At 71.4% G+C, this 57,252-nt stretch carries 52 protein-coding genes (1 of these 52 only partly in view); 32 read left to right on the top strand and 20 right to left on the bottom strand.

The features are described from left to right. The 3 genes from QRN49_RS17430 to QRN49_RS17420 all read right to left on the bottom strand — a co-directional run. Window positions 1–839 carry the 5' portion of an FAD-binding oxidoreductase gene (locus QRN49_RS17430; protein WP_284756910.1) on the bottom strand. The gene continues 574 nt to the left of window position 1, outside the view, so only the first 839 of its 1,413 coding nucleotides appear in the window; it begins with the start codon at window positions 837–839; the stop codon falls past the left edge of the window. 60 nt (window positions 840–899) lie between these two features. Further along, a complete protein-coding gene (locus QRN49_RS17425) occupies window positions 900–1,334 on the bottom strand; it encodes a VOC family protein (RefSeq protein WP_284756908.1) in 435 nt (144 codons plus the stop codon). Between the two features lie 132 nt (window positions 1,335–1,466). Beyond that, a complete protein-coding gene (locus QRN49_RS17420; protein ID WP_284756907.1) occupies window positions 1,467–2,342 on the bottom strand; it encodes a DUF808 domain-containing protein in 876 nt (291 codons plus the stop codon). 94 nt (window positions 2,343–2,436) lie between these two features. Here QRN49_RS17420 and QRN49_RS17415 point away from each other — a divergent pair, with 94 nt between their 5' ends. Next, window positions 2,437–2,706, top strand: coding sequence for a hypothetical protein (locus QRN49_RS17415; RefSeq protein WP_071245932.1), 270 nt, complete (start codon window positions 2,437–2,439; stop codon window positions 2,704–2,706). A gap of 19 nt (window positions 2,707–2,725) precedes the next feature. On the opposite strand, the gene QRN49_RS17410 is transcribed toward QRN49_RS17415, so the two are convergent. Together QRN49_RS17410 and QRN49_RS17405 are read right to left on the bottom strand one after the other, a co-directional pair. After that, window positions 2,726–3,136 carry a VOC family protein gene (locus QRN49_RS17410; RefSeq protein WP_284756905.1) on the bottom strand — a complete coding sequence of 137 codons (411 nt, stop codon included), beginning with the start codon at window positions 3,134–3,136 and terminating at the stop codon, window positions 2,726–2,728. 49 nt (window positions 3,137–3,185) lie between these two features. Further along, on the bottom strand, window positions 3,186–3,764 hold the full coding sequence (locus tag QRN49_RS17405) for a TetR family transcriptional regulator (RefSeq protein WP_027464431.1): 579 nt from the start codon (window positions 3,762–3,764) through the stop codon (window positions 3,186–3,188). A 68-nt stretch (window positions 3,765–3,832) separates the two neighbouring features. Here QRN49_RS17405 and QRN49_RS17400 point away from each other — a divergent pair, with 68 nt between their 5' ends. From QRN49_RS17400 to QRN49_RS17390, 3 genes are all read left to right on the top strand, one after another. Next, the gene (locus QRN49_RS17400; protein WP_284756902.1) at window positions 3,833–4,591 is read left to right on the top strand and encodes an SDR family NAD(P)-dependent oxidoreductase; all 759 of its coding nucleotides are present in this window, start codon (window positions 3,833–3,835) and stop codon (window positions 4,589–4,591) included. 72 nt (window positions 4,592–4,663) lie between these two features. Then, on the top strand, window positions 4,664–5,269 hold the full coding sequence (locus QRN49_RS17395) for a nucleotidyltransferase domain-containing protein (protein WP_111024632.1): 606 nt from the start codon (window positions 4,664–4,666) through the stop codon (window positions 5,267–5,269). Then, complete coding sequence (locus QRN49_RS17390; protein ID WP_284756901.1) at window positions 5,266–5,688, top strand: DNA-binding protein; 423 nt, start codon at window positions 5,266–5,268, stop codon at window positions 5,686–5,688. Before QRN49_RS17395 ends, QRN49_RS17390 begins: the two co-directional genes overlap by 4 nt. Window positions 5,689–5,989: 301 nt before the next feature. Here the strand turns inward: QRN49_RS17390 and QRN49_RS17385 are convergent, their stop codons facing one another. Beyond that, the gene (locus QRN49_RS17385) at window positions 5,990–6,577 is read right to left on the bottom strand and encodes a TetR/AcrR family transcriptional regulator (RefSeq protein ID WP_194621479.1); all 588 of its coding nucleotides are present in this window, start codon (window positions 6,575–6,577) and stop codon (window positions 5,990–5,992) included. A gap of 76 nt (window positions 6,578–6,653) precedes the next feature. Beyond that, window positions 6,654–8,873, bottom strand: a complete 2,220-nt coding sequence (locus tag QRN49_RS17380; RefSeq protein WP_228513867.1) for an MDR family MFS transporter — start codon at window positions 8,871–8,873, stop codon at window positions 6,654–6,656. 96 nt (window positions 8,874–8,969) lie between these two features. On the opposite strand from QRN49_RS17380, the gene QRN49_RS17375 reads away from it, so the two are divergent. The 3 genes from QRN49_RS17375 to QRN49_RS17365 all read left to right on the top strand — a co-directional run bounded on the left by QRN49_RS17375 (window position 8,970) and on the right by QRN49_RS17365 (window position 12,894). Further along, window positions 8,970–9,434, top strand: coding sequence for a MarR family winged helix-turn-helix transcriptional regulator (locus QRN49_RS17375; RefSeq protein ID WP_163343313.1), 465 nt, complete (start codon window positions 8,970–8,972; stop codon window positions 9,432–9,434). A gap of 91 nt (window positions 9,435–9,525) precedes the next feature. Next, on the top strand, window positions 9,526–11,334 hold the full coding sequence (locus QRN49_RS17370) for a DEAD/DEAH box helicase (protein ID WP_071245939.1): 1,809 nt from the start codon (window positions 9,526–9,528) through the stop codon (window positions 11,332–11,334). Window positions 11,335–11,553: 219 nt separating this feature from the next. Then, complete coding sequence (locus tag QRN49_RS17365; RefSeq protein WP_284756899.1) at window positions 11,554–12,894, top strand: fibronectin type III domain-containing protein; 1,341 nt, start codon at window positions 11,554–11,556, stop codon at window positions 12,892–12,894. A gap of 124 nt (window positions 12,895–13,018) precedes the next feature. Here the strand turns inward: QRN49_RS17365 and QRN49_RS17360 are convergent, their stop codons facing one another. Next, window positions 13,019–13,942, bottom strand: a complete 924-nt coding sequence (locus QRN49_RS17360) for an NAD-dependent epimerase/dehydratase family protein (RefSeq protein ID WP_284756897.1) — start codon at window positions 13,940–13,942, stop codon at window positions 13,019–13,021. Window positions 13,943–14,082: 140 nt separating this feature from the next. On the opposite strand from QRN49_RS17360, the gene QRN49_RS17355 reads away from it, so the two are divergent. From QRN49_RS17355 to opgC, 4 genes are all read left to right on the top strand, one after another. Further along, window positions 14,083–14,850, top strand: a complete 768-nt coding sequence (locus QRN49_RS17355) for a TetR/AcrR family transcriptional regulator (protein WP_284756895.1) — start codon at window positions 14,083–14,085, stop codon at window positions 14,848–14,850. Between the two features lie 191 nt (window positions 14,851–15,041). Next, a complete protein-coding gene (locus tag QRN49_RS17350) occupies window positions 15,042–17,114 on the top strand; it encodes a glycosyltransferase (protein ID WP_245166104.1) in 2,073 nt (690 codons plus the stop codon). After that, window positions 17,111–17,521: an ATP-binding protein gene (locus tag QRN49_RS17345; protein ID WP_111024625.1), complete on the top strand. Its 411-nt coding sequence runs from the start codon at window positions 17,111–17,113 to the stop codon at window positions 17,519–17,521. Before QRN49_RS17350 ends, QRN49_RS17345 begins: the two co-directional genes overlap by 4 nt. Further along, complete coding sequence (gene opgC / locus QRN49_RS17340) at window positions 17,518–20,016, top strand: OpgC domain-containing protein (RefSeq protein WP_284756894.1); 2,499 nt, start codon at window positions 17,518–17,520, stop codon at window positions 20,014–20,016. The genes QRN49_RS17345 and opgC overlap by 4 nt, the downstream gene beginning before the upstream one ends. A 139-nt stretch (window positions 20,017–20,155) precedes the next feature. Here opgC and QRN49_RS17335 read toward each other — a convergent pair whose 3' ends face one another. The 5 genes from QRN49_RS17335 to QRN49_RS17315 all read right to left on the bottom strand — a co-directional run bounded on the left by QRN49_RS17335 (window position 20,156) and on the right by QRN49_RS17315 (window position 25,261). Continuing rightward, complete coding sequence (locus tag QRN49_RS17335) at window positions 20,156–21,259, bottom strand: Gfo/Idh/MocA family protein (protein ID WP_209130061.1); 1,104 nt, start codon at window positions 21,257–21,259, stop codon at window positions 20,156–20,158. Further along, window positions 21,256–22,089 (bottom strand): ThuA domain-containing protein, encoded by an 834-nt coding sequence (locus QRN49_RS17330; protein ID WP_284756891.1) that lies wholly within the window; start codon window positions 22,087–22,089, stop codon window positions 21,256–21,258. The genes QRN49_RS17335 and QRN49_RS17330 overlap by 4 nt, the downstream gene beginning before the upstream one ends. 46 nt (window positions 22,090–22,135) lie before the next feature. Then, on the bottom strand, window positions 22,136–23,023 hold the full coding sequence (locus QRN49_RS17325; RefSeq protein ID WP_111024621.1) for a carbohydrate ABC transporter permease: 888 nt from the start codon (window positions 23,021–23,023) through the stop codon (window positions 22,136–22,138). Further along, window positions 23,020–23,880 (bottom strand): carbohydrate ABC transporter permease, encoded by an 861-nt coding sequence (locus QRN49_RS17320; protein ID WP_111024620.1) that lies wholly within the window; start codon window positions 23,878–23,880, stop codon window positions 23,020–23,022. The genes QRN49_RS17325 and QRN49_RS17320 overlap by 4 nt, the downstream gene beginning before the upstream one ends. A 148-nt stretch (window positions 23,881–24,028) precedes the next feature. Next, window positions 24,029–25,261, bottom strand: coding sequence for a sugar ABC transporter substrate-binding protein (locus QRN49_RS17315; protein ID WP_111024619.1), 1,233 nt, complete (start codon window positions 25,259–25,261; stop codon window positions 24,029–24,031). 153 nt (window positions 25,262–25,414) lie between these two features. On the opposite strand from QRN49_RS17315, the gene QRN49_RS17310 reads away from it, so the two are divergent. From QRN49_RS17310 to QRN49_RS17295, 4 genes are all read left to right on the top strand, one after another. Then, window positions 25,415–26,431, top strand: a complete 1,017-nt coding sequence (locus QRN49_RS17310; protein ID WP_181433146.1) for a LacI family DNA-binding transcriptional regulator — start codon at window positions 25,415–25,417, stop codon at window positions 26,429–26,431. A gap of 375 nt (window positions 26,432–26,806) precedes the next feature. Further along, entirely contained in the window at window positions 26,807–28,126 is a 1,320-nt protein-coding gene (locus QRN49_RS17305) for an ABC transporter substrate-binding protein (protein WP_111223905.1), read from the top strand. After that, the gene (locus tag QRN49_RS17300; protein WP_171907805.1) at window positions 28,123–29,091 is read left to right on the top strand and encodes a carbohydrate ABC transporter permease; all 969 of its coding nucleotides are present in this window, start codon (window positions 28,123–28,125) and stop codon (window positions 29,089–29,091) included. The genes QRN49_RS17305 and QRN49_RS17300 overlap by 4 nt, the downstream gene beginning before the upstream one ends. Continuing rightward, complete coding sequence (locus QRN49_RS17295; protein ID WP_284756890.1) at window positions 29,091–29,939, top strand: carbohydrate ABC transporter permease; 849 nt, start codon at window positions 29,091–29,093, stop codon at window positions 29,937–29,939. The genes QRN49_RS17300 and QRN49_RS17295 overlap by 1 nt, the downstream gene beginning before the upstream one ends. A 95-nt stretch (window positions 29,940–30,034) precedes the next feature. Here QRN49_RS17295 and QRN49_RS17290 read toward each other — a convergent pair whose 3' ends face one another. Next, window positions 30,035–30,481: a MarR family winged helix-turn-helix transcriptional regulator gene (locus tag QRN49_RS17290; RefSeq protein ID WP_111233554.1), complete on the bottom strand. Its 447-nt coding sequence runs from the start codon at window positions 30,479–30,481 to the stop codon at window positions 30,035–30,037. A gap of 121 nt (window positions 30,482–30,602) precedes the next feature. Here QRN49_RS17290 and QRN49_RS17285 point away from each other — a divergent pair, with 121 nt between their 5' ends. Continuing rightward, on the top strand, window positions 30,603–31,586 hold the full coding sequence (locus QRN49_RS17285) for an AraC family transcriptional regulator (protein WP_209080118.1): 984 nt from the start codon (window positions 30,603–30,605) through the stop codon (window positions 31,584–31,586). A gap of 13 nt (window positions 31,587–31,599) precedes the next feature. Here QRN49_RS17285 and QRN49_RS17280 read toward each other — a convergent pair whose 3' ends face one another. Continuing rightward, complete coding sequence (locus tag QRN49_RS17280; protein ID WP_194621488.1) at window positions 31,600–32,643, bottom strand: LacI family DNA-binding transcriptional regulator; 1,044 nt, start codon at window positions 32,641–32,643, stop codon at window positions 31,600–31,602. Between the two features lie 146 nt (window positions 32,644–32,789). Here QRN49_RS17280 and QRN49_RS17275 point away from each other — a divergent pair, with 146 nt between their 5' ends. From QRN49_RS17275 to QRN49_RS17260, 4 genes are read left to right on the top strand one after another with little or no spacing between them, the layout of a single operon-like run. Beyond that, window positions 32,790–34,085, top strand: a complete 1,296-nt coding sequence (locus QRN49_RS17275; RefSeq protein WP_194621489.1) for an ABC transporter substrate-binding protein — start codon at window positions 32,790–32,792, stop codon at window positions 34,083–34,085. 2 nt (window positions 34,086–34,087) lie between these two features. Then, window positions 34,088–35,110 carry a carbohydrate ABC transporter permease gene (locus QRN49_RS17270; RefSeq protein ID WP_071405209.1) on the top strand — a complete coding sequence of 341 codons (1,023 nt, stop codon included), beginning with the start codon at window positions 34,088–34,090 and terminating at the stop codon, window positions 35,108–35,110. Next, window positions 35,110–35,991 (top strand): carbohydrate ABC transporter permease, encoded by an 882-nt coding sequence (locus QRN49_RS17265; protein ID WP_017886791.1) that lies wholly within the window; start codon window positions 35,110–35,112, stop codon window positions 35,989–35,991. The genes QRN49_RS17270 and QRN49_RS17265 overlap by 1 nt, the downstream gene beginning before the upstream one ends. Then, window positions 35,988–38,504, top strand: coding sequence for a beta-xylosidase/alpha-l-arabinosidase (locus QRN49_RS17260; protein WP_502869020.1), 2,517 nt, complete (start codon window positions 35,988–35,990; stop codon window positions 38,502–38,504). Before QRN49_RS17265 ends, QRN49_RS17260 begins: the two co-directional genes overlap by 4 nt. 97 nt (window positions 38,505–38,601) lie before the next feature. Here the strand turns inward: QRN49_RS17260 and QRN49_RS17255 are convergent, their stop codons facing one another. Then, window positions 38,602–39,627 (bottom strand): glycosyl hydrolase family 18 protein, encoded by a 1,026-nt coding sequence (locus QRN49_RS17255; RefSeq protein WP_284756887.1) that lies wholly within the window; start codon window positions 39,625–39,627, stop codon window positions 38,602–38,604. Next, a complete protein-coding gene (locus tag QRN49_RS17250; RefSeq protein ID WP_209050269.1) occupies window positions 39,624–40,379 on the bottom strand; it encodes a helix-turn-helix domain-containing protein in 756 nt (251 codons plus the stop codon). Before QRN49_RS17250 ends, QRN49_RS17255 begins: the two co-directional genes overlap by 4 nt. A gap of 196 nt (window positions 40,380–40,575) precedes the next feature. Here QRN49_RS17250 and QRN49_RS17245 point away from each other — a divergent pair, with 196 nt between their 5' ends. Continuing rightward, the gene (locus QRN49_RS17245) at window positions 40,576–40,743 is read left to right on the top strand and encodes a hypothetical protein (protein WP_163343324.1); all 168 of its coding nucleotides are present in this window, start codon (window positions 40,576–40,578) and stop codon (window positions 40,741–40,743) included. Beyond that, entirely contained in the window at window positions 40,740–41,702 is a 963-nt protein-coding gene (locus QRN49_RS17240) for a helix-turn-helix transcriptional regulator (RefSeq protein ID WP_284756884.1), read from the top strand. The genes QRN49_RS17245 and QRN49_RS17240 overlap by 4 nt, the downstream gene beginning before the upstream one ends. A 34-nt stretch (window positions 41,703–41,736) precedes the next feature. Here the strand turns inward: QRN49_RS17240 and QRN49_RS17235 are convergent, their stop codons facing one another. From QRN49_RS17235 to xylA, 3 genes are all read right to left on the bottom strand, one after another. Beyond that, window positions 41,737–42,726 (bottom strand): acetylxylan esterase, encoded by a 990-nt coding sequence (locus tag QRN49_RS17235; protein WP_209080109.1) that lies wholly within the window; start codon window positions 42,724–42,726, stop codon window positions 41,737–41,739. Window positions 42,727–42,808: 82 nt separating this feature from the next. Next, window positions 42,809–44,272, bottom strand: a complete 1,464-nt coding sequence (xylB, locus tag QRN49_RS17230; RefSeq protein WP_284756883.1) for a xylulokinase — start codon at window positions 44,270–44,272, stop codon at window positions 42,809–42,811. Between the two features lie 61 nt (window positions 44,273–44,333). After that, window positions 44,334–45,527: a xylose isomerase gene (gene xylA, locus QRN49_RS17225; RefSeq protein ID WP_284756882.1), complete on the bottom strand. Its 1,194-nt coding sequence runs from the start codon at window positions 45,525–45,527 to the stop codon at window positions 44,334–44,336. Window positions 45,528–45,624: 97 nt separating this feature from the next. Between xylA and QRN49_RS17220 the strand changes: the two genes are divergently transcribed. The 10 genes from QRN49_RS17220 to QRN49_RS17175 all read left to right on the top strand — a co-directional run bounded on the left by QRN49_RS17220 (window position 45,625) and on the right by QRN49_RS17175 (window position 57,153). Beyond that, window positions 45,625–46,821 (top strand): Gfo/Idh/MocA family protein, encoded by a 1,197-nt coding sequence (locus QRN49_RS17220; RefSeq protein WP_284756881.1) that lies wholly within the window; start codon window positions 45,625–45,627, stop codon window positions 46,819–46,821. Continuing rightward, window positions 46,818–47,525, top strand: coding sequence for a ThuA domain-containing protein (locus tag QRN49_RS17215; protein ID WP_284756880.1), 708 nt, complete (start codon window positions 46,818–46,820; stop codon window positions 47,523–47,525). The genes QRN49_RS17220 and QRN49_RS17215 overlap by 4 nt, the downstream gene beginning before the upstream one ends. Beyond that, a complete protein-coding gene (locus tag QRN49_RS17210; RefSeq protein ID WP_284756879.1) occupies window positions 47,522–48,622 on the top strand; it encodes a Gfo/Idh/MocA family protein in 1,101 nt (366 codons plus the stop codon). The genes QRN49_RS17215 and QRN49_RS17210 overlap by 4 nt, the downstream gene beginning before the upstream one ends. Before the next feature lie 34 nt (window positions 48,623–48,656). After that, window positions 48,657–49,706, top strand: a complete 1,050-nt coding sequence (locus tag QRN49_RS17205; protein ID WP_209080105.1) for a sugar phosphate isomerase/epimerase family protein — start codon at window positions 48,657–48,659, stop codon at window positions 49,704–49,706. A 120-nt stretch (window positions 49,707–49,826) separates the two neighbouring features. Beyond that, window positions 49,827–51,137, top strand: a complete 1,311-nt coding sequence (locus QRN49_RS17200; RefSeq protein ID WP_284756878.1) for an ROK family transcriptional regulator — start codon at window positions 49,827–49,829, stop codon at window positions 51,135–51,137. Then, on the top strand, window positions 51,134–52,165 hold the full coding sequence (locus QRN49_RS17195) for an NAD(P)-dependent alcohol dehydrogenase (protein WP_284756877.1): 1,032 nt from the start codon (window positions 51,134–51,136) through the stop codon (window positions 52,163–52,165). Before QRN49_RS17200 ends, QRN49_RS17195 begins: the two co-directional genes overlap by 4 nt. 212 nt (window positions 52,166–52,377) lie before the next feature. Then, entirely contained in the window at window positions 52,378–53,760 is a 1,383-nt protein-coding gene (locus QRN49_RS17190) for an MFS transporter (RefSeq protein ID WP_284756876.1), read from the top strand. A gap of 150 nt (window positions 53,761–53,910) precedes the next feature. Beyond that, window positions 53,911–55,338, top strand: a complete 1,428-nt coding sequence (gene glmU / locus QRN49_RS17185; RefSeq protein ID WP_071405222.1) for a bifunctional UDP-N-acetylglucosamine diphosphorylase/glucosamine-1-phosphate N-acetyltransferase GlmU — start codon at window positions 53,911–53,913, stop codon at window positions 55,336–55,338. A gap of 61 nt (window positions 55,339–55,399) precedes the next feature. Then, a complete protein-coding gene (locus QRN49_RS17180) occupies window positions 55,400–56,377 on the top strand; it encodes a ribose-phosphate diphosphokinase (protein ID WP_027464468.1) in 978 nt (325 codons plus the stop codon). Then, window positions 56,374–57,153 (top strand): putative protein N(5)-glutamine methyltransferase, encoded by a 780-nt coding sequence (locus tag QRN49_RS17175; protein ID WP_284756875.1) that lies wholly within the window; start codon window positions 56,374–56,376, stop codon window positions 57,151–57,153. The genes QRN49_RS17180 and QRN49_RS17175 overlap by 4 nt, the downstream gene beginning before the upstream one ends. Window positions 57,154–57,252 lie beyond the last annotated feature (99 nt).

Below are 57,252 nucleotides of genomic sequence, written 5' to 3'. Positions count from 1 at the left end.
AGGTGCATCCAGTCGTCGACGGCTCGCAGGCAGGTGCGGTCGACGATCTCGAGTGCTGCGGGGATGATCCCCGCGCGCGAGATCGCGGCCACGGCGTCGCCCGCTGCGGTCAGCGAGGGGAAGTACCCGATCACGGCTCGCTCGTCACGGCCGGCCAGGGGGAGCAGCTGCACGGTGACCGACACGACGATGCCGAGCGTGCCCTCGGAACCGACCATCAGCCCCGTGAGGTCGTACCCGGCGACGCCCTTCGCCGTCCGGCGGCCGAGCTCCACGACCGACCCGTCGGCAAGCACGACGGTCATGCCGAGCACGTAGTCGCGGGTGACCCCGTACTTGACGCAGCAGATGCCGCCGGCGTTCGTCGCGACGTTGCCGCCGATCGTCGAGATCGCCGAGCTCGCGGGGTCCGGCGGGTACCAGAGGCCGTGCTCGGCGACCGCGGCGCGGAGTGCGTCGTTGATGACGCCGGGTTCGGTGACCGCGTAGCGCTCGTCGGTGTTCACCTCGAGCACCCGGTCCATCCGCTCGAGCGACACGACGATCGAGTCGGCCATCGCGTTGGCGCCGCCGGACAGACCGGTGCCGGCACCGCGGGGGACGACCCGGAGGCCGGCAGCGGCTGCCCAGCGGACGGCGGTGACGACGTCGTCGGTGCTGCGTGCCAGGACCACGGCGCGCGGTGCCGTGGAGTCGGCCCACTCGGCGTCGTCGTGGCGGTAGCGCTCGAGCGACTCCGGGTCGCGGAGGACCCGGTCGGACCCCAGCAGGTGTTCGAGGGCGGTGGCGTCGGCTGCGGTGGCGGATGCGGCGGTGGCGGATGCGGCGGTGACGGTCATGCGGGGTGGGGTCCTTCCGTGGCGCGGCGGTGCGGTTCGGGTCCGTCGACGATACGCCGGTCAGTCCAGGCAGAACTCGTTGCCCTCGACGTCCTGCATGACGATGCACGACTCGTTCACCTGGTCCGCGGTCATGCGACGGACCTGGGTGGCGCCGAGTCCGACCAGTCGAGCGCTCTCGGCGCCGAGCGCCGCGAGCCGTTCGGCGCCGACCATCCCGTTGCCGACCCGGACGTCCAGGTGCACGCGGTTCTTCACCGTCTTGCCCTCGGGGACGCGCTGGAAGAACAGGCGGGGTCCGGCGCCGGTCGGGTCGACGCACGCGAAGGCCGATCCCTGGTGCTCCGCCGGCAGCGACCGGTCGAACGCGTCCCAGTCGGCGAACCCCGGTGGGGGCGGTGGCACCACGTAGCCGAGGACCTCGCACCAGAACCGGGCGACACGCTCCGGCTCGGCGCAGTCGAACGTCACCTGGACCTGTCGCACCGTTGCCATGGCGCCGAGGATACGACGATGCACGACCGGCGTCCGCTCAGCGTCCGCACCGTCAGCGGTGGGCGCACGGTGCGCCGGACGGGAGGCACGGTGCCAGGCCGCCACGGGCCTCCCGTCCGTCGCGCAGCCGCGTCAGTGCTGCTTGCCGCGCAGGCGGCCGATGCCCAGCACGATGCCGACGACGACCATGCCCAGCGCGAGGCCGGCCACGGCCGACACGGCGGTGTCGGCGATCCAGACGACGACTGGGCCTGCGGCCTCGAGTGCGTGCTCGATCACGTGCAGCAGGTCGTACGGCCCGTACCAGATCGTCTCGGCCAGGTTCGCGATGACCAGGTGTCCACCGACCCACAGCATCGCGACCGTGCCGATGACGCTGATGACCCGGAAGACCATCGGCATCGCACGGACGATGCGGGCACCGATCCGACGGGTGCGGCGGACCGATTTCTTCATCATCTGCAGGCCGATGTCGTCGACCTTCACGAGCAGTGCCACGGCGCCGTAGACGACGGCCGTCATGACCAGACCGATCACGATCAGGGCGCCGAGCGTCGGCCAGAGCCCCAGGTCGGGGTCGAGGCCCGCCAGCGCGATGAGCATGATCTCGGTGCTCAGGATGAGGTCGGTGCGGATGGCGCCGAAGACGAGCTTCGGTTCGGTGACGGCCTCGTCGGACCCGCCCTCATGGTGCACGCCGAACCACTCGGTGACCTTCTCGGCGCCCTCGAAGCACAGGTACGTGCCGCCGAGCAGCAGCAGCCACGGCAGGACGCCGGGTGCGAAGGCCGTGAGCAGCAACGCCAGCGGGATGATGATGATGAACTTGTTGAACAGGCTGCCGAGGGCGATGCGCCCGACGACGGGGAGTTCACGAGCGGGCTCGAGACCCTGCACGTACTGGGGTGTGACGGCGGCGTCGTCGATCACGACCCCGGCGGTCTTCGCGCTGGCCTTGAGGGCTGCGGAGAGGATGTCGTCCACCACGGCGAGCAATCCGACTGACAATGCGTTCTCCACTCGTCTGACCTGTGACCGTGCACAGCGTAGTGGCCGCGGAGCATCCTGAACGCCAGCCGCGGGGCGTCCGTAGGCTCGCGGCATGGCTGACTTCACCGCATCCCAGGCCGCCGTCGTCCGGATCGAGCGTTCCGAGCAGGGGCGCTGGGACCTCTCCGTCATCAGCGACGCCGGTGTCGCGATGGGGCACGGCGTGTACCTGTTCGACGCGGACCACGACGACGCCGAGGACGAGCAGGCCGCGGCCCTCGACTTCGTGCGCGACTACGGGTTCCGGTTCGAGCGCGACGCCGTGCAGGCCGACGGTCCCGACGCCTTCTGGGCGCCGCTGCTGCCGTCCGACCAGCAGTAGGTGCTGCAGCGCGCGGGAGTCAGCGCGCGGAGTCCTCGAACCCGATCAGCCAGGTGACCCCGTGCGCGTCGCGGACGGTGCCGTCCCAGTCGCCCCACGGGCGCTGCTGCAGCGGGCCGATCACCGTGCCGCCCTCGGCGAGCTGGTCGAACCACCGACGCAGGACGTCCGGTTCCGCAGCGCCGAGCAGTGAGAAGAGCAGTCCGGTCGCCGAGAACGGGGTGTCGCCCTCGCTCGCGTCCGCGGCGAACAGCTGCAGCTCGCCGGTGAGCTGGCCGTGCGCGACGGCGTCGGCCGGGCCGTCCGTGCGGGAGAAGTCCGCGTAGGTCGCGATCTGCACCTCGCCGCCGAACACCTGCTGCCAGTGCTCGAGGGCATGCCTGGCGGTGCCGGCGAACTGGAAGTACGGCGCGGGTCCGGTCGTGTGCATGCCCGGCAAGGTACTCCGGGGTGCTGCGTGCGGGAACCCCCGGGGCTCGTCAGTCGAGCAGTGCGAGTGCGCGCTCGAGGACGTCCTCCGGACGGCCGTCGCCGTGCAGTGCCCACCAGGTGAGTGCGGCGCTCGCGGCGGCGGCCAGCGTGTGGGCGCGCACCGCGACGGCGAGGTCGTCGGCGGTGACCCCGTCCCGCTCGGCCACGTACCGCAGGATCTCGTCGGTCAGGGCCGTGACCGTCGCGGCACCGACGTGCTCGAGCGACGGGTTCGCGCGGATGACCCGGAGCCGGTGTCGGGTGACCTCGACGGCGTCGTCCGGGAACGTCGCGCCGATCCGGTAGGCCGCCCGGAGCGCCACGGCCGAGGGTTCGTCGGCCGGCCGTGACCGCAGGGCCTCGCGGAACCGTGCGGCGAACTCGTCGAGACCGCCCCACACCAGCGCCGCCTTGTTCGGGAACAACCGGAAGAGCGACCGACGGCTCACCCCGGCCGCCGCGGCGACGTCGTCCATCGACACCGCGTCGAAGCCCTGGTCGTCGAACAGCCGGAGGGCGACGAGGGACACGGCGTCGGGGTCGATGGTGCGCGGGCGCCCCGTCGGACGGTCGTTCGTCGAGCTCATGGAGACCTTTCGGCACTGAGTGCTATAACCGGTGTGGCGCAGTGAGCGCCCCGCATCGAGGAGACCACATGACCGACACCACCGCCGGACGGTTCACCGGCAGGACCATCATCGTCACCGGAGCGGGTTCCGGCATCGGACGCGCCACGGCGACACGCATCGCGAACGAGGGTGGCCGCGTCATCGCGACCGACGTCGTGGCCGAGCGGCTCGATGCACTCCGCACGGAGCTCGACGGCTTCGCCGTGGAGACCGTCGTCGGCGACGTCGCCGCGAGCGAGACCATCGACGCACTCATCGCCGCCGCCGGCGACCGGGTGGACGGGCTCGCCAACGTCGCCGGCATCATGGACGCGTTCCTGCCGCCGGACGAGGTCGACGACGCCACCTGGGAGCGTGTCTTCAGCGTCAACGTCACCGGTCCGATGCGCCTGACCCGCGCGGTGCTGCCGCTGATGATCGCCGCCGGCAAGGGATCGGTCGTGAACGTCGCGTCCGAGGCGGCGCTGAAGGCCTCGGCCGCCGGTGCTGCCTACACCTCGTCGAAGCACGCCATCGCCGGGTACACCAAGAGCGTCGCGTTCTTCCACGGGCCGCAGGGCATCCGGGCGAACGCCGTGGCGCCGGGTGCGGTCGCCACGAACATCGAGGCACCGATGCGCAGCGAGTACGCGGCTCGCCGGGTCGGTCCCATCATGCAGACCACCATCCCGCCGGTCGCCCAGCCCGAGCAGCTCGCCGCCGCCATCACCTGGCTGCTGAGTGACGACTCGGCGAACGTCAACGGTGCGGTGCTGCCGAGCGACGGTGGCTGGTCCGTGGTCTGACGGATTTCCTCGGATACGAGTAGAAATCTACCTGGAGTGGTAGATTTCTACTCGATCTGATCGGACATCTCCATGCAGTTGCAATCTCCCCTCGCGACGGTCACCACCTCCGTGGACGGCGATGTCCTCGCGGTGTTGGCACTGGCCCCCGGACCCCTGACGATCGCGGGAATCTGCAGCCTGGTGCCCGACCGGTCGTACGCCGGGGTCCGGAACAGTGCGGATCGGCTGGTCGAGCAGGGCCTCGTCGACGGGCACCGGACCGGACGGACGAAGTCCTTCACCCTGAACCGAGAACACCTCGCCGCCGATGCGGTCACCGCCCTGGCCGACCTCCGGCGTGCCCTGCTCGAACGACTCCGATCCGGCTGTCGGTCGATCCCCCTCCGGTACGCCGCACTCTTCGGATCCGGAGCCCGCGGTGCGATGCGCCCGGACAGCGATCTCGATCTCTGCTTCGTCGTCACTCGCGGCCGACGCGCGGACGCCGAGGACCAGATCCACGCGTTGTGCCGCGCAGCCGGTCGTTGGACCGGCAACGCCGTGCGGCCGGTCGTCTTCGACGAGGACGAGATCGAGGGCACGGATCCGCTCCTCGCGTCGGTTGCTCGGGACGGGATTCCCATCGCAGGTGATGGTCGATGGCTGTCCCGGAAGCTCCGTACGCTGAATGGATGACCCCGCGAACCGGCACCACCGCACCGGGTGACGAGTCGTTCCGGCGGGGCCGGCTCGCCAAGGCGACGGAGTTCCTCGACGCTGCTGACGTCCTCCGCACCTTCGGTGGTGACGGAGGGGTCCTCAGTGCCGGGTCGCAGTTCGCGAACGCGTTCGTCACACAGTGCGTCCTCAGCGGCATCGCGGCGGCTGACGCGATCTGCGTGGCTCGGACCGGCAGGTACTCGCGATCGGGAGCGCACCACGAGGCGGTGCCCGTCCTCCGTGCAGCTGCCGGGCCGGCGGTCGCGAAGCACCTCGAGGTGCTCTTGGCGGTGAAGACCAAGGCCGAGTACAACGCGAGGTCGGTCAGCGACGGTGACATCGTGCGCGCCGGCGAAGCCGCTGAGGCACTCGAGGCGGCCGCGCGGTCGGTCTGACGCGCTGGTCGAGCGAGCGACCACGACATCGTCGTGCTGCGCGTGCTCCGGTTCGCCCGCGACCGCTCGCGTGACGCACTCGTGTGGCACCGACCGGCGCGGCGGCGTCAGGGCGTCACCACCTGACGGACGGGAGGCCCGTGGCGACGCCGCCACGGGCCTCCCGTCCGCCCTTCGGTCGCGTCGACCACGTGACGTTCCTTCCCATTGCGCGCGCACTGGAAAGCGGAATCGGGCGTACCGGGCAGGAGTTCCTGCCAGGTACGCCCGATTCGACCAGGTACGCCCGAAGGGCCCCGCGTCAGGAGACGAGCGCCGCCATCTCGCGCACGACGGCACGGAGCCGGTCCGCGAGCTCGTCGTTGCTCCGCACGGTCTCGCGATGTGCCACCTCGCTGAGCGCCGACATCACCAGGGTCACCGCGGTGCGGGCGGTCTGCGCGTCCGTGCGGGTGCCGACGACGCTGAGCAGGGACTGGCGCGACTCGGCCATCCACTGCATCACCATCGAGGACATCTCCGGCCGGAGCACGAGCAGCTCCTTCATGCGGCGGCGGTCCTGCGAGAGCGGGACGGTGGCCGCGACCAGCGTGCACAGGTCGTCGACCAGGGCACCGTCGGCCTCGGCGAACCAGGCCGCGGAGCGCTCCGGGACCTCGACGGAGTCGAGCCCGAGCGCGGCGTGCGCTTTCGACGAGAAGTAGTTGAAGAAGGTGCGGGGGGAGACGTCGGCATCGGCGCAGATCTGCTCGACCGTGACGCCGTCGAGCCCGTGCGCGGACACGAGCGTGAGCGCTGCGTCGTGCAGTGCCTGCCGGGTCTGCTGCTTCTTCCGTTCACGCAGCGTGCACGGCTCCGTTGCCGCAGCCGCTGCCGGGGTGGTGATCACGTGGACTCCTGGTGGGTTGGTGTGTGTGGGAGGGGCGCCCGCCCGGAAAGGGGGCACGGACGGACGCCCCGGTCGGTCACCGACGGTGCGTCGGCGTGGATCCGGTCGAACCCGAACCGGTCGAACCCGATCCGGTCGGCACGGACCCGGTCGGTACGGACCCGGTCATGGGTCCGGTGAACGAGCCGGCCTCGGCTGCGGCGGCGCCCGCTTCTGCCTCGAGCTGCGCCTCGGCGGACATGTCGGCCTGCTCCTGCAGCGCGGAACGCTGGCGCAGCGGCGGCACCCGGAAGAACCAGGTGAGGACGAAGGCGAGCAGGATGACGCCGAGACCGACCCAGTAGATCGTCACGGACGAGGCGTTGAAGCCCGCCATGAACGGCCGGGTCAGGCGGCTGTCGGCACCGGTCAGGAACGACGTGTCGTTGGTGCTGGTGGCGCTGTCGCTCGTGGTGTTGCCGTCGTCGATCTTCTTCGCCAGCTCCGGGGTGAGCTCGTCGACCCAGTACGAGCGCTGCGAGGCGTTCGACCAGTCGACGGACACGGTCCCGTCCTGCACGCTGGCGTGCGCCTGGTCGGCGACCTGCTCGAGTGCGGACTGCTCGGCAGCCGGCGTCGCCGCGGCGACCTGCTGGTCGATGACTGTCTGCGCGGCTGCGGCGGGCACGGCACCGGCGGCGACCTGCTGCTGCACGGCCGCGGTGACCTGCTCGGTGACCGCGGCGTCGGCGGCCTGCTTCGCCTTGGCCGAGGCAGCGTCGAGCTGCGACTGCACGGTCTTCGTCAGCGGGGTGACGACGGGCGTCCAGATCTTGTCCATGGCGCCCTGGTTCGCCTTCGCGCTGGCGACCGTCGGGTTGAGCGCGGCGTCGAGCGCCGGACCGAGGTCCTTCTGGTTCGCGGTCGCGGTCAGGATGTTCGCCGGCATCACCGAGAACAGGATGGACAGCAGGACGGCGGTGCCGAGCGTGCCACCGATCTGGCGGAAGAACGTGGCGGACGACGTGGCGACGCCCATGTCACGAGCCTCGACGGAGCCCTGCGACGCCAGCGTCAGCGACTGCATGACCGAGCCGAGGCCGAGACCGATGAGGAACATGCCGATCATCAGGAACCAGAGCGGCTTGTCGATCGACATGAAGGTCAGGACGACGTAGCCGGCGGAGACGAGCGCGGTGCCGATGACCGGGAAGATCCGGTAGCGGCCGACGCGGGCGACGATCTGACCGCTCGTGATCGAGGCGATCATGAGGCCGCCGACCAGGGGCAGCGTGGCGAAACCGGACTCGGTCGGGGTGAGCCCGACGACGATCTGCAGGTAGAGCGGGATCGTGAGCATCGCGCCGAACATCGCGAAGCCGACCAGGAACCCGATGACGGTCGCCATCGAGAACGTGCCCGAGCGGAACAGCTTGAGCGGGATGATCGCCGCGTCGCCCATCTTCGACTCGATGAGCAGCAGCCCGATCAGGCCGACGACACCGACGACGTAGCAGGCGATGGCGGCGGGGGAGCCCCAGCCCCAGATGCGGCCCTGTTCGGCGACGAGCAGGAGCGGCACGAGGGTGACGATGACGGCGGTCGCGCCCCACCAGTCGACCTTCGGCTTCGCGTCGCCGGCGCCGTGCACCTTCGGCAGGTGCAGGAACACGATGACCATGAGGAGCGCCGCGACACCGATCGGCACGTTGATCAGGAGCACCCAGCGCCAGCCCGTGATCCACAGGATCTCGGAGGAACCGGCGAGCAGACCACCGATGAGCGGGCCGATGACGGACGAGATGCCGAACACGGCGAGGAAGTACCCCTGGTACTTGGCGCGCTCACGCGGGGCGAGGATGTCGCCCATGATCGCGAGCGGCAGCGACATCAGCGCGCCGGCACCGATGCCCTGCACCGCGCGGAAGGCGGCGAGCATGAGCATCGAGGTGGACATCGACGACAGGACGGCGCCGAGGATGAAGACGACGATGCCGAAGATGTACAGCGGGCGGCGGCCGAAGATGTCGGAGAGCTTGCCGTAGATCGGCGTCGCGATCGTCGAGGTGATGAGGTACGCGGTCGTCACCCAGGCCTGCTGGTCGAGCCCGTGCAGGTCGTCGCCGATCGTGCGGATCGCCGTGCCGAACACCGTCTGGCCGAGGGAGGACAGGAACATCCCCGCCATCAGGCCGTAGATCACCAGGAGGATCTGACGGTGGGTCATCAGCGGCTGCTGGCCGGCGCCTCCGGAGGCCGCGGGGGCCTCGGCGGTGTGCCGACCGTGCTGCACCGAGACGGGTGCGGTGGCGGTCATCGAACTCCTTTTTCTGGCTGTGAAACTTTGCAGACCGCGCAACGATACATCTGTTGCTTCCGGCAAGCAACTAAATGTGCCCGCTACGCTGAGCGCGTGACCGACGACCGGCGTGCCGCCGAGCGACTCCTGCGATCCCAGCTCGACCGGCTGTGGGTCCGGCAGACCCTGCGCTCCTCGCTCATCGAGTCCCGGGGCGGCCTCGACCCGACGGCCCGCGTGATCCTGCGTGCCGTCGCCGGGCACGGTCCGGTCCGGGCGACCGCGATCGCCGACGCGACGGGGCTGTCGCGCCCGGTGATCAGCCGCCGGGTCGCCTCGCTGATCGAGGCCGAGCACCTGATCGGGTCGCCCGACCCCGCGGACGGCCGCGCCACGCTCGTCACGCTCGCCCCCGCCGGCCGGCGGCTGCTCGACGAGCTGGACGCCGCCGGCGCCGAGGTGTTCGACGACCTGACGGAGGAGTTCGCCTCCGACGAGCTGCGCTCGCTCGCCGAGATGCTGACGCGACTGAACGACCGGGCGGACGCGGTCCTGGGGATCGGCACCACGCGCTCCTGACGTGACCAACGGGGCGGACGGGAGGCCCGTGGCGGCGTCGCCACGGGCCTCCCGTCCCTGCGGAGCGCGCATTCGAGATACCGTTGGTGGTATGAGCACGGACACCACCCCCACCACTGAGACCCTCGACGACGGGCCCGTGGTGACGTTCGCCGATCTCGGCCTGAGCGACGCTGTGCTCAAGGCCGTCAAGGACATCGGTTACGAGACCCCTTCCGCCATCCAGGAAGCCACCATCCCCACCCTCCTCGCCGGGCGCGACGTCGTCGGACTGGCGCAGACCGGAACCGGCAAGACCGCGGCCTTCGCGCTGCCGATCCTGTCCCGCATGGAGTCCGGCAGCAAGAAGCCCCAGGCGCTCGTGCTGTCCCCGACGCGCGAGCTCGCCCTGCAGGTGTGCGAGGCGTTCGAGCAGTTCGCGTCCCACATGAAGAACGTCCACGTCCTGCCGGTCTACGGCGGCCAGGCGTACGGCGTGCAGCTCTCCGCCCTGCGCCGCGGCGTCGACGTCATCGTCGGCACCCCCGGTCGCATCATGGACCACCTGGCGAAGGGCACGCTCGACCTGTCCGAGCTGAAGTACCTGGTCCTCGACGAGGCCGACGAGATGCTCAAGATGGGCTTCGCCGAGGACGTCGAGACGATCCTCGCCGACACCCCGGACGACAAGCAGGTCGCGCTCTTCTCGGCGACCATGCCCGCGCAGATCCGCCGCATCTCGCAGCAGTACCTGACCGACCCGGCCGAGATCACCGTCAAGACCAAGACGAAGACCGCCGCGAACATCACGCAGCGCTACCTGATGGTCTCGTACCCGCAGAAGGTCGACGCGCTCACCCGCATCCTCGAGGTCGAGGACTTCGAGGGCATGATCATCTTCGTCCGCACCAAGAGCGAGACCGAGACCCTGGCCGAGAAGCTCCGTGCCCGCGGGTACGCCGCCGCCGCGATCAGCGGTGACGTCGCCCAGGCCCAGCGTGAGCGCACGGTCAACCAGCTGAAGTCGGGCAAGCTCGACATCCTGGTCGCCACCGACGTCGCCGCCCGTGGCCTCGACGTCGACCGCATCACGCACGTCGTGAACTTCGACATCCCGGTCGACATCGAGTCCTACGTGCACCGCATCGGTCGTACCGGCCGTGCGGGTCGCTCGGGTGACTCGATCAGCTTCGTCACCCCGCGTGAGCGTCGTCTGCTGTCCGCGATCGAGCGCCACACCAAGCAGCCGCTCACGCAGATGCAGCTGCCGACCATCGACGACGTCAACGAGACGCGCCTGACCCGCTTCGACGACGCGATCACCGCGGCGCTCGAGGACCAGGGCCGGATCGCGGCCTTCCGCGACGTCATCGCGCACTACGTCGAGCACCACGACGTCCCCTCGGACGACGTCGCCGCTGCCCTGGCCGTCGTGGCGCAGGGCGACTCGCCGCTGCTCCTCACCGCAGCCGACGACGCCCTCCGGAGCCAGATGGAGCGCGACGCCCGCCGCAGCGAGCGCGACGAGCGCGGTGCCCGCGACGACCGTGGCGGCCGCAACGACCGCGGCGACCGTGGTGGCGACCGCGACCGTGGTGACCGCGGCGACCGTGGCCCGCGTCGTTCGCAGCCGATGTCCCCGTACCGCATCGAGGTCGGCCGTCGTCACCGCGTCGAGCCGCGCCAGATCGTCGGTGCCCTGGCCAACGAAGGTGGCCTGCGTCGCGACGACTTCGGTGCGATCCAGATCCGTCCCGACTTCTCGATCGTCGAACTGCCGGCCGACATGGACCCCGGTGTGCTCGACCGCCTGACCGACACCCGGATCAGTGGCAAGCTCATCGAGATCCGTGCGGACCGCCGTGGTGGTGGCCGCCGCGACGACCGCGACGACCGTCCGGAGCGCAAGCCGCGCTACTGAGACGACCCGCGTCCGAGACGCGACCACCTTCTGACGGGAGGCCCGGTGCCAGCTGGCACCGGGCCTCCCGTCCGTCGTCGGTGCGGGTCTCGGGCCTGCGGCATCTTGCGGTGCGGGGAACCGCAGATCCGACCCGCAACCGTTCCCCTGGGGTCAGCGCGGTGCTGTGATACGTGGAGCCGTGACGCAGGGAGCCGCGGAGAAGGCAGGGGAACCATCGTGTACCGAGCACTCATCACCGCGGTCGCCGCCGCGGCGCTCGTCTTCGGAGGTGCGGTGCCGGCGACGGCGCACACCTCTCCGTCGGTGCCGGGAGCACCGACCGCCGTCCGCGTCACCGGCGACGCGGACACTGCCACGCTGACGTGGCGCGGCCCGAAGCACGGCGCGAAGGTGACGGGCTGGAAGGTCGCCGTCGCCGCCGTTGCGAACCGCCACGACCGCCAGGTCGACCGACTCCACCCGCGCGCCCGCTCCGACCGGTTCGACGAGCTCTCGCCCGCGACCACGTACCGCTTCTCGGTGCGTGCCCTCGGCCACCGGGGGACCGGCCGCACGATCACGCTGCGCTGGACGTCACCGTCGGTGCCCGAGCCGGAGACGACGCAGTCGCTGTTCGCGCTCGACGGCAACGGTGACGTCGTGCGGTTCGCGGACTCCGGCAGCGGTGCGGAGACCGTCGTCGCGACGGACGGCGAAGGCTTCACCGCGAACGCCGACGGTGACGTGTTCACCCCGTCGGCGGACGGCACCGAGATCCTGCGGGACCCGGCCGACGGCAGCGGGGTCTCGAGCATCGCGTCCGGCCTGCACCTGACCCCGGACCTGCGCTCCGACGCCGAGGGCAACCTGTACTGGGTGGACTCGGTGACCGGTGCGGTGCAGAAGCTCTCCGTCGGCACCTCGACCCCGAAGGTCGTGCTGGACCTGGGTGGCAAGGCCGTCGGGAGCGATCAGCGTTTCTGGACGGTCACCCCGGACGGCAAGGTCGTCGTGCTCGGCGGAACCGTCAGCCAGCCGTACGTCAAGGGCACCGGCATCGCGCCCCGCACGTTCACCGGGCCCGCCGGCTCGACCGTCGGCTACCCCGCCGGTGTGCTCGCGGACTCGCAGGGCAACGTCTACGTCGACATCCGCTCGCCCGGTGCCGCCGGGTCGTGGATCTGGTACCAGCTCAAGCCCGGGGCGACCGAACTGACGAAGGTCGAACCGCGGTACGCGTTCGAGTACGCCGCCGCGAACGCGGACGGCTTCTCGCTCCTGCAATCGGCGCAGTTCTGCCCCGCCCCGTCGGAGTACCCGACCAGCCCGACCGGTTGCAAGATCGACCGCAGCATCCCGGACAAGCTCGTGGTGGGCAGCGGCGGCACGTCCACCGTGCCGGTGACCGGGCTGACCGCCGGGTCGCGTGGCGAGCACCTGGGTGCCGCCTCCGCCGACGGGGACGTGTTCGTCTCCATCGACAGCGGCCCCTCGGTCGGGCTGTGGAAGGTCCCCGCCGCGGGTGGAGCTGCGCAGCAGCTCGACGCGGCGCAGTACTCGAGGCTGCTGGTGATCTGACCGGCGGTGCGAGGCGGAAGGGGTGGGACGCAACGGCGCATCCCACCCCCTTCCGTGTGTGGCGGCGGGTGGCTTTGGTGGCTGCTGTCCTGGCGACGGCGGCGGCGGTGTCGGCGGCGGTGGTTCAGGCCGCGCCGGCGGCCGTCCGGCGGCACACCTCGTCCCACGGGGTCGGTTCGATGCCGAAGTGCGCCCGGCTCTCGCGGTCGTCGACCACGTACGGCGCGGTCCACTGGTAGGTCAGGTCGGCCAGCTCGCGCATCATCGGCGACACGAGCCCGCCGACGCGGAACAGGGCCGCGGGCATCCGGCGCACCGGCACCGCGGGCTTCCCCGCCGCCGCGAGGACGTCGGTGAGGGCCTGCCGCTGCGTCCGCGGTGCGTTGCTCGGCACCATCCACGTGCGGCCGTGCGCGCCCTGGTCCTCGGCAGCGGCGACGAGGGTCCGGGCGACGTCGAGCACGTCGGTGAAGGTGTGCGGCAGGTCCGTGCGACCGACCATCGACACCGCCCGGCCCCGCAGCGCCGCCGGCAGCACGCGGGTGACGTGCCCGTTCGCGCCGATCCCGGGGCCGAGGTAGTCCGAGGCGCGGACCTCGACGGCGCTGACATGGCCGGCGTCGTGCGCGGCGAGGGCATCGGCCCACAGCGTCGCCCGGAGCACCCCCTTGTGGTCGGTGGCAGCGTCCGGCAGTCCCTCGTGCATCGGCCCGTCGACCGGGCCGTACGGGTACAGGTTCCCGGTGATGGCGTAGGTCGCCCCGGTGCGTTCGGCCGCGGTGAGCAGTGCTGCGGCGAGCGGGGGCCAGGTGCCCTCCCACTGCGTGTAGTCGCCGGGGTTCGCACAGTTGTAGAGGACGGCTGCTCCCTCGGCGGCGCGGGAGAGGGCATCGGCATCGGAGGCGTCGAGCGCGAGGTGCTCGACACCGGCGATGCCCGTGCTGCGACCGGAGCGGGAGACGACGGTGACGCGGTCGCCCCGGACGGTCAACAGCTCCGCGACGTGCCGGCCGACGGGGCCGGCGCCGACGATGAGGTGGTGGGGCATGGTCTCCTGCTTCCTGGTTGATCGCTTGTTGGTCGTTGCGAGAGCACTGCTCTCGGAATCGAGCATGGCGGTTCGTCGACGCGAAAGCAAGAGCAGTGCTCTCCTTTGTGTGCGCTGCTCTCTCGTGCCAGGATCGTCGGATGGCACCCACCGCCCGAGCACTCGCACGGCAGACGGTCACGGCGGACATCCTGGCCGCGGCACGCACCCGCCTGACCGAAGAGGGTCCGGCCGCCCTCAGCCTGCGTGCCGTCGCCCGTGACGTCGGGATGGTCTCGTCGGCCGTGTACCGGTACTTCCCGAGCCGTGACGATCTGCTGACGGCCCTCCTCGTCACCGACTACGACGAACTCGGCGCCGCTGTCGAGGCCGCCGGTGCCGCGTCCGGACCGGCTCCCGGGGCGCGCTGGGTCGCGATGTGCCGGGCGATCCGCGACTGGTCGATCGCGCACCCGGGGGACTTCGCGCTGCTGTTCGGCTCGCCCGTGCCGGGCTACGCGGCGCCGCGCGAGACCGTCGTGCCCGCGTCGCGGACGACGCTGGCGCTGGTACGCGTGGTCGCGGACGCCGTCGGCTCCGGTACGTCTGGTGCGTCCGGTGCGTCGGACTCGTCCGTCACGTCGACGCCGGGGGTGGCCGGGAGGCCCGGATCACCCACCGCGCCCACGGCGGCTCCCGGGGTGGCCGGTCCCGCCGTCGCGGACGGGGTCGCCACGCTGCGCTCGTTCGGCATCACCCTGCCCGACGAGGTCCTGGTCCGCACCCTGATGGCCTGGACGACGGTGTTCGGGACGATCTCGTTCGAGCTCTTCGGGCACTTCGTCGGTTCCGTGTCCGACCCGGCCGCCTACTTCGACCAGGTCATCGTGCGCCTGGCGGATGACCTGGGGTTCACCGCCACGTTCTGACGCGCGTGCTGTCCCCAGATCGGGTGCGCAGCCTGACAGAGGCCCCGCCCGTGCGGTAGACAGGTCGTCACGCCGAGGTCGTGCCCGATGACCGGAGCGGACGACCGGCACGGTGCCCTCCGGGGCAGCTGCCGGCCGGAACCACACTCGGGCGTGTGCGACGCGGCCGGGGCCCGCGCTGATCAGGAGGCATGCTTGCGACGCAGCACGTGCGGCGGCACGACGGACGGGGCGACCCGGTGACCGCGCTCGACGTCAGCCGACAGGACCGCCGCCGCCTGACCACCGGCACCGCGCGACGACGCCTGGTGGCCGTGCGGACGGTGGCGCTCCTGGCGTCCCTCGCCGGGGTGAACTACATCGTGTGGCGCTGGGCGGCCTCGGTGAACTGGCACTCGTGGTGGATCGCGGTGCCGCTGATCCTCGCCGAGACCTACAGCGTCATCGATTCCCTGCTCTTCGCCCTCGGGGCCTGGCGGCTCCGGGAGCGCGGCGAACCACCGGCGAAACCGTCCACCGACGTCACCGTCGACGTCTTCATCACGACCTACAACGAGCCGATCGACCTGGTCGAGCGCACCGCCCGGGCGGCCAAGGCGATCACGCACCCGCACACCACCTGGATCCTCGACGACGGCAACCGCCCCGAGATGCGTGCGGCGGCCGAGGCGCTCGGCATCGGCGTCATCACCCGCGGTGCCGACTGGGTGGACCGACCCCGGCACGCCAAGGCCGGCAACCTCAACAACGCCCTGCTCGCGACCCAGGGCGAGTTCCTGCTCATCCTCGACGCCGACCAGGTGCCCGACCCGGCGATCCTCGACCGCACGCTCGGGTACTTCAAGGACCCGCGGATGGCGCTCGTGCAGACGCCGCAGTGGTTCGAGAACGTGCCGGACGACGACCCCCTCGGCAGCCAGGCGCCGCTGTTCTACGGTCCGATCCAGCAGTCGAAGGACGGCTGGAACGCCGCGTTCTTCTGCGGGTCGAACGCCATCCTGCGACGCGAAGCGCTCATGCAGCTCGGCATCTCGCGCTACGTGGCCGAGGTCGAGGCATCCGTGCAGCGCACCCTCGCGACCTCGCGCAAGCTCCTCGCCCGCTCCCGCGAGACCGAGACCGACCCGCGCGTGCTCGCGGCCCTCGACGACGCCGAGGCCGTGGTGGACCAGGCGCGCGAACAGGTCCGCGCCGGTGAGCCCCTCGGGGATGTCACCTACGCGTTCCAGCGGGGGATCGACGCCATCGCGTTCCGGTTCGCCGCCGCCGACCTCGAGTCGGTGCGGAACGACCTGCAGGAGCTCGCGGCGATGTCCACGGACGCCAACACCTTCGCCGGTCTCGACGACGCCGCGCTCGACGTGCTCGGTCGGCGTGAGGCCTCGCCGGTCGCCGCCATCGAGTCGATCGCCGTGCTCGCCCGTGCCCTCGACGTCAACCGCGACGACGAGGCGCAGCCGATCATGCCGCTGGCGACGATCTCGGTGACCGAGGACATGGCCACGGCGATGCGCCTGCACGGCCTCGGCTGGAAGTCGGCGTACCACGACGAGATCCTGGCGAAGGGCCTGGCCCCCGAGGACCTGCCGACGATGCTCGTGCAGCGACTCCGCTGGGCGCAGGGCACCATGCAGGTGTTCTTCCGCGAGAACCCCCTGGTGCAGAAGGGGCTGTCGTGGGGGCAGCGGCTCATGTACTTCTCGACGATGTGGAGCTACCTGTCCGGGTTCGCCGCGATCGTGTACATCGCCGCCCCGGTGCTCTGCCTGTCGTTCGGGGTCATCCCGGTGCAGGCCTACAGCGTCGACTTCTTCGCCCGGCTCATCCCGTTCCTGGTGTTCAACCAGCTGCTGTTCTGGGTGGTGGCCGCCGGCAGACCGACCTGGCGCGGGCAGCAGTACTCGCTCGCCCTGTTCCCGGTCTGGATCGAGTCGGTGACGAGCGCGTTCCAGAACGTCTACCGGGGCAGGCCGCTCGGGTTCCGCGTCACCCCGAAGGTGCGCGACGAGACCGAGCAGAAGCCTCGGTGGGACCTGGTCAAGCCGCAGCTGTACGCGATGGGTGCCCTGGTCGCCGCCCTGGTCATGATCGGCATCCGCTATCTGACCGGCCAGGCCGAGGGGATCGCGCCGCTCGTGAACACCGCGTGGGTCGTCTTCGACCTGTTCATCTTCAGCATCGTGATCCGGGCCGTCCGGTACCGGGGCCCGGCCACCCCAGCCCAGTCCGAACACGAGTCGAGCACCGCCGGAGGACCCCTGTGAGCACCGAGACCACGTTCGAGGTCGCCGCGACGCCCGACTCCCTCGACGAGGTGCAGGACCGCTTCGCCACGTGGTGGGACGGCCTGGGCATCGACGACGTGCGGCTCCGGTTCGCACTCGAGACCGCGTTGGCCGAGGTCGCCGCGAACATCGTCGAGCACACCGTCCGTGCCGACCGGGGGACCGGGCGCCGGTACACGGTGCACCTCGAGGCCACCGAGCAGGCACTGACCGCGGTGCTGACCGACAACGGGATGCCCGTCGACATCGACCTGAGCGCCGTCACCATGGCCGACGTCGAGCAGGAGAGCGGGCGCGGGTTGGCGCTCGCAATCGCCGCGCTCGACCGGTTGGAGCACCGGCACGAGCCCGGCCACAACGTCTGGACGCTTGCGTGCGACCGGTGAAGCAGCCGGTGGTCCGCGCGGTCGCCCTCCTCGTCACGATCGCCACGCTCCTGCTCGGTGGTGCGCTGCCGGCGTCCGCGGCGTCCGCGGCGTCCGTGCAGACAGCCGCCGCCGTGCAGCCGGCCGACGGGACGACGTGGTTCGGGCCCGACCTCGACTGGGCCAGTGACTCGCCCGAGGGGTACGAGGGGCGGCTCGGCGCGACCCCGTCGATGTACGGGGTCTCCGTCGACTACCCGCTCGACGGCACGGCGAAGCAGGAACTCCTCCGCTCGGCGCGTGCGGCCGCGACCCAGGGCGCGGTGCTCGTCGTGAGCCTCGAACCCGACCGCGAACTGCGGTCGCTCGACACCGCGGACACCCGTGCCGTCAACACCGTGTTCGAGGACCTGCACGACCAGTACGACACCCAGGTGCTCGTCCGGTTCGCACCGCAGATGAACGGCACGTGGGTCCGCTGGGGCCAGCAGCCGACGGAGTTCGTCCGGGCGTTCCGTGCGCTCAGTACGACCGTGCACGCGGGTACGTCGGACGCGCTCATGGTCTGGTCGCCGGGGTACGGTGCCGGCTACCCGTTCGGCGAGTCCGCCGGGCGGCTGCGGAACCTGTCCCCGATCGACGTCGCGAAGGCGGACACGAACGGCGACGGACAGCTCACCGGTGCCGACGACCCGTACGGGCCGTACTGGCCGGGCGCCGAGGCCGTCGACTGGGTCGGGCTCTCGATGTTCTCGTACGGCAAGGGCGACCCGACCGAGGCCGCAGGTCGCGCCGTGCCGCTCACCCGCAGCGGTGAGGTCGAGTCGCGGTTCGACGAGGACTGGGGCTACGACCAGCCGCAGTCGGGCACGTTCTACGACCGGTTCGCGGTGGCCGAGGACCGTCCGATGCTGCTCGACACCGGTGCCCTGTACAACCGCGAGCTGCAGGGCGACACCGAGCTCCAGGTCAAGCGGAGCTGGTGGCGGCAGGTGCTCGCCGCCGTGCAGGAGCGTCCGCTGATCCGGGGCATGACCGTGCTCGAGGCGGAGCGACGCGAGCCCGAGGCCGGCAACCGCGTGGCCGACTGGCGGCTCACCGCGGACCCGGACGTCGCGGAGGCCTTCCGCGCCGACCTCGAGCGGTCCGGCGACTTCGCCTTCGGCCCGGTCACCGATCGTGTGACCGTGCAGCAGGGCAACGCCGCGATCTCCCAGGAGTACGAGACCGGCGGCGACCAGATGGCGTGGATCGTCTGGCTGGCCGCCGGCCTGGCGGTCGTGTTCCTGCTGAGCGGGGTGTTCGGCCGGCTCCTGCCGAGCTGGCGCTACCCCGACGACGGCAAGCCCGGCCGTGACCTGCGGCTCGACCTGTTCCGCGGGTTCATCATCCTCGCCGTGGTGATCACCCACATCGAGATCGGCGGGCCGTACTCGTACCTCACGCTGCACGCCGTCGGGGCGATCACCGGCGCCGAGATGTTCGTGTTCCTGTCCGGCATGGTCCTCGGCATGACGTACCCGTTCGCCGTGAAGAAGTTCGGCGAGTGGGCGGCGGCCATCGGGGCGTGGAAGCGCGCGCGCAAGCAGTACGTCGTCACGCTCGTGGTGATCCTCGTCGTGTTCGCGCTGAGCTTCGTCCCGTTCCTGAACACCGACGCCATCACCACGTTCACCGACCGCGGCACGGGCACCGGTGGCGTCGAGGCCGAGGGCCGGGTCTACGACCTGTACCCGAACGCGATGCAGCTGCTCGCCTACCCGCCGCCCTGGTACGCGATCCGGCAGTTCCTGCTGCTCGAGATGGGGCCGTGGCCGTTCAACATCATGGGCCTGTTCGTGGTGCTGAGCCTCTTCATCCCGGCGTTGATCTGGGTGATCCGCCGCGGGTTCTGGTGGGTGGTCCTCGCCGCCAGCTGGGCGCTGTACGTGTTCCAGGCGCTCAACCCCGACTTCCGTCCGCTGAACTCCCAGTTCGAGGCGGTGTTCCCCCTGTTCACCTGGCAGGTGGTGTTCACCCACGGGCTCGTGCTCGGGTACTACCGGCGGCAGATCGTCGGCGCGCTCACCGGGCGTCTCGGCAAGGTCCTGGTCGGCATCGCCGTCGGTGGGTACGCGGCGTTCCTGGTCTACGTGTGGGCCGGCGACCACTTCGGGTTCACCCCGGTGCCGTTCCCGGCGACGATGTACGAGTCCCTGTACAACACGGCGTACCAGCGGGTGGACCTGCAGTGGGGCCGCCTGGTGGACATCGCGTTCTTCGCGGTCGTGTCCTACGCGATCCTCACCGTGTTCTGGAAGCCCATCGCCGCCGCCATCGGCTGGCTCTGGATCCCGCTCGGGCAGGCGAGCCTGTACGTGTTCGTCTGGCAGGTCTTCTTCGCCCTGGCGATCGCGTCGATCCCCGGGGTGCCGTGGGGCGACTTCTGGATCGGGTTCGTGGTGCACACGGCGCTGATCCTGCTGGCCTGGTACATGGTCCGCAAGAAGTTCCTGTTCTCCGTCATCCCGCGCTGACCGCGCGCACGGATGGTGAGCAGGAACGGTCGGGTCCGACGTGCGGACCCGACCATTCCTGCTCACGAAGCGAGGGCGGACGGACGGGAGGCCCGTGGCGGTGTCGCCACGGGCCTCCCGTCCGTCCTGCGGTCGCGTCTCAGGACGCGGGCAGCCGCTCGCGCAGGGCGCCGCGGACCGACTCCCACCCGGCCAGGCGGTCGCGGACCGCGTCGTCCTGCTCGGCGGCCAGGGCGTCCCGGTGCGCCTGTTCGAGCACCTCGTCGATGACGACCCGGCGCCCGCTGCGCGCCGACGTGATGGCCGCGTCGACCATGGTCAGGCTCATCACGTTGCCGTGCACCTCGCCGTCCGGCACCTCGCCCGAGCGGACCGCCCGGACAAAGGACGCCAGCGACCCGGCGATCTCGTGCCCGACCGACGGCGCAGCGGCAGGGGAGCCGGGGGTGCCGTCGAGGTCGCTCGACGGGTCGTGGTCGCCGTCCCAGAGCGCCGTGCCGGCCGCTCCGGAGGCACGCCAGTCGCCGTTCCACGAGGTCTCGGCACCCGGCGCGCACCACGAGCCGTCGTAGACGTAGCGGACGTCGTCCTCGAACGTGAAGACGGCTGCGGCCGCCGCGTCGCCCCGGTACCAGGACCACGACGGGTTCCACGACTCGCAGTACACCGACACGGGGTCGCGTTCGAGCACGTACCGGGCGGAGTCGAAGGCGTGGATGGCCATGTCGAGCAGCAGGACGTCGTCCATCTCCTCGCGGAACCCACCGAAGTGCGGCGCCTTCGCGAACCGGGTGCTCAGCCCGCCCACGGCACCGAGGTCGCGGACGTGCTGCCGGAACGCGACGAGCTGGTCGTTGTAGCGGCGGGACTGCGACACCATGAACAGCTTGCCCGTGGCCTCGGCGGCGGCGGCGAGCGACAGCGCCTCGGCGACGGTCTGCGCTGCCGGCTTCTCGCCGAGCACGGGGAGCCCGGCACGGAGCGCCTGCAGCGTGACCGGGTGGTGCGCGACCGGCACGGTGATGTCGAGGACGGCCTCGGCGCCGGTCTCGGCGGCCAGCACGGTCAGGTCCGTGCCGACCGGGATCGACGGGTCGCCGGCGTGCTCGGCCCCGGCGCGCGCGGCGTCGAGGTCGAGGTCGACGATGCCGACCAGCTCGACCTCGGGGTCGGCGGCGACGGTGGCGAGCCAGGCCCGCCCCATCCCGCCGGCGCCGACCTGCAGGACGCGAAGCGGGCTCACGCCTGCGCCCCGTTGCGCTCGGCCACGGGCTCGGCGGCTGCCGGCTCGGCGGTCTCGGGCTCGGCGTCGTCGAACGGGCCGCGGTAGTGCTGCCCGTCGAAGTACTCGCCCAGGTCGTAGCGGCGGAGCGTCGGGATCTCCCGCTCGCGCTCGGGCCGGGCCCACTCGGCGCCGTTCGCGATCACGCGGCGGACGTCCGGGTGGTGGTAGACGGGGAAGTCCTGGTCACCGGGGGAGAAGTAGAAGATCTTCCCGAGGCCGCGGCGGTACGTCATGCCGCTCCGGAACACCTCGCCGCCGGTGAAGCCCGAGATGAACACGAGCTCGTCGGGGGTCGGGACGTCGAAGTACTCGCCGTACATCTCCTGCTCGGGGATGACGATCGGGTTCGGCACACCGCGGGTGATCGGGTGCTGCGGGTTGACGGTCCAGACGAGTTCCTGATCGTGCTCGCTGCGCCAGCGGAGGGTGCAGGTGGTGCCCATCAGCTTGCCGAAGATCTTCGACCAGTGGCCGGAGTGCAGGACGAGCAGCCCCATGCCGGAGAGCACGTGCTTGTGCACCCGGTCGACCACGGCGTCGTCGACGTCCTGGTGTGCGGCGTGCCCCCACCAGGTGAGGACGTCGGTGTTCGCGAGGACCTCGTCGGTGAGGCCGTGCTCGGGCTCCTGCATGGTGGCGGTCCGGACGACGGCCTCGGGCAGGTGCTCGCGGATGCCGTCCGCGATCGCGCCGTGCATGCCGTCGGGGTACCGCTCGGCGACGTGCTGCTCGACCTGTTCATGGACGTTCTCGCCCCAGACGGTGATGCGGAGCGGGGTGGTGGTCATGGTGTGTGCCTTTCGGGGGATGCGTGGCGGCGTCGGTCCGGTGCCGTCACTTGACGGCACCGCCGAGGGCACCAGCGGAGATGTACTTCTGCGCGAAGATGAGCAGGACAGCAGCGGGCAGGGACGCCAGCACCGAGGTCGCCATGACGGGCCCCCAGTCGGTGACGTTCGACCCGATGTAGTTGTAGATGCCGAGCGTGATCGGTCGGACCGCGGTCGTCGACGTCAGGGTCAGTGCGATGAGGAAGTCGCCCCACGCGCCGAGGAAGGTGAAGAGCGCCGCGGTGACGATGGCGTTCCGGCTGATCGGCACGACGATCGACACGAACGCCCGGAAGTCGCTGGCGCCGTCGACGAGTGCCGCCTCGACCAGGCTCGGTGGGATCGACTCCATGAACGCCCGCATGAGCAGGATCGCGAAGGGCACCTGGACCGCGCTGTCCGCCAGGATCAGGCCGACGTAACTGTTGAGCAGCCCGATGTTGTTGAACAGCGTGTACAGCGCGTTCGCGATGACGATCGCCGGGATCATCTGCGTGATCAGCAGCACGAGCAGGAACACCCGGCCGCCGCGCATCCGGAACCGTGCGAGCCCGTACGCGGCGGGTGTCGCGATGGCCAGCGTCAGCAGGACGGTCCCGAGCCCGATGATCATGCTCGACACGAAGTTCTGCCCCTGCTGGGCGAACGCGGCCTGGTACCCGGCGAAGGTGGGGGAGAACGGGAACCACGTCGCCGTGGCGGCCCCGGACGTCGCCTGCAGGCTGGTGTTCACCATCCAGTAGACGGGGAACACCATGATCGCGAGGAACACGCAGCCGAGGATCGTGAACGGGATGCCCTTGGCGGAACCGCGTTGCCGGGGAGCACGGGCGCTCTTGGTCGTGATCGCGCGGGTGGCGGTGACGGTCTGGTTCGCGAGTCCGACGCTCATTCGTCGACCGCCTTCCGTGAGATCGCGATGTAGACCATCGCGAAGACGAACGAGACGACGATCAGCACGTTGCTGACCGCGGCTCCGATGCCGAACTGGAAGTTGATGAACGACTGGTGGTAGGCGTTCGTGGCCAGGGTCTGGGTCGAGTTCGCCGGGCCGCCGCCGGTCAGGCCGAGGATGATGTCCACGACCTTCAACGTGTAGACGACCCCGAGCACGATCACGACGCTGACCACCGATCGGATGCTCGGCCACGTGATGTACCAGAACGCCTTGAACCCGGTGGCGCCGTCGAGCGAGCCGGCCTCGTAGAGCTCCGGGGGCACGGACTGCAGACCGCTGTACAGGATCGTCGTGTTGAACGGGATGCCGAGCCAGACGTTGACGCCGATCACGGCGATGAGCGCCAGGCTCGGGCTGACCAGCCACGGCACGGGGGCGATGCCCACCACGCCGAGGAGCTGGTTGAGCGCGCCGCTGTCCTGGTCGAGCAGCCACTTCCACACCGCGCTGGACGCGATGAGCGGCAGCAGCCACGGCAGGAGCAGGAGCCCCCGCAGGAAGCCCGACAGCGGGAAGTGCCGGCGGAAGAACAGCGCCAGGCTCAGCCCGATGACGAACTGCAGGATGATCGAGCCCGCCGTGAACAGCGCGGTGTTCACGAGGCTCGTCGTGAAGACCGAGCTCTGGAACACCGAGACGTAGTTGGCGAGTCCCACCCAGGGGGCCTCGCCGGTGAAGAAGGTCGCCGTCGTGTAGTCCTGGAAGGACATGACGATGTTCTTCACCACCGGGTAGCCGAAGAAGACGGCCACGAAGACCGCCGCTGGCACCACGAAGAGCCATCGGGTCACGCCGGATCGGAACCGGGCTCGTCGTTGCCCGGGTCGGGGTGTCGTCACGGGCGGGATCGTCCGTGGTCGTGTCTGTGTCGAGGCGCTCACGCCGGGGTCCTTTCCTCGTCGCCGAAGGGAGCCGACCGGTCGGCCGGCTCCCCGTGGACTACTGCTCTTGGGACTGCGCCTGCTTGAGCGCTGCCTCGGGGCTGGCCTTGCCGGTGAGGGCGAGCTGGACGGCGGTGTAGATCTTCGTGGCGGCCTTGGGCCAGTCGGGCCCGAGCTCACCGGTGCGCGCGCGGGCGGTCTGGACGGTGGTGACGAAGGACGCGACCTGCGGGTGGTCCTTCGCCCACGCGGCGCCGGCCTCGAGGTTCGTCGGCACGTTGCCGCTCACCTCGGACAGGGCCTTCTGCATCTTCTGCGTGTGCAGGCAGCCGACGAACTTGCCGGCGAGCTGCATCTTGTCCTTGTCGCCGGTCTGCGGGACGGTGAAGGCCTCGCCGCCGAGCGGTGCGACCGTGGCCTCGCCGGTGCGTGTCGGGATCGGCACGCTGTCGAACTCGAGGCTCTTCTTCTCGTTGAGCGCCGGGAGCTGCCAGGGGCCGTTGATCATCATCGCGGCCTTGCCGGCCAGGAACTGGTTGTTGACGTCGGCCTGGGCCCAGTTGATCGAGCTCTTGGACATCGAGCCGTCGTCCTGCAGGTCCTCGACGAGCTGCAGGGCCTGGGTGGCGTCCGCGGTGGCGATGTTCTTCTCGTCACCACCGTTCGACCAGAAGAAGGGCAGGAACTGCCAGGTGCCCTCGTACGTATTGATGTTGCTCATCGCGAAGCCGTAGGTCGAACCCTTGGTGAGCTTCTTCGCGGCGGCCTTGAGCTCGTCCCACGTCTTGGGCGGCTGGACACCGGCGTCCGAAAGCAGCTTCTTGTTGTAGTAGAGCGCGATGGAGTTCGTGTTCGACTGCAGGCCGTAGAGCTTGCCCTTGTAGGTGCTCGCCGCCTTCACGCCGGGGACGTCGCCGTCGGCGTCGAGCCCGTAGGCCGACAGGTCGGAGAGGGCACCCGACGAGGCGATCTGCTGCACGTCGGGGTTGTCGAGCATGAGGACGTCGGGCAACGTCTTCGACGACGCCTGCTGCAGCACCTTCGAGATCAGGCCGGCGCCGGCGACGTGGTTGATCGTGACCGTCGCGCCGACCTCCTTCGCGCACTGCTTGTAGACCGGGTTGTAGTTCGCGTCGTAGTAGTCCTCGATCGTCAGGGCCTTGCTGCCGCCCGACGAGGCCGATCCGGAGCCGGAGCACCCGGACAGGACCAGGGGGACCGTGGCGAGCACGGCGACGGCGCCGACGAGGGCGCGGGTCCGGCGCGACTGGGAGGGGAATCTTTGCTTCATTGCAGAGCTCTTCTCTTGACGGATGCTGGGACAGGCACGCATCGACGAGGCCGCTGACGTCATCGTCGCTGTGCTCCTGGGGCGAGAAGCTAACAGATAAGCGCTTCACCTGTAAAGCGCTTTTCTGACTTGACGAGCGCTAGGATCAGCGGCATGGCCACGATGCAGCAGGTCGCCGATCGGGCGGGGGTCTCGATCGCCACCGTGTCCTTCGTGGTGAACGGGACGAAGTACGTGACCCCCGGAACCACGGCGCGGGTGCGGACCGCGATGCGCGAGCTGAAGTTCCGCGGCAACGTCGTCGCCCGTGCGCTCGCGAGCCGGCGGACCCGGATCATCGCACTGCTGTTCCCGACCACCGGGAACCGCTTCAGCCCGACCACCTCGCAGTTCTTCATGAGCGCGGCGGAGCGTGCGTCCGAGCGGGGGTACCACCTCGTGCTCTGGCCCGTGGACCCCGCGGGAGACGACCTCGACGACCTCGTGTCCGGCGGGCTCGTGGACGGCGTCATCCTGATGGAGGTGCGGATGGACGACCCTCGCGTCGCCGTCCTCACCGACCTCGACGTGCCGTTCACCCTGATCGGCCGGACCCGCGACAGCAGCGGGCTGCCCTTCGTCGACATCGACTTCGAGACGACGATCGAGGACAGCCTCGACCACCTCCAAACCCTCGGGCACCGGCGGTTCGGACTCGTCCTCGAGGACCTCGAGGGCACCCCGATGGCCGGCTACGCACCGCACCTGCGCGTCGAGTCGACGTTCCGGCACGCGATGGACGAGCGCGGACTGACCGGGACGATCGTCACGGCGGGGCCCGGGAGTGACGGCGGGCGGCAGGCCACGAGCGACCTGCTCGCGGCGGACCCCGACGTCACCGCCGTGCTCGTGATGAAGGACGACTCGTCCGCCGGCGTCCTGGTCGGGCTCTACACCGCCGGGCGGCGGGTCCCCGAGGACGTCTCGGTGCTCAGTATCGCGTCGTCCGAGGCGAACGCCGACCAGCACTACCCGCGGCTGTCGACGATGGTCGCTCCCGGCCCGGAGCTCGGTGTGCGGGCGGCCGACGCCCTCATCGAGCAGCTCGATGGCACCTCCGAGGACCTGCCGCACTTCCTGCTGCCGTGCACGCTGCGGATCGCCGAGTCCACGGCCCCCGCCCCCGCCTGACCCCCTGCCGGCCTGGAGGCACGGGGCGGCCCCATCTGCGAAAGCGACAGATCTCCGCCAACGGTTCGCGGCACACTGTCGCTTTCGCGGGGACTGACGGGTTCGGCCGCGCGGGTTCTGTCGCTTTCGCGACCCCCTACCGGCCTGGAGGCGCGGGGCGGCCCCGCCACGCGCCTCCAGGCCGCCGCCCCGCGGTCCCACGCCCCCACCCGCGAAAGCGACAGATCCGGGCGGACGTTCCGCGGCAGGGTGTCGCTTTCGCGACAGCAACCGCGCAGGCGCGCAGGCGCCCCGCCGCCGCCCTGGCGGACAGCCCAGGCTCCGCCTGGTTGTGTGGATGCACAGGTTCGCAGCACCACACGTCGAGGAGGACGGATGGCAATCGACCGGAGGACGTTCATGCTCGGGGGAGCGGGGGTGCTGCTGCTCGCCGGCTGCTCCACCCGACCCGAGCGCACGCGGGTCGAGGACTGGCCCACCGAACCGCCCGAGGGCGAGGCGACGATCAGCTGGTGGGCCGGCCAGGTCGCCTCGAAGGACGGCGGTGACCTGCGCCGCCGGCTCATCGCGGAGTTCCAGAAGGAGCACCCGAACATCCGCGTCCGGATCGTCAGCGCCCCGAGCGACACGGACACGAACCGCACCAGCCTGACGACCCAGATCGCGGCCGGCAGCAGCACGCCGGACGTCTACCTCGGTGACGTCGCCTGGCCCGGGCAGTTCGCGAAGAACAAGCTCGCAACCCCCGTGAACCAGCTCGTCGGCGAGGACTTCTTCGACCAGTTCCCCGAGGGGCTCCGGCTCGCGGCGAGTGTCGACGGCACGTACTACATGTTCCCGCTCTACATCGACGAGTCGTTCTTCCTGTACCGGAAGGACCTGCTCGCGAAGCACTCCCTGCAGGTGCCGGGGTCGTGGGAGGAAGTGCGCGAGACCGCCGCGAAGCTCGTGGACACCGGCGACGTGTCGTACGGGTTCGCGTTCCAGGGCGACGTGTACGAGGGACTGACCTGCAACGTCACCGAGTTCGTCGCCGACGCCGGCGGGTCACTGCTCAACGACGACCTCACGAAGCCGGAGACGACGAGTTCCGAGACCAAGCGGGCGTTCGAGTTCATGCGCTCGCTGATCACCGAGGGGGCGTCGCCACGGGCCACCCTGACGTACCAGGAGCAGGACACCAACGACGCCTTCTCCGGCGGCCGCGCAGCGTTCCTCCGCAACTGGTCGTACGCCTGGGGGATCGCGAACGGCCCGGACAGCCAGGTCGCCGGCAAGGTGGGGCTCGCCGCCCGGCCGACGTTCGACGGCATGGACGAGCACCACTCGACGATCGGTGGGTGGGGGAACTACATCAACCCGCACACCCAGGAACCCGCGGCGGCACTGACCTTCGCGCGCTGGATGTCGAGCGAGACCGCGCAGCAGTTCCTGACCCGCGAGGGCGGGGTCCTGCCGGCCCGAAGCGCCTCGCTCGTGAGCGAGGACGCGAAGCGGCAGGAGCGCCCGACCTACGACACGGCGGCGGGCATCACGCTCGTGCCCCGCCCGACCTCGACCGCTTACTACCCGAAGGTCTCGCAGGGCGTCTACCAGAACGGCAACAGCATCCTCGGCGGGCAGGCGTCCGTCGACGGTGGCACCAGCGCGATGGCCTCCGCCATCTCGCTCGCCCTGCAGGGAGCAGCGCTGTGAGCGCCGGCACGGCGACACGACCGGCACGGCCTGGAGGCACGGGTCGCGTCGATCCGCCGCCCCGGCCGACGGGGCGGTCGCGTCTCGACCGCATCCGCTCGCGGGGCGCGTGGGGCTTCGCGGCACCGGCGCTCCTGGTGGTCGCGGCGGTGACGATCTTCCCGGTCGTGTACTCGGTGGTCCTGAGCTTCGCGGACGTCGAGGTCGGCTACGAGGGCTTCACGATCCAGTCGTTCGGGTTCGACAACTACGCGGCCCTGCTGCAGAGCGCCGACTGGTACCGGGCGCTCGGTTTCACGGTGCTCTACACGGTGGTGACGGTGTCGGTCGAGCTGGTGCTCGGCATGCTCGTCGCGCTGGTGCTCGAGCGGCTCGGGGCCACCCGCGGCTGGATGCTCGCGCTCATGCTCATCCCGTGGTCGCTCGTGACCATCGTCAACGCGCAGCTGTGGAAGTACATCTACGACAGCACCTACGGCGTCGCGACGTGGTTCTTCGGCCTGTTCGGGGACGCCCCGGTGATCCTCGGCGAACCGGTGCCCGCGATCACCGGGCTGATGGTCGCGGACATCTGGAAGACGACGCCGTTCGTCGCGATCATCCTGCTCGCCGGGCTCGTGCAGATCTCCGAGGACCACTACGAGGCCGCCGAGCTCGACGGTGCGAGCACCTGGCAGACGTTCTGGCGCGTGGTGCTGCCGCAGCTCACGCCGACCCTGACGATCGCGGTGCTGTTCCGCATCCTGCAGGCGTTCGGGGTGTTCGACCTGCCGTTCGTGCTGACGAACGGCGGCCCGGGCACCGCCACCCAGTCGCTCGCGATCATGGGCTACAAGGTGCTCTTCCAGGACATCAACATCGGACCGGGCGCGGCGATCGCGACCTCCACCGCGGTCATCGTCGCGGCGGGGTGTCTGCTGTTCCTCCGGGCGTTCCGGAACCAGGCGAAGGGAGGGGACGACTGATGCCCCGTCAACGTGTGCGCAAGGGTTGGCGCAAGTGGGTCAACACCGTCAACGTCAGCGGTGTCGTCATCGCGGTGCTCACCGCACTGCCGCTCTACTGGCTCGTCACGACGTCGCTCAAGCCGGCGTCCGAGATCGGGCAGTCGCCGCCCACCGTCTGGCCGCAGTCGTTCACCTTCGACAACTTCGTGGTGGCCTTCCGCGACAACGCGCTCGGCCAGTACATGGTGAACAGCGTCATCGTGTCGGTGTCGACCACGGTGATCGTGCTCGCGCTGGCGTTCCTCGCCGGGTACGCCCTGGCCGGCCGGTTCATCCGGGGGCGCACGGCGATCATGACCTCGCTGCTCATGCTGTCGGTGTTCCCGGCGATCGCGGTGCTGACGCCGCTGTACCTGCTCGAGCGCAACCTCGGGCTGCTCAACTCGTACCCGGGTCTGATCGTGCCGTACGTGGCGTTCAACCTGCCGTTCGCCATCTGGATCATGCGGAACTACCTGCAGGGGATCCCGTCGACGATCGAGGAGGCGTCCGAGATCGACGGGGCCGGGGCCTGGCGGACCGTGCTGTCGGTGATCCTGCCGATGGCGAAGCCGAGCCTGTTCACGGTCGGCGTCTTCACCTTCACGGCCTCGTGGAGCGAGTTCCTGATGGCCCTGACGTTCAACAGCGAGAACTCGTTCCGGACGATCCCGGTCGGCATCGCGCTCTTCGGGACGCAGTTCACGGTGCCGTTCGCGCAGATCTTCGCCGCGAGCGTCGCTGCGACGGTGCCGATCGTCATCCTGGTGCTGGTGTTCCGCCGCTCGATCGTGTCTGGTCTGACCTCCGGAGCCGTCAAGGGGTGACGGGAGTCCGGCATGCGGAGATAGGTAGAGAACTTACCTAGCTGCGCATGATGGACATTCGTCCGAGCGTCGTCCTGACCGCCCGTACCCTGCCGTCAGGGGCTCGGTGCGCCGAGATCGACGGCGGCGACGATGCGGTCGATGATCCGCACGAACCTGGCCCGCTCCCGTTCCGAGAAGGAGGCCATCAGGTCGTGCAGGTGCTTGTTCGTGCCGTCCATCGCGCGCGCGTAGTCGCGGCGGGCAGCATCGGTCAGCTCGATGTACCGGCTGCGGCCGTCGTCGGGGTTCGGGACACGACTGATGTGTCCGCTGTGCTCGAGGCGGTCCACCATGCCGGTGACCGCCGGGCCGGTGAGCCCCAGGTGCTTCGACAGGTCCTTCACGCGCACCGTCCGGCCCGCCTCCTCGGCGCGCGAGACGAACTGCAGCAGCGTCAGGTCGCCGCCGGAGACGCCGAGCTCGTCGCGCAGTCGACCGCGCAGTTCGGAGACCGCGGCCTCGAGCCGGGTCAGCGCCGCGTCCAGGTCGACATCGCTCACGACAATGCCCCCTTCGCACGGGTCTCGTCCGGGTCACGATACGCCGCAGTCACCGCACCAGCGTATCCACATAACGCGGAGCGTGGAACGGTGCGGGTGACGGCATCGGGAGCGGGGCACCGTGGCTGACCCCGTCCCGACTCCACCGTCCGCTGCACCCGCCGGGGAACCGGTCCGTTTCGAGGTCTCCGGCGGGGACCCCGACGCGGCCGAGCGCGACCTCGCCGCCGTCCACGGCGCCGATCGGTGGTCCGTGCGGCGTATCGACGAGGACTTCTCGTACCGGTACACGGCCGTCGGCGACTCCGACGTGAGCATCCGGCGTTCGCAGCTCCGCGGTGCCGTGCGCGGCTCGGTCCCCGTGGGCGCCGACTACGTGGTGACGTGGATCACCAGCGGGACCGCGCACCTGGACTCCGGGCGCGTCCGGATGGAGTTGCGCCGGGACGTCCCCGTGCTCCTGCCGCCCGAGGACGACTTCGAGTTCACGGCCGAGGACCACGACCAGCGACTGGTGCACTTCGGGCGGGAGTACGTGCACCGCGTCGCGTTCGAGCACCTGGAGGTCGAAGCGGCACCACTGCGGTTCGACCCGACCCGCATGCCGGAACCGGAGACCGCCGAGCGCTGGCAGGGGGCGCTCGTGGCGCTGTCCCGGGCCCTGCGCGCCGAGGGCCCCGACTCGGACGCGTGGCACGCGGCCAAGCGGTCGGCGGCCACCGCGTTCCTGGACACCTTCCCGCCGCAGGCCGACGACCTGCCCGCGGTGCTCGGCCTGCCCCGGAACGCCCGACTGCGCGCCGCGGTGGAGTACATCCACGCGCACGCCGCCGAGCCGGTCACGGTCCAGGAGCTGTCCGAGGTCGCCGGCCTGAGCGTGCGGTCGGTGCAGGAGTCGTTCCGCCGGGTCTTCGACGTGTCGCCGCTGACCTACCTGCGCGAGGTCCGGCTCGACCGGGTGCGCGGCGAACTGCTCGAGCTCGACCCGCAGGCCGGGGTCGTCGGCGACGTCGCCCGACGATGGGGGTTCGCCCACCTCGGCCGGTTCTCGGCGGCCTACGCGGCCCGGTTCGGCGAGTACCCGAAGCAGACCCTGCGCCGCTGACGGCGGCGGGTGCTCAGCGGCCGGACGCCGGCCTCGGCGCGGGGCCCGTGCTCGCCCGGACCCGCAGGGTCGTGGGGAGCCGGACGTGGTCCGTCGTCGGTTCGCCACGGAGCATCGTCAGGAGCATCTGCACGGCGTGCGACCCGAGTTCGGCGAGCGGCTGCGACACCGTGGTGAGCGGCGGGGTCGTGGTGGACGCCTGCGGCACGTCGTCGAAGCCCACGACGGAGAGATCCTGGGGGACGCGGAGCCCGACCTCGGCCGCGGCGCGGAGCACCCCGATCGCCGACGAGTCGTTCGCGGCGAACACCGCGGTGGGGCGGTCGGCGAGGGTCAGGAGCTCGTGGGCGACGGCCGCGGACTGGTCCTCCTGGTAACCGCCGTCACGCAGCAGGCGCTCGTCGACCGTGATGTCCGCGGCCGCCAGGGCCGAGCGGTACCCGGCCGCGCGCAGCTGGGCGGAGGCCAGGTCGGCGCGTCCCTGCAGATGCGCGATGCGGGTGTGCCCGAGTGACAGCAAGTGTTGGACGGCCTGCACGGCTCCGGCCTCGTTGTCGGCGTCGACGGTGGCGTGCCCCTCCGGCCCGGTGTGCGGGTCGATCGCCACGACGGGGATCGACGAGCTCGACAGTGCCGTGGTCGGGGTGACGACGATCGCGCCGTCGATCAGGGTGCCGGACAGGCGGGACAGCGACCGGCGCTCCCACCCGGGTCGGTCGGCGCCGGTCATCAGGCCGGCGTAGGCGAGAAGCTCGTAACCGGTGCCGGTGGCCGCCCGCGAGATGCCGCGGAGCAGCTCGGTGGAGAACGGCTCGAACTCGGGCACCAGGATGCCGACGACCCCGGTCCGCGAACTCCGCAGGCTCCGGGCGACCAGCGAGGTCTCGTACCCCAGATCATCGACCACCTGCTGCACGCGGAGCATCGTGGCGGGTGCGACCCCGTCGCGCTGGTTGATCACCTTGGACACCGTCGGGATCGAGACCCCGGCCACCCGCGCCACGTCGCCGATCGTCACCCGGCCGGCACCGGGACGCGCGCCGAGTGCCGAGTCCATGTGCACACCGTACCGCTGCGGCACCATGCCATCGGTAAAGAAAACGTTATCGATATCGATTGACATGGGCGTGGAGCAGCAGGCATGCTCTCCGCAGCGGCAGTCGATGTCGCGCATGTCAACGACGACACTTCAGGAGTTCCACGATGACGAGGAAGATCCGTGCCGCGGCAGCCATCGCGCTGATCGGGGCCACAGCACTGGTGGCCAGTGGGTGCTCGGCGGGCAGCGATGCCTCCGAGGACGGCGGGAAGGTCACGATGACCTTCTGGCACAACTCGACCACCGGACCGGGCAAGGCCTACTGGGCCTCGACGGTCAAGGCGTTCGAGGAGAAGTACCCGAACGTCACCATCAAGACCCAGGCGATCCAGAACGAGGACCTGGACGGCAAGCTCCAGACCGCCCTCAACTCCGGCGACGCCCCCGACGTGTTCCTGCAGCGCGGCGGCGGCAAGATGGACGCGATGATCGCTGCCGGGCAGCTCATGGACATCTCCGACTCCATCAGCGCCGACGCGAAGAAGTCCATCAGCGCGGGCACGTTCGCCGGGTACGAGAAGGACGGCAAGACCTACGCCATGCCGGGCGCGGTGCTCCCCGAGGGCATCTGGTACTCGAAGGACCTGTTCAAGGAAGCCGGCATCGAGGGCACGCCCACGACCATGGACGAGCTGAACGACGCGATCACGAAGCTCAAGGCCAAGGACATCGACCCGGTCGCCGTCGGCGCGAAGGACGCCTGGCCGGCCGCCCACTGGTACTACAACTTCGCGCTCCGCGAGTGCAGCCAGAAGACGCTCGAGGACGCGGCGAAGTCCCTGAAGTTCGACAACGCCTGCTGGACGAAGGCCGGCGAGCAGCTCGAGGACTTCAACGCCACCAAGCCCTTCAACAACGGCTTCCTGACCACCGCGGCGCAGCAGGGAGCCGGCAGCTCCGCCGGTCTCCTCGCCAACCACAAGGCAGCCATGGAGCTCATGGGTGCGTGGGACCCGGGCGTGATCGCGTCGCTGACGCCGGACGCCAAGCCGCTGCCCGACCTCGGCTGGTTCCCGTTCCCCGCGACCGACGGTGGCAAGGGTGACCCGAAGTCGATGATGGGTGGTGTCGACGGCAACTCCTGCTCCGCACAGGCCCCGAAGAAGGCGTGCACCGACTTCCTGAACTTCATCGTGCAGAAGGACAACCAGGAGGCCTACTACAAGGCCTTCAACGCCATCCCGGTCAACAAGGAGGCCCAGTCGGTCGTCGACTCGGACTACCTGAAGTCGGCCCTGGCCGCCTACCAGGACGCCCCGTTCGTCTCGCAGTACCTCGACACCCTGTACGGCCAGAACGTCGGCAACGCGCTGAACACCAGCGTCGTCGACCTGCTCGCCGGCAAGGGCGACGCGAAGGACATCGTCGAGACCACCAACCAGGCTGCGGCCAAGGGCTGAGCATGACCCTCGACACCTCGCTCGGTACGACTCCGGCCACCGGGTCGGACACGGCCGCGGGGACGTCCCCGGCGGGGAGCGGTTCGCCGCTCCCCGCCGGTCGGCGGACCAAGCGCCGCATCGCGGACTGGCGGAAGCGCGTCGAGATCGCGGTCCTCGCCGGACCCGCGGTCATCGTCTTCGTCACGTTCGTGATCCTGCCCGTGGCGCTCGCCGCCTACTACGGGTTCTTCAAGTGGCAGGGCTACGGCCCGCCCACCGACTTCGTCGGACTGCAGAACTACCTGATCATCTTCCAGGACAAGGCGTTCCACGCGGTCCTGATGCACAACGGCTTCATCGTCGTGCTCTCGCTGGTGCTGCAGGGGCCGATCGCGATCGTGCTCGCACTGCTGCTCAACCAGAAGATGCACGGCCGCGGGCTCGTCCGCGTGCTCGTCTTCGTGCCGTACGTCATCTCCGAGGTGATCGTCGGCACCGGGTGGAGCCTGATGCTCCAGTCGAACGGCGCCGTGAACGACCTGTTCCAGAGCATCGGCCTGGGCGGACTCCGTGCGGACTGGCTGTCGAACCCCGACATCGCCATCTGGACGCTGCTCGTGATCATCTCGTGGAAGTACATCGGCTTCGCGGTGATCCTGTTCCTCGCCGGCCTGCAGAGCATCCCCGAGGAGCTGTTCGAGGCGGCCGCCATCGACGGCGCCGGCTACTGGCAGATCCAGCGGCGCATCACCCTGCCGCTCCTCGGCCCGACCATCCGCATCTGGGCGTTCCTGTCGATCATCGGCTCGCTGCAGCTGTTCGACCTCGTCTACATCATCTGGGGCCAGTACATCGCGTCCACCGCGGGCACCTCGACGATGGCGACGTACATGGTCGCCAACGGCCGGACCTCGGGCAACTTCGGCTTCGGCAGCGCCGTCGCGGTCGTGATGTTCGTGATCTCGCTCGTGGTCGCCCTGATCTACCAGCGCTTCGTGCTCCGCCGCGACACCGCGGGTGCACTCACCGAGAGGAAGAACTGATGGCCACCACGAGCATCGTCGCCCCCGGGCGCCGGGCCGTGCGGGAGCGCCGGTCCAGTGCCGCGATCGGACGCGCGAACCCGCTGACCTACGTCGTCGCGATCCTGTTCGTCGCCGCCAACCTGGCACCCGTGCTCTACATCGTGCTGGGCGGCTTCCGGACCAACTCGCAGATCACCACGAGCCCCGCCGGACTGCCGGCACCGTTCGAGTTCGGCAACTACGGTTCCGTGCTGTCGAGCGGCATCTTCTGGCAGCAGCTCGGCAACTCCACGATCAGCGCCGTCACCACCACCCTCGGGGTCGTCGTGCTCGGGCTGATGGTGAGCTTCGTGCTCGCCCGCTACCGGTTCGCCGGCCGCGGGGCGCTCTACGCCCTGTTCGCCGCGGGCCTGATGTTCCCGATCACCGTCGCGATCACCCCGCTCTACCTGCTCGTCAAGGACCTCGGCCTGACGAACAGCCTGGCCGGCGTGATCCTGCCGCAGATCGCGTTCGCGCTGCCGACCACCGTCATCATCCTGGTGCCGTTCCTGCGGGCGATCCCCGACGAGCTCGAGGAGGCCGCGTCCATCGACGGAGCGAGCCGTCTCGGGTTCTTCTTCCGGATGGTCGTGCCGCTGTCGCTGCCCGGCGTCGTCACGGTCGGCATCCTGGCGTTCATCGCGAGCTGGAACAGCTACATCCTGCCGCTGTTCATCCTGAACAACGAGGCCGCGTACACGCTGCCGCTCGGGGTCCAGTCGTTCTCGTCGCAGTACTCCGTCGACACCGCCAAGGTGCTCGCGTTCACCTCGATGTCGATGATCCCGGCGCTCGTGTTCTTCACGATCTTCCAGCGTCGCATCGTCGGCGGCCTGACCGGGGCGGTGAAGGGGTGACCGCGACCGACGCGACGCGGACCGCCGGACGCGACCCGCGCCTCCAGGCCGACAGCACGACGGACGCGACGGACGCGACGACCGCGACGGACGCAGTCGCGACGGACGCGACCGCGACCGACGCGACCGCGACCACCGCCGGACCCCGCGCCGACGCCCTGCTCGCCGTGATGACCCTCGACGAGAAGGTCGCCCAGCTCGTCGGCTACTGGCTCGACCAGAACGGCGTCGTCGCCCCCATGCAGGGCGAGATGGCGGCCGTGCAGCAGGGCAGCACCCTGGCGGACATCACGCGCGACGGCATCGGGCAGTTCACCCGCGTCTACGGCACCCGCCCCGTCGAACCCGACGAGCGTGCCGCCTGGCTCTGGGCCGAACAGCGCCGCCTGCAGCGCGAGACCCGGCTCGGGATCCCCGCGCTCGTCCACGAGGAGTGCCTGACCGGCCTCGCCGCGTGGAAGGCCGCGACGTTCCCGACCCCGCTGGCGTGGGGCGCGTCGTTCGACCCGGAGCTCGTCGAGCAGGTCGGCGCCGCGATCGGTGCGTCGATGCGGCAGCTCGGCGTCCACCAGGGCCTCGCGCCGGTCCTCGACGTCATCCGCGACCCGCGTTGGGGGCGGGTCGACGAGTGCATCGCCGAGGACCCCTACCTGGTCGGCACCGTCGGCACCGCGTACGTGCGTGGGCTGCAGTCGGCCGGGGTCGACGCGACCCTGAAGCACTTCCTCGGGTACTCGGCGTCGCAGGCGGGGCGAAACCACGCTCCCGTGCACGCCGGGGCCCGCGAGGTCGCCGACGTCTACCTGCCGCCGTTCGAGATGGCGCTGCGCGACGGCGGCGCCCGGAGCGTCATGAACTCGTACGCCGAGATCGACGGCGTGCCCGTCGCGGCGAACGGCGAGCTGCTCACCGACCTGCTCCGCGACCGGCTCGGCTTCGACGGCACGGTCGTCGCGGACTACTTCTCGGTGGCGTTCCTCGAGGTCATGCACGGCATCGCCGCCGACCGTGGCGAGGCCGCGGCGCTGGCGCTCGAGGCCGGCATCGACGTCGAGCTCCCGACCGGTGACGCGTACCTCGCGCCGCTGGTCGAGCGGGTCCGCAGCGGGCAGGTGGACGAGGCGCTCGTCGACCGTGCCGTGCTCCGGGTGCTCCGGCAGAAGGAGCGGCTCGGCCTGCTCGAACCGGACGCGTTCGCCGAGGACGCCCCCACCGGGATCGACCTCGACACCCCGCTGCACCAGGCGCTCGCACGGCAGCTGGCTGCGAAGTCGCTCGTGCTGCTGTCGAACGACAGCGGCACCGCCGACAGCACCACCCCCGTCCTCCCGCTCGCACCGGGCGCCTCGGTCGCGGTCATCGGCCCGAACGCCGACCGCGCCGAGGCCCTGCAGGGCTGCTACTCGTTCGCCAACCACGTGCTCGCCTCGCACCCCGACCTGCCGCTCGGCTTCGCGATCCCGACCGTCCGCGAAGCCGTCGTCCGGGCCCTCGGCCCGGCGGCGGTCCGCTTCGCCGCGGGCTGCGCCGTCACGGGCGACGACCGGGCCGGTTTCGCCGACGCGGTCGCCGTGGCGTCCGCCTCGGACGTCGCGGTGGTCGTCGTCGGCGACCAGGCCGGACTCTTCGGCCGCGGCACGGTCGGCGAGGGCAACGACACCGAGTCGCTCGACCTGCCCGGTGTGCAGCGCGAGCTGGTCGAGGCGGTCGTCGCGACCGGCACCCCCACCGTGATGGTGCTGCTCAGCGGCCGTCCGTACGCGATCGGCTGGGCGCTCGACGGCGACCAGCCGCGTCCGGCCGCGGTCGTGCAGGCGTTCTTCCCGGGCGAGGGCGGCGGGTTGGCGATCGCCGACATGCTGACCGGCGCCGCCTCGCCCTCCGGCCGCCTGCCGCTGTCCCTGCCCCGGTCCGCCGGTGCGCAGCCGTTCACCTACCTGCACCCGCGGCTCGGCGGCCCGTCCGACGTCACGGCCGCTGACTCGACGCCGGTGCGGCCGTTCGGCTTCGGCCTGGGCTACACCGACTTCGCCCACGACGAGCTCGTCGTCGACCCGGACGTCCGATCCGACGGCGTCTTCACCGCGTCGGTGACGGTCCGGAACACCGGGTCCCGTGCCGGCGAGGACGTCGTGCAGCTCTACGGGCACGACGTGCACGGCAGCGTCACCAGGCCCGAGGTGCAGCTCCTCGGCTACGCGCGGGTCGCGCTCGCCGCGGGGGAGTCCGCGCGGGTCCGCTTCCGCGTCCCGGTGCAGCGCTTCGCGTTCACCGACCGTCACATGCGCAAGGTCGTCGAGCCCGGCGACGTGCAGGTCTGGGTCGCGTCGCACGCGGCGGCGTCCCGGCCAGGAGGCCCGGTGGCAGCGGGTGGGATCGTCGCCTCGGGCGACGGGCCGGTCCGACACCCCGTCCCCGGCACCGCCACGGAGCGCGCCACCGTCGCGGTCACGGGCGCGGTGCACGAGGTCACCCCCGACGACCCCCGCCTGGTGGAGTGGTCGCTCGTCTGACCTGGTGACGGAACACGCGCCCTGGGCGCGACCAGGCGACGGACAGGAGGCGCGGTGCGGGCTCGCACCGCGCCTCCTGTCCGTCAGCGGGTCGCGGTCACCCGACCGGTTCGATCCGGTCGGACAGGTCCAGTGACCAGACGGCGACGCCCGTCAGGCCGAGCCGCTCCGCCAGGGCGACCCGCTCGCGCAGCGAGCGTGCGTCGGACCACCAGAGCACCTCACCGCTCGGCAGGGTCGCGGTCCACTCGCCGACCGTCGCGTCCCAGTGGGCGGTCGCGCCCGCCTTCCGGGCCCGGAGCCGGGCCTGGGCGTCGGAGAGCTGACCGGCCGGACGCTTCCCCTTCCAGTGGTAGCCGTACCCGGCGACACCGAGCACGATCTGGTCGGCGGGAGCGAGGGTCGCGAGCGCACGGGCGGCCTTCGACGACCACGCGAGCGACCCGACGGGGCCGGGTGCGTCCGGCTCCCAGGGGCCGTGCTGGTCGTACGCCATGAGCGTCAGGTGGTCGAGCGGGGCGCGGAGGGCGCGCACGTCGTAGCCCAGGCGGGCGTACCCGGCGGCCGTGGTCGAAGCGGACAGGGCGATGTCGAGCCGGACGTCGTCGCCGACGGCGGCCCGGAGCTCACGGGCGAAGGCGGTGAGGCCGGGCTTCTCGGCCGGGGTCAGCGCTTCGAGGTCGATCATGACCGAGTCCCAGCCGCCCGTGGCCACGTCGGCGGCGAGTGATCGGACGACCCGGGCGCGGTTCGCTGGCGAGGTCAGGAGCTTCCGCGCGATCGGCTCGCTGAAGTCCCCGTCGGCCTCGGAGTAGTTGCTGACGAGCAGCTGCGCGGTGAGCCCGTTGGCGTGTGCCCGGTTGCGCTGGGCCTTGGCGGCGCGTGACGGTGCGGTGACCTTCGTGCCCGTGCTGTTCACCAGCAGGCCGTCGACGCCGACCACGTCCATCGCGGCGGCGTTCGCGTCCACCAGGGCGGTGTCGGCGTTCTCGGGCTGGAAGCCGGTCACGTCGAACCCATCAGCGTGGGCGGCGGTCGGGGCCGTGCAGCCGGCGAGTGCGAGTCCCGCGGTGAGCGCGGCGGCGAGCAGGACCGTCCAACGGCCGCAGTGGTCGAGCGTCATGCTGGGGAACCGTCCTGCCGTTCGGGGTGGCCGGGTGCCGACCACGGCGGGAGCTCGGCGGACGGGTACCCGCCGTGCTCGTCCGGCGCCCGCATCATCGGGTTGACCGCACGCAGCCGGATGCCGGAGGTCTCTCCGGCGACCCCGCGGACGGCGCTCGCCAGCAGGAACGCGACGACGTCGGCCGTGCTGCCGTCGGGGTCGTAGCCGTGCCAGGGGCGGTCGTCGCCCTGCGCGCGGCGCAGGGCGCTGGCGAAGGTCGCGTCGGCGTCGTCGACCTCCACCTCGCAGTCGAGCACGATCCGGAAGCGTGATCCCTCGCCCGGGGACCCGGCGAGGTCCGACGTGGCGCGGGGGTCCGGGTCCTCCGGGTCGAACGACCGGAGCGCCGCGGACGGTGCGGTGCCGAACGCGGCGCGGTACTCGGCCGCCATCCGGCCGGCGTTGCTGAAGTGCCAGTGCTTGGCGACGTCCGCGATGGTGCGACGGTCGGCGGGTGTCATGGACAGCAGGTCCCGGCGGACGCCCTCGAGCCGCACGCCGCGCAGGTACGACGCGGGTGAGGTCTGCAGCTCCCGCCGGAACGCGCTCTGCAGGCCGCGGGTCGACAGGTGTGCGGCGGCGGCGATGTCCGGTACGGAGATCGCTTCGCGGGCGTGGGCGTGCACGAACCGCAGCGCCTCGTGCACGGTGCGGGACAGCCGTGCTCCGCCGTGCTCGGGACCACTCGCCGTGGTCGGTGCCTGGTCCATACGTGGAGGGTACGAGGCGCTCGTGTGGATCGGCCTCCGACGCCACGACGCCGCCGTTATCCGGGGTGCGCGGATGTGGATCGCACCCGTTCGGGGGTCATTGTGGACCCCGGTGCGGGTGCTTATCGTCCGAGAGGTACTCAAACTGTCCCCCTCCGAACAGGGTCGGAGGCCAGGGGGCAGATCGGAGGCTCCCATGAGTGGTTACGAGCGTGCACCGGGGGTCGCCCCGGTCCACATCACCTCCTACCGGGCTCGGGCACGCGCTGCCCGACGCGGGTGGATCGTGCAGTCCGAGGACGACGTCGACCGCGAGCGGTTCACCTTCGCGGACCTCCGCGCCCGGCGAGGGTCGGGCCAGTGAGCAGCGACACCGTCCCGCGGGTCGCCGTCGGCAACGCGCCCCGGACCGCCGAGCGGTGCGGCCGGACCACCGCGGACGCCCTCCGAACGGTGCGTGCCGTGTACGACGGTCGCGACGTCCGGTTCGCGCCCACCGACCGGTTCGCGTTCCGCCACCGGACGGTGCGCCACCACAACGTCGCGCTGCTGTCGTCGGCGGTGTCGACCGCCGCCGCCGCCTCGTTCACGCCGGACGGCACGCCGGTGCTGGCGTGGTCGACCGCGGGCTGTCTCCGCATCGACGACGACGCGCCCACCCGGCCCGGCGTGCCGGTGGTCCTGCCGACGGACCGGCCGTTCACGCTGCTCGTGCCGGCGGGGACCGTCCAGGTCCTGCGGGTCGACCGCGGCTTCCTCGACGCCGTGAACGGGGTCGTGTTCGACCACCGCTTCGCCGGCCGACTGCGATCCCGCCCGGCCGATGCCGAGGTGTCCAACCTGCTCGCCCGCATCGATGCGGTCGCCGTCAACGCGCTGCACCCCGACCGCAACCTGCGCGGGCACCTGTCGGCACAGGTGCTGCTCGCCGAGTCCGTCCTGCGGGCCTTCGGCGGGGCGGACGCCGAACCCGACGCGCGGCCGGTGCGCCGGACGGAGAACACCGTGCAGCTCGCACAGGCCTGGCTCGCGGAGCACTGCGACCGGCCGCTCCAGCTCGCGGACGTCTGCGGGGCCGTCGGGGTCAGCTCCCGCACGCTCCAGGAGAACTTCGTGCAGCACGTCGGCGTGAGCCCCATGACGTACCTGCTGCAGGTCCGTCTCGACCGGGTGCGGATCGCGCTCCAGCTCGCCGACGGTGCGCAGACGACGGTGGCCGAGATCGCGCGCCGGTGGGGGTTCCGCCACATGGGGCGGTTCTCGAGCACGTACTTCCAGCGCTTCGACGAGTACCCGAAGAAGACGCTCCAGACGAGCACCTGAACCCTGACGCCCGACGTCTGCCGCCCGACGTCCGTCAGCGCAAGCGGTCCGCCAGGAACGCCGCCTGACGCTCCCAGTGCCGGAAGCCGCCACCCTCGTGCCCGTTGTACGGGTACACGACGATCTCGCGGTCGGTGGAGCCGAGGGCGTTGAACGCGGCGAAGGTCGTGCGCGGCGGCACGACGTCGTCCATCAGCGCGACCGAGAACAGCGAGGGAGCGGTGATGCCGACGGCGTGGTTCACCCCGTCCAGGTACGCGGCGGTCGCCCACACGGTGTCGGCCGCGTCGCGGTGGACGGCGAGGTACTGCGCGAGCTCCAGGTACGGCCCGCCGACCGCGACGTCGGTGCCGTTCCGCCAGTCGGCCAGGAACGCCACGTCGGGCAGCACCGCGGCGACCGGTCCGACGTGTGCCTCGACCAGGGCCGCTGCGGCGATCGTGATGCCGCCGCCCTGGCTGCCGCCGGTCAGGGCGATGCGCTCGGGGTCGATCCCGGGCAGCGTCCGCACCGCCTCGACGAGCCGCACGGCGTCGGTGTAGACGCGGCGGTAGTAGTGGTCGGCAGGCGAGCCGATGCCGCTCGTCATCCAGCCGCTGGCGTGCGGTGCGGAGCCGTGCGGGTCCGGGGTGTCGCCGCCGGCCCACCCGGAGCCCTGGCCGCGGGTGTCCATCACCACGTGCACGTAGCCGGCGAGGGCCCAGTGCACGCGCTCGCCCGGCCGACCACGGCCACCGCCGTAGCCGAGGAACTCGACGACGACCGGCAGCGCGCCCGGGTCGTCCGTCACGGGACGGTTGACCCACGCGCGCACCGGGTCACCGGCGAACCCGGGGAACGTGAGGTCCTCGACGACGAGCCCGGTCACCGGGGTCTCGGCCGGCACGAGGGTCGTCTCGAACCCCTCGCCCGCGGTCCGGGCGGCGGCGATCGTGTCCGCCCAGAAGGCGTCGAAGTCAGCGGGACGACGGACGTCCGAGCGGTGGGCGCGGAGCGCGTCGAGGGGCAGGTCGGTCAGTGGCATGGGTGTCCTCCGGGGACGATGATGCCCCCGGCGCCCTGGTGGAGGGCGCCGGGGGCGGGGAGTGTCGGATCCGGTGCGTCGGTCAGCGCGCCGCGGCGCGGTACTGCTCGAGCACCTCGGGGTGCGGGTCGGACGGCACGGTGGTCGTCGCGGTGTCCCACGTCGGCAGTGCGCCGGTGAGCGCCCACGCGGCCTGCTTCGCAGCACCCGCGGCGACGTACTCGCCGGGCTCCGGCACCAGGACGTCACGGCCGAACACCTGCGCGGCGACGGCGCGGACCGCCGGGTTCCGCGCAGCGCCGCCGATGAGCAGCAGCCGCTCGACGGTCACCCCGGTGTCCTGCACCGCGGCCAGTCCGTCGGCGAGGGCGCAGAGCATCCCCTCCACGGCCGCCCGGGCCAGGTGCGCCCGGTCGGTGGTCGCCGGCGTCATGCCGAGCAGCGATGCGGTCGCGTCCGGCCGGTTGGGCGTGCGCTCGCCGACGAAGTACGGCACCAGCACGAGGCCGTCGGCCCCGGCCGGCGCCTGCAGCGCCAGCTCGCCGAGTGCGTCGTGGTCGACGCCGAGCAGGCCGCCGATCACCTCGAGCACGCGGGCCGCGTTGAGCGTCGTGACGATCGGGAGGCGCGACCCGGTCCCGTCGGCGAAGCCCGCCACGGTCCCGCTCGGGTCACGCACCTCGGCGTCGCTGACCCCGAAGACCGTGCCGCTCGTGCCGAGGGACACCGCGACGTCACCCGGGCCGAGACCCAGGCCGAGCGCTGCCCCGGCGTTGTCGCCGAGTCCGGCGCCGACGACGAGGCCGGACCGGGCGACCGCGCCGCCGGGCAGCTCGACGTCGGTGGACAGGGTGCCCATCGCCTCGTCGGGAGCGACCACGCGGGGCACGACCACGGCGTCGTCGTCACCCATCGACGCCGGCCGCATCGGCCGCCCGAGCGCGAGCTCGAACAGCTCCGGGTCGTACTCGCGGCGCACCGGGTCCCAGTACCCCGTGCCGCTGGCGTCGGACGCATCCGTCGCCAGGGCGTCGAGGTCGGGGCCGAGCGGGCTCTCGTCCGCCGGTCCGTACCCGCGGAGCCGCCACGACAGCCAGTCGTGGGGGAGCGCCACGGCCGCGACGCGGGCCGCGTTCTCGGGCTCCGCGTCGCGGAGCCACCGCAGCTTGGTACCGGTGAACGACGCGACCGGCACCAGCCCCGTTCGGGCGACCCACGCCTCCTGTCCGAGCTCGTCGACCATCTGCGCGGCCGCGTCCGCACTGCGGACGTCGTTCCAGAGCAGGGCGTCGCGGACCACGCGGCCGTCGGCATCGAGCGCGACCATGCCGTGCTGCTGCCCGGCGATGGCGACGGCACCGACGTCGTCGAGGCCGCCGGCGTCCGCGACGGCGGCACCGAGCGCGTCCCACCAGTGACGGGGGTCGACGGCGGTGCCGTCCGGGTGGGACGCGCGTCCCTCGCGGACGACCGCACCGGTCGCGGCGTCACGGATGGTGACCTTGCAGGACTGGGTCGACGAGTCGACCCCCGCGACGAGTGCCATCAGTTCTCCTCGGCGGCAGGCCGCCTCGGCGCGCAGAATGCGGCCGCTGGCGCGTCCGCGTTCAATTCCGCGCGCCCATGAGGTGCTCCATCGCGAGCTGCTGCAGGCGGACGAAGCCGAAGCCCTTGCCGCCGAAGTACGCGTCGGTGTCGAAGTCCTCGTAGGCGGAACGGTCGGCGAGGAACGTGTCGTACGACTCGCCGTCGTTCAGCGTCGGCGTCGACAGCTCGCCGACCTTGGAGGCCTCGAGCGCTGCCTGCACCTCGGGGTCGGCGCGGAACGCCTGCGCACGCTCCTTGAGGAGCAGGTACATGCGCATGTTGGCCGACGCGGAGTCCCAGACGCCGGTGATGTCCTCGGTGCGGCTCGGCTTGTAGTCGAAGTGGCGCGGGCCGTCGTACGCCGGGCCGCCCTGCGGGGCGCCGTGCTCGAGCAGGTCGACGAGCGAGAACGCGTTCTGCAGGTCGCCGTGACCGAACACCAGGTCCTGGTCGTACTTGATGCCGCGCTGGCCGTTGAGGTCGATGTGGAAGAGCTTGCCCTGGTAGAGCGCCTGGGCGATGCCGGCCGTGAAGTTCAGGCCCGCCATCTGCTCGTGGCCGACCTCGGGGTTGATGCCGAACAGCTCGGGGCGTTCGAGCGTCTCGGTGAAGGCGATCGCGTGGCCGAGGGTCGGCAGGAGGATGTCGCCGCGGGGCTCGTTCGGCTTCGGCTCGATGGCGAACCGGATGCCGTAGCCCTTGTCGGTGACGTACTGGGCGAGCAGGTTGACGGCCTCGCGGTAGCGCTCGAGCGCGGCCTGCACGTCCTTGGCGCTGTCGTACTCGGAGCCTTCGCGGCCACCCCACATCACGAACGTCGACGCGCCGAGCTCGGCGGCGAGGTCGATGTTGCGGAGCACCTTGCGGAGCGCGAAGCGGCGGACCTGCCGGTCGTTCGAGGTGAAGCCGCCGTCCTTGAAGACCGGGGCGGAGAACAGGTTCGTCGTGACCATCGGCACGACGAGCCCGGTCGACTCGAGCGCACCCTTGAGGCGGTCGATCTGGGTCTGGCGTTCGGCGTCGGTGGAACCGAACGCGAACAGGTCGTCGTCGTGGAAGGTCAGGCCGTAGGCCCCGAGCTCGTCGAGCTTCTCGACCGCCTCGACCACGTCGAGGGCGGGTCGGGTCGGCCCGCCGAAGGGGTCGGAGCCGTTGTAGCCGATGGTCCAGAGACCGAAGGAGAACTTGTCTGCACGGGTGGGCGTCGTTGCCATGGTGGTCACCGTTCGTCGTCGAAACAAAATGTTGCCGCGCCCAACATAAGCGGTAGTGTTGGCTGTGGCAAGCACGTGATCGCAAAGGAGCGAGCGGATGGCAAGTGAGTCGACGGTGCAGCAACGACTGCGGGTCGCGATGGTGGGGCACGGCTTCATGGGAGCCGCACACTCACAGGCGTGGCGGACCGCCCCCAGGTTCTTCGACCTCGGAGCCGAGCCGGAGATGGCCGTGGTCGTCGGGCGTGATCCCGGACGCACCGAAGCCGCTCGGCAGCAGTACGGCTGGCAGGCGGCGTCCACCGACTGGCGTGCCGTCATCGCCGATCCGGACATCGACGTGGTCGACGTCGTGTCCCCGGGGTCCTCGCACGTCGAGATCGCGATCGCCGCGCTCCAGGCCGGCAAGCACGTCCTGTGCGAGAAGCCGCTCGCGAACACCGTCGCCGAGGCCGAGGCGATGACCGCCGCCGCCGACGCCGCCCGTGCACAGGGCGTCCGGGCGATGGTCGGGTTCAGCTACCGCCGGGTGCCGGCCATCGCGTTCGCGCGGCAGCTGGTGCAGGACGGCCGGATCGGCACCGTGCGCCAGGTCCGCGCGCTCTACCTGCAGGACTGGCTGGCGGACGAGGACGGCCCGATGACCTGGCGCCTCGACAAGTCGCTCGCCGGCTCGGGGGCCCTCGGTGACATCGGCGCGCACGCCATCGACCTGGTCGAGCACGTCACCGGTGCGTCGCTCGCCACCGTCTCCGGCACGCTCGAGACCTTCGTGACGGAGCGTCCGCTGATGGCCGAGGGGGTCGGGCTCTCCGGCACCGCGTCGAGCGAGCGCGGGCAGGTCACCGTCGACGACGCCGCGTTCTTCACCGCCCGCCTGGGTGGCGGCGCGGCCGACGGTGCGATCGGCACGTTCGAGGCCACGCGCTACGCGACCGGGCGGAAGAACGGTCTGACGCTCGAGATCAGCGGGTCCGAGGGCGCGATCCAGTTCGACCTCGAGGCGATGAACGAGCTCCGGCTGTACGAGTCGAACGCCCCCGCGGGGGAGCAGGGGTTCCGCCGCATCCTCGTCACCGAGCCCGAGCACCCCTACATGGCCGCGTGGTGGCCGACCGGGCACCTCATCGGGTACGAGCACACCTTCAGCCACCAGGTGAAGGACTTCGTCGACGCGATCGTCGCCGGCACCGACCCGTCGCCATCGTTCGCCGACGGCCTGCACGTGCAGCGGGTCCTCGACGCGGTCGAACGCAGCGCCGCCGCCGGCAGCACCTGGACGGCGACCTCGTGAGCGCCGCCGAGCAGACCCGCCAGGCGCTCGTCGTCCGCGGCGGGTGGGACGGCCACCAGCCCGTCGAGACCACCGACCTGTTCGTCCCGTTCCTGCGCGAGAACGGGTTCGAGGTCCGGGTGTCGGACTCGACGGCCGTCTACGCCGACGCCACCGTCATGGACGAGGTCGACCTGATCGTGCAGGTCGTCACGATGTCGACCATCGCCGACGACGAGTTCGCCGGGCTGCAGCGCGCGGTCCTGGGCGGCGCCGGACTGGCCGGCTGGCACGGCGGCATCGCGGACGCGTTCCGGAACACCGCCGACTACCTGCACATGATCGGCGGGCAGTTCGCGCACCACGCCGGCAAGCACCCCGACGAGCGCGTCGGGGAACAGTCGGACAACTACATCCCGTACACGGTGCACCTCACCGACCTCGGGCACGAGCACCCGATCACGCAGGGCATCGAGGACTTCGACCTCGTCACCGAGCAGTACTGGGTGCTGTCCGACGAGTACAACGACGTCCTCGCGACCACCACCCAGGACGCGCGCGACTTCGACGCCTGGAACCGACCGGTCACCGCACCGGCGATCTGGACACGGCAGTGGGGCGAGGGCCGCGTGTTCGTCTCCGCACCAGGGCACCGCCTCGAGGTCGTCGAGTCGCAGCCACTCCGCACCATCATCGAACGGGGACTCCTGTGGGCAGCACGGTGAACGAACGAGCACTGCGGGTCGGCGTCGTCGGCGTCGGGGTCATCAGCCAGCAGTACTTCGAGCACTTCCCGGCGCTGCCCGGGCTGTCGCTCGTGGCGGTCGCCGACCTCGACGTCGCCCGCTCCCAGCAGGTCGGTGCAGCTCAGGGCGTTCGCGGCACCACCGTGGACGACCTGCTCGCCGCCGACGACGTCGACGTGGTGCTCAACCTGACGATCCCGGCCGCGCACGCCGACATCGCCACCCGGGCCCTCGCCGCCGGCAAGCACGTCTACGGCGAGAAGCCGCTCGCGATGTCCACCGCCGAGGCCGCACCGGTGCTCGAAGCAGCCCGCGCCGCCGGCCTGCGCGTCGGCAGCGCACCGGACACCGTCCTCGGCACCGGCATCCAGACCGCACGGGCCGCCCTCGACGACGGCGCGATCGGCACCCCGGTCGGTGCCGCCGTCGCCTGGAGCGCCCCCGGGCACGAGCTCTGGCACCCCGCGCCGGCGTTCTACTACCAGCCGGGCGGCGGACCGCTCCTCGACATGGGGCCGTACTACCTGACCAGCCTCGTCACGTTCTTCGGGCCGGTCGTCCGGGTCAGCGGCAGTGCGACCCGCTCCACCCGCGAACGGACGATCGCGACCGGACCGAACGCCGGCATGTCGATCCCGGTCGACATCGACACGCACGTCGTCGCGATCCTCGAGCACGAAGGCGGGGTGGTCTCCACCGTGACCGTCTCGTTCGAGGTCTGGGCCACCCGCGCCCCGCTGTTCGAGGTGTACGGCACCGCCGGCACCCTGGGTGTCCCGGACCCGAACCGGTTCTCGGACACCGTGTCGATCGCCACCGCCGACGACCGCTCGTGGCGGGACCTGCCGGTCGCCGCCGGGTACGCCGACGCCGGCCGCGGCTACGGCCTCGCCGACATGGCCCACGCGATCGCGACGGACCGACCGCACCGAGCCTCCGGCGACCTCGCGTTCCACGTGCTCGAGGTCATGGAGGCGGTCTCCGCCGCCGCCCGAGACCACTCGGTCGTCGACGTGCACTCGCGCGTCGAGCGACCCGCCACCGTCCCCGCCGGGTCCGCACCCGGATCCTGGTGACGGAACCCGACCACCGCGAAGAAGGACGACGACGATGACGACGACGGACGCGAGCGACACGACGGAGACGACCCGGGCCTCCAGGCCGGTCACCCTGTTCACCGGGCAGTGGGCCGACCTGCCCTTCGAGGAGGTCGCCCGGCTCGCCGGCGAGTGGGGCTACGACGGGCTGGAGATCGCCTGCTGGGGTGACCACCTGGACGTCCGGCGCGCCGCGACGGACCCCTCGTACGTCGCCGAGCGCAAGGCGATCCTGGAACGCAACGGGCTGCAGGTCTGGACGATCGCCAACCACCTGGTCGGCCAGGCCGTGTGCGACGACCCCATCGACCAGCGGCACGAGGACATCGTCCCGCCGCACGTGTGGGGCGACGGCGACCCCGAGGGCGTGCGGCAGCGTGCGGCCGAGGAGCTGCAGTGGACTGCCCGTGCCGCCGCGGCGCTCGGGGTGGACACCGTCACGGGCTTCTCCGGCTCGTCGATCTGGAAGACCGTCGCCGGGTTCCCGCCCGTGCCCCCGGGGATGATCGACGCCGGGTACCAGGACTTCCACGACCGCTGGTCACCGATCCTCGACGTCTTCGAGGAGGTCGGGGTCCGGTTCGCGCTCGAGGTGCACCCGTCCGAGATCGCCTACGACTACTGGACCGCTGCGCGGACCCTCGAGGTGTTCCGCGACCGGCCGGCGTTCGGGTTCAACTTCGACCCGTCGCACTTCGTCTGGCAGGACCTCGACCCCGCGGCGTTCCTGCTCGACTTCGCCGACCGGGTGTACCACGTGCACTGCAAGGAGTCGGTGAAGCAGCTCGACGGGCGCAACGGTCGGCTGTCCTCGCACCTGCCGTGGGGCGATCCCCGGCGCGGGTGGGACTTCGTCACCGCCGGCCACGGGGACGTGCCGTGGGAACGGGTGTTCCGCGTGCTGAACCACATCGGGTACGCCGGACCGACCAGCGTCGAGTGGGAGGACGCCGGCATGGACCGGCTCGTCGGCGGGCCCGAGGCGCTGGCGTTCGTCCGGCAGCTCGGTACCATCGCGCCGCCGGACGCCGCGTTCGACGCCGCGTTCTCGCAGTCGCGCTGACCGGCCGGTCGCGGTCGCCGAGGTTTCGCGCTGCGCGACAGTTCACGGGCCCGCCGGTGCGAAACTCGTCGCTCAGCCCGAAACCCCACCCACGACCGCACCCACCACCGAGGAGGACCCATGGCACGGCAGCCCACGGCGACGCCGGGCAACGCCGCGCGCGTCCTCCGGCTCGTCCACGAGGACGGCCCCGTCACCCGCGCCGAGCTCACCCGGCGCACGGGCCTGAACCGCTCGACGATCCTCGCGCTCGTCGGGGAACTCGTCGACGCCGGGCTCGTGCACGAGGAGACCCCCGCCGCGGGGACCCCCGGTGCCGGTGTCGGACGGCCGAGCGGGGTCGTCCGTGCGTCCGGCGACGTCCTCGCCGCCGCGGTCACGGTCGAGATCGACGCCGTCGGGGTCGCCCTCGTCGGCCTCGACGGCACCGTCCGCGACCGGCTGGTCGAACCGCAGACCACCGTGCCGACCGCGGCGCAGGCGATCGACGCCGTCGCCCGGGTCCTCGCAGCACTCCTCGCCCGCACCGGACCGGCGGCCCGGATCGTCGGGGTCGGCGTCGCCGTGCCCGGCATCGTCCGGGTCGAGGACGGCACCGTGCGCGACGCCCCGCACCTCGGCTGGCGTGACGAACCCCTCGCCGCACCGCTCGCGGAACGCCTGGGGCTGCCGGTCCGGGCCGCGAACGACGCCAACCTCGGCGCCTGGGCGGAACGGCTGTACGGCAGCGCCCGCGGCGTCGACGACCTCGTCTACCTGAACGGTGGCGCGAGCGGCATCGGCGGTGGGATCGTCAGCGCCGGCCGGCCCTTCAGCGGCGCCGACGGGTACGCGGGCGAGCTCGGGCACACCTTCGTCGCGGCGAACGGGATCCGCTGCCACTGCGGTGCGGTCGGCTGCCTGGAGACCGAGGCCTCACGCTCCGCCCTCACCGCCGTCACCGGGACCCCGCCGGACGACCTCGATGCGCTCGCCGCGGCGCTCGCCGAGGGCCGCCCCGAGGTCGAGCGGGTCGTCGACCGACAGGTCACCGCACTCGCGACCGCACTGCGGAACGCCATCCACACCGTCGACCCCGAGGTCGTCGTGCTCGGCGGGTTCCTCGGTGCGCTGCTCGGGCACGTCGGCGACCGGGTCGAGACCGACGTCCGGGCGCAGACGATGGCCGCCATGACCGATCGGCTCCGGATCGTCCCGGCGGCACTCGGCCGTGACGTCCTGGTCCGTGGCGCCGCCGAGATCGGCTTCGCGGAGCTGCTGCGCGACGCCGCGATGCCGGCGGTACCGGCGGCGGCACATGCGCCTGCGCCTGCGCCTGCACCGGCACCAGCGACAGCGACGGCGAGCATGCCCGCGGCGCCCGCCGCCGCCCCCTCCACCACCCAAACGTCCGGCCGCGACGACGCGGCCGAGGAAGCGAGAACCGCATGACCTCCACCCAGCGCACCAGCGTCCTGCTCGGCACCCAGGACCTCACCGTCGAGAACCGCCCCGTCCCCGCCGTCGACCCCGGCGACGTGCTCGTCCGGGTCGCCGCCGTGGGTGTCTGCGGCTCCGACGTGCACTACTACCGCCACGGCCGCATCGGCGACTTCGTCGTCGAGGAGCCCCTCGTCCTCGGGCACGAGCTGTCCGGCACGATCGAGGCCGTCGGAGAGGGCGTCGACCCGTCCCGCGTGGGGGAGCGCGTGGCCATCGAGCCGCAGCGCCCCTGCCACCGCTGCGCGCAGTGCCTGGCCGGCCGCTACAACCTCTGCCCGCACATGCGCTTCTACGCGACGCCGCCGGTCGACGGGGCCTTCACCGAGTTCGTCACCATCGAGGCCGAGTTCGCCCACGTCCTGCCCGACGCCGTCTCCTTCGAGGCCGGCGCGCTCCTCGAACCCCTGTCCGTGGGCATCGCCGCCGTCCGCAAGGCCGGTATCGTGCCCGGTTCCTCGGTGCTCATCGCCGGCGCCGGTCCCATCGGCATCATCTGCGCCCAGGTCGCGAAGGCCTTCGGTGCGTCGCGCATCGTCGTCAGCGACCTGGTGCCGGAGCGTCGTGCGCGGGCCCTGGAGTACGGCGCCACCGAGGTCGTCGACCCCACCGCCGTGTCCGTCGCGTCCGACATCGTCCCCGTCGACGCGTTCATCGACGCCAGCGGCGCACCCCGAGCGGTGTCGGACGGCATCAAGGCGGTCGGTCCGGCGGGTGCCGCGGTGCTGGTCGGGCTCGGCAACTCCGAGATGACGCTGCCGGTCGAGCACATCCAGAACCTCGAGGTCACGGTCACCGGGATCTTCCGGTACACGAACACCTGGCCGGTCGCCATCGAGCTGGTCGCGTCCGGGCAGGTCGACCTCGACTCGCTCGTCACCGGTCGCTTCGGGCTCGACGACGTCCGCGAGGCCCTCGAGAGCGACACCGACCCGGAGTCGCTCAAGTCCGTCGTCTACCCCGGCGGCGTCCCGGCCTGAGCGGGCACGGTGCGGGTTTCGCCGGTCCGGGCCGCGTTGCGCGCCTGGTGCGGCGTTGCAGCCGGGCACGGTGCGTGGAAGCGCGCACCGGGTGGCGACGTACGCACGGTGCGGACGGGAGGCGCGGGGCCGGGCCGCCTCGCGCCTCCCGTCCGGCACGTGACCCGGAACGGGGCCACCGCCGCGTCACCGGGACGCGCTACGGTTCGCGCATGACCGCTTCACCGGCCGCCGTCGTGCCGCAGCGCACCGACCGGCGCGCGCTCGTCTCCTGGGCGCTCTGGGACTGGGGTTCCGCCGCGTTCAACGCGGTCGTCACCACCTTCGTGTTCAGCACGTACCTGGCCAGCCGGGCGTTCGTGGACCCGGCGCTCGTCGGCGACACGTCCGCGGCCGGCAAGGCGATCGTGGAACGCGAGCTCGCGCACAACGCGGCCGTCGTGTCCACCGCACTGACCATCGCGGGCATCGTCGTGGCCCTGGTGGCACCGGCCATGGGGCGGCTCGCGGACTCGTCCGGACACCGCCGCCGCTCGGTCCTCATCGCCACGATCGGCGTCGCACTGTCGATCGGGGGCATGGTCTTCGTCGCGCCGAGCCAGCCGTACCTGCTGCTCGGAGCGGCCCTGCTCGGCATCGGCACCGTCGCGTACGAGATCGCGAGCGTCGGCTACAACGCCATGATCGGGCAGGTCGCGTCGGGTGAACGCACCGGCCGGGTCTCCGCCATCGGGTGGGCGGCCGGGTACTTCGGCGGGATCGTGCTGCTCGTCCTGCTGCTCGTGCTCTGCATCCAGGACTTCCGGGGCGACGGGGTCGTCGGCGGGCTCCTGCAGTTGCCGGCCACCGTCGCCACCGGGCAGTGGGACGTCCGCGTCGCGATCGGCATCGCCGCCGTCTGGCTGGCCGTCAGCTCGATCCCGCTGTTCCTCACCGTGCCCGAGGCGGTGCCCGACCGGACCCGCGGCGGCGGCGTGTTCAGTGCCTACGCGGACCTCGGCCGGGACATCGCACGGCTGTGGCGGGAGCGCCGCAACGTCCTCGCGTTCCTGCTCGCCAGCGCGGTGTTCCGCGACGGCGTCGGGGCCGTCTTCACGTTCGGCGGGATCGTCGCCGCGCAGGTGTTCGGGTTCACGCCGTCGCAGGTCATCCTGTTCGCCATCGCCGCGAACGTCGTGGCCGGCATCGCGACGTTCGTCTCCGGACGCCTCGACGACCGGTTCGGGTCGCGTGCGCTCATCATGGTCTCGCTCGTCGGCCTCGCCGTGTGCGGGGTCGGGGTCTTCGCCGCCGGCAACGAGACGCAGTGGTTCTGGGTGCTCGGGCTGACCCTCGCCGTGTTCGTCGGCCCGGTGCAGTCGTCGTCCCGCGCGTACCTGGCGCGGCTGACGACCCCCGGCCGCGAGGGCGAGCTCTTCGGCCTCTACGCGACCACCGGCCGGGCCGCGTCGTTCCTCGCGCCGGCGCTGTTCGGCGTCGCGGTGACCGTCGGTGGGTCGACCCGGTTCGGGATCCTCGGCGTGGTCGTCGTGCTCGTCGCCGGGCTGGTGCTGATGGCGTTCGTCAAGCGGGAACCGCAGGGCACGCGGGCCTGATCCTCGGCGGGCGGGGCCGGCCCGAGCTCCCCGTCAGGCGGCCTGGAGGCGCGGTGCCGGTCCGTCCACAGGCTGCGGTTGTGCGCATGGTTCCGCACAGGGCCGTGGTCGCGTCGGGCGGCCCGGGCTGCGGTGCGCCAGGATGGGTGCATGACCGACCAGCGCATCGCCGTCGTCGTCCTCGCCGCCGGGCAGGGCACGCGCATGAAGTCGTCCACGCCCAAGGTGCTGCACCGGCTCGCCGGACTGCCGCTCATCGGGCACGTCCTGCGCACGGCGTCGTCGCTCAGCCCCGAGCACGTCGCCGTCGTCGTGCGGCACGAGCGTGACCTCGTCGCGGCCGAGGTCGTCGAGCGCGCCCCCGACGCGATCGTCGTCGACCAGGACGACGTCCCCGGCACCGGCCGTGCGGTCGAGGTGGCGGTCGAAGCACTGCCCGCCGACTTCGACGGCGCCGTCGTGGTGCTGTCCGGCGACGTCCCGCTGCTCGACGCCGCCTCGCTCCGGCTCCTCGTCGACGCCCACGTCGGCGGCGGCAACGGCGCGACCTTCGTGAGCGCCATCGCCCCGGACCCGACCGGCCTCGGACGGATCGTGCGCGACGCTTCCGGCGCCTTCGTCAGCGTCGTCGAGCACAAGGACGCGACCGCCGAGCAGCTGACCATCACCGAGGCGAACGCGGGCATCTACGCGTTCGACGTGGCACGCCTCCGGGCGGCCCTGCCGTCGCTCACCACGGCGAACGCCCAGGGCGAGAAGTACATCACCGACGCTCCCGCGCTGATCAGCGAGCGCGGCGGGCGCATCGACGTGGTCACCCTGACCGACCCGTGGCTCGTCGCCGGCATCAACGACCGTGCCCAGCTCTCCGACGCCGCGCGGGAACTCAACGCCCGCATCGTCCGCCGCCACCAGCTCGCCGGCGTCACCGTGCAGGACCCGGCGTCCACCTGGATCGACCTCGACGTCACCATCGAGCCCGACGCCGAGGTCTTGCCCGGCACCCAGCTCATCGGCGCCACCGCGATCGCCGCCGGTGCCGTCGTCGGACCGGACACCACGTTGCGCGACACCGAGGTCGGGGCCCGCGCCACCGTGAACCGCGTCGACGCCACCCTCGCCGTGATCGGGGACGGTGCCTCGGTCGGCCCGTTCGCCTACCTGCGGCCGGGCACGATCCTCGGTGACGACGGCAAGATCGGCACCTTCGTCGAGACGAAGAACGCCCGGATCGGCCGAGGCAGCAAGGTCCCGCACCTGTCCTACATCGGCGACGCCGAAGTGGGCGAGGACTCGAACATCGGCGCGAACACCATCACCGCGAACTACGACGGCGTGCACAAGCACCGCACCGAGGTCGGCTCGAACGTCCGTACAGGCTCGCACAACGTGTTCGTCGCCCCCGTTAGGATTGGTGACGGTGCGTACACCGGCGCCGGGACCACCGTCCGCAAGGACGTTCCGGCAGGATCGCTCGCGATCAGCTACGCCCCACAGCGCAACACCGACGGATGGGTCGAGGAACACCGACCCGGCACACCGGCGGCCGAGGCTGCTCGGCTCGCGAATGGCGAATAGATCCCGGCGACCACCCGTCGCCGACATCGACCCCTCGTGGGTCAGGGAGTGAGCACCGCACTTGTCCGGAATCAAGACAACCGGCCAGAAACGACTCGTCCTCGTCTCGGGGCGAGCACACCCGGCGCTCTCTGCCGAGATCGCGGAGGAGCTCGGGGTCGACCTCGTGCCGACCGATGCCCGGACCTTCGCGAACGGTGAGCTCTACGCCCGCTTCGACGAGTCGGTCCGTGGCTGCGACGCCTTCGTCATCCAGTCGCACACCGCGCCGATCAACGAGTGGCTCATGGAGCAGCTCATCATGGTCGACGCGCTGAAGCGTGCCTCGGCGAAGCGCATCACGGTCGTGGCGCCGTTCTACCCGTACGCGCGCCAGGACAAGAAGGGCCGCGGCCGCGAGCCGATCTCGGCACGCCTCGTCGCCGACCTGTTCAAGGCCGCCGGCGCGCACCGCATCATGAGCGTCGACCTGCACGCCGCGCAGATCCAGGGCTTCTTCGACGGCCCCGTCGACCACCTGTTCGCCATGCCGGTGCTGCTCGAGCGCTTCCGCCAGATCCTCGACCCGAAGACGCTCACCGTCGTGTCGCCCGACATGGGCCGCGTCCGTGTCGCCGACATCTGGTCCGAGAAGCTCGGGGCCCCGCTCGCCATCATCCACAAGCGCCGCGACCCGCTCGTGCCGAACCAGGTCTCGGTGCACGAGATCGTCGGTGACGTCAGCGGCCGCGTGTGCCTGCTCGTCGACGACCTCATCGACACCGGCCGCACGATCGCCAAGGCTGCCGAGGCGCTGAAGAACGCCGGCGCCACGGGAGTCGTCGTCGCCGCGACCCACGCCGTCTTCTCCGACCCCGCCACCGAGCTGCTGCAGAGCGAGTTCATCGACCGCGTGGTCGTGACGGACACCCTGCCCCTGCCGATGGACAAGCGCTGGGACCGTCTCGAGGTCCTGCCGATCGCTCCGCTCATCGCCCGTGCCATCCACGAGGTCTTCGACGACGGTTCCGTGACGTCGATGTTCGATGGAGCCGCTTGACACATCCCGCGCGTGACGCCCTCGCGGTCCGGCTCCGGGCCGCGGGGAGCGTCTTCGCCGAGGACGAAGCCGACCTGTTGCTCGAGGCCGGTGACGGTGAGCCGGTGCGACTCCGGAGCCTCGTGCAGCGTCGGCTGGCCGGTGAGCCGCTCGAGTACGTGCTCGGCTGGGCCGCCTTCGACGGGCACCGCATCCGGGTGACCCCCGGGGTCTTCGTGCCGCGCGCCCGCACCACCGTCGTCGTCGAGCAGGCTGCGCGTCGGCTGCAGCGCTACGACCGCGTGGTCGACCTGTGCTGCGGTGCGGGCGCGATCTCGGTGGCCCTGTTCGGTCGGGTCGGCGCGCTCGACCTCGTCGCCACGGACATCGACCCGGACGCCGTCGACGTCGCAGCCGAGAACATCGGCGACCGCGGCATCGTCGTCGCCGGTGACCTGTTCGCGCCGTTGCCCGATCGGTTCCGTGGGGCCGTGGCGGTCATCGCGGTGAACGCCCCCTACGTGCCGACGGCCTCGATCGAACTCATGCCGAGCGAAGCCCGCGAGCACGAACACCGCGTTGCCCTCGACGGTGGTGCGGACGGCCTCGACCTGCACCGCCGCATCGCAGCGGGTGCGGGGGAGTGGCTCCGTCCCGGTGGCGCCGTCGTCATCGAGGTGTCCGAGGCCCAGGCCGAGGCGTCCGCCGCTGCGTTCTCGGCCGCCGGCTTCTCCACCGTGGGCGAGCGGGACGCCGAGGTCGACGGCACCTGCGTCGTCGCGACCCTGCCCGCCTGACCCCGGTCCGTCCGCTTGGCCCTGACTTTCCCGCCGAAACCCGGCGCCGAGTGGTCACGACATGCCGCTCAGGTTCGTCGAGGCGGCACGAAGTGTCGC

Origin of the sequence: Curtobacterium sp. ME-Dv--P-122a, assembly GCF_030209645.1 — a bacterium.
Classification (GTDB): Bacteria; Actinomycetota; Actinomycetes; order Actinomycetales; family Microbacteriaceae; genus Curtobacterium; species Curtobacterium flaccumfaciens.
This window is presented reverse-complemented; position numbering and strand designations above follow the sequence as displayed.

Coding starts and splice junctions, on each gene's coding strand:
- QRN49_RS17395 (WP_111024632.1), top strand. CDS start 4,664: ATGCAGTTGCAATCTCCCCTCGCGACGGTCACCACCTCCGTGGACGGC.
- QRN49_RS17190 (WP_284756876.1), top strand. CDS start 52,378: ATGACCGCTTCACCGGCCGCCGTCGTGCCGCAGCGCACCGACCGGCGC.
- QRN49_RS17330 (WP_284756891.1), bottom strand. CDS start 22,089: ATGACCACCACCCCGCTCCGCATCACCGTCTGGGGCGAGAACGTCCAT.
- QRN49_RS17425 (WP_284756908.1), bottom strand. CDS start 1,334: ATGGCAACGGTGCGACAGGTCCAGGTGACGTTCGACTGCGCCGAGCCG.
- QRN49_RS17305 (WP_111223905.1), top strand. CDS start 26,807: ATGGCAATCGACCGGAGGACGTTCATGCTCGGGGGAGCGGGGGTGCTG.
- QRN49_RS17275 (WP_194621489.1), top strand. CDS start 32,790: ATGACGAGGAAGATCCGTGCCGCGGCAGCCATCGCGCTGATCGGGGCC.
- QRN49_RS17350 (WP_245166104.1), top strand. CDS start 15,042: ATGCTTGCGACGCAGCACGTGCGGCGGCACGACGGACGGGGCGACCCG.
- QRN49_RS17355 (WP_284756895.1), top strand. CDS start 14,083: ATGGCACCCACCGCCCGAGCACTCGCACGGCAGACGGTCACGGCGGAC.
- QRN49_RS17310 (WP_181433146.1), top strand. CDS start 25,415: ATGGCCACGATGCAGCAGGTCGCCGATCGGGCGGGGGTCTCGATCGCC.
- QRN49_RS17255 (WP_284756887.1), bottom strand. CDS start 39,627: ATGACGCTCGACCACTGCGGCCGTTGGACGGTCCTGCTCGCCGCCGCG.
- QRN49_RS17360 (WP_284756897.1), bottom strand. CDS start 13,942: ATGCCCCACCACCTCATCGTCGGCGCCGGCCCCGTCGGCCGGCACGTC.
- QRN49_RS17265 (WP_017886791.1), top strand. CDS start 35,110: ATGGCCACCACGAGCATCGTCGCCCCCGGGCGCCGGGCCGTGCGGGAG.
- QRN49_RS17370 (WP_071245939.1), top strand. CDS start 9,526: ATGAGCACGGACACCACCCCCACCACTGAGACCCTCGACGACGGGCCC.
- QRN49_RS17205 (WP_209080105.1), top strand. CDS start 48,657: ATGACGACGACGGACGCGAGCGACACGACGGAGACGACCCGGGCCTCC.
- QRN49_RS17400 (WP_284756902.1), top strand. CDS start 3,833: ATGACCGACACCACCGCCGGACGGTTCACCGGCAGGACCATCATCGTC.
- QRN49_RS17220 (WP_284756881.1), top strand. CDS start 45,625: ATGGCAAGTGAGTCGACGGTGCAGCAACGACTGCGGGTCGCGATGGTG.
- QRN49_RS17200 (WP_284756878.1), top strand. CDS start 49,827: ATGGCACGGCAGCCCACGGCGACGCCGGGCAACGCCGCGCGCGTCCTC.
- QRN49_RS17195 (WP_284756877.1), top strand. CDS start 51,134: ATGACCTCCACCCAGCGCACCAGCGTCCTGCTCGGCACCCAGGACCTC.
- xylB (WP_284756883.1), bottom strand. CDS start 44,272: ATGGCACTCGTCGCGGGGGTCGACTCGTCGACCCAGTCCTGCAAGGTC.
- QRN49_RS17380 (WP_228513867.1), bottom strand. CDS start 8,873: ATGACCGCCACCGCACCCGTCTCGGTGCAGCACGGTCGGCACACCGCC.
- QRN49_RS17390 (WP_284756901.1), top strand. CDS start 5,266: ATGACCCCGCGAACCGGCACCACCGCACCGGGTGACGAGTCGTTCCGG.
- QRN49_RS17235 (WP_209080109.1), bottom strand. CDS start 42,726: ATGCCACTGACCGACCTGCCCCTCGACGCGCTCCGCGCCCACCGCTCG.
- QRN49_RS17270 (WP_071405209.1), top strand. CDS start 34,088: ATGACCCTCGACACCTCGCTCGGTACGACTCCGGCCACCGGGTCGGAC.
- QRN49_RS17245 (WP_163343324.1), top strand. CDS start 40,576: ATGAGTGGTTACGAGCGTGCACCGGGGGTCGCCCCGGTCCACATCACC.
- QRN49_RS17415 (WP_071245932.1), top strand. CDS start 2,437: ATGGCTGACTTCACCGCATCCCAGGCCGCCGTCGTCCGGATCGAGCGT.
- QRN49_RS17410 (WP_284756905.1), bottom strand. CDS start 3,136: ATGCACACGACCGGACCCGCGCCGTACTTCCAGTTCGCCGGCACCGCC.
- QRN49_RS17280 (WP_194621488.1), bottom strand. CDS start 32,643: ATGGACTCGGCACTCGGCGCGCGTCCCGGTGCCGGCCGGGTGACGATC.
- QRN49_RS17405 (WP_027464431.1), bottom strand. CDS start 3,764: ATGAGCTCGACGAACGACCGTCCGACGGGGCGCCCGCGCACCATCGAC.
- glmU (WP_071405222.1), top strand. CDS start 53,911: ATGACCGACCAGCGCATCGCCGTCGTCGTCCTCGCCGCCGGGCAGGGC.
- QRN49_RS17295 (WP_284756890.1), top strand. CDS start 29,091: ATGCCCCGTCAACGTGTGCGCAAGGGTTGGCGCAAGTGGGTCAACACC.
- xylA (WP_284756882.1), bottom strand. CDS start 45,527: ATGGCAACGACGCCCACCCGTGCAGACAAGTTCTCCTTCGGTCTCTGG.
- QRN49_RS17315 (WP_111024619.1), bottom strand. CDS start 25,261: ATGAAGCAAAGATTCCCCTCCCAGTCGCGCCGGACCCGCGCCCTCGTC.
- QRN49_RS17325 (WP_111024621.1), bottom strand. CDS start 23,023: ATGAGCGTCGGACTCGCGAACCAGACCGTCACCGCCACCCGCGCGATC.
- QRN49_RS17250 (WP_209050269.1), bottom strand. CDS start 40,379: ATGGACCAGGCACCGACCACGGCGAGTGGTCCCGAGCACGGCGGAGCA.